The sequence below is a fragment of the Brevibacillus halotolerans genome, from assembly GCF_026891775.1.
GTDB classification, from domain to species: domain Bacteria; phylum Bacillota; class Bacilli; order Brevibacillales; family Brevibacillaceae; genus Brevibacillus_B; species Brevibacillus_B halotolerans.
In genome coordinates this window covers 1-57,671 of sequence record NZ_JAPTNK010000021.1, presented here as the reverse complement: position 1 = coordinate 57,671, position 57,671 = coordinate 1, and the positions used below count along the sequence as shown (strand labels likewise).

59 protein-coding genes (1 of these 59 running past the window's edge) are annotated in these 57,671 nt (G+C 41.7%); 52 read left to right on the top strand and 7 right to left on the bottom strand.

From position 1 onward, the window contains the following. From O0550_RS20790 to O0550_RS20685, 22 genes are all read left to right on the top strand, one after another. Positions 1–14, top strand: the final stretch of a protein-coding gene (locus O0550_RS20790) for a hypothetical protein (protein ID WP_003333577.1). It extends 460 nt beyond the left edge of the window; only the last 14 of its 474 coding nucleotides appear in the window; the start codon falls outside the window, past its left edge; the stop codon is at positions 12–14. A 45-nt stretch (positions 15–59) separates the two neighbouring features. After that, positions 60–839, top strand: a complete 780-nt coding sequence (locus O0550_RS20785) for a hypothetical protein (protein WP_003344864.1) — start codon at positions 60–62, stop codon at positions 837–839. Positions 840–907: 68 nt separating this feature from the next. Further along, positions 908–1,873, top strand: a complete 966-nt coding sequence (locus O0550_RS20780) for a hypothetical protein (RefSeq protein WP_258427178.1) — start codon at positions 908–910, stop codon at positions 1,871–1,873. 49 nt (positions 1,874–1,922) lie between these two features. Then, complete coding sequence (lepB, locus tag O0550_RS20775; RefSeq protein ID WP_003344860.1) at positions 1,923–2,501, top strand: signal peptidase I; 579 nt, start codon at positions 1,923–1,925, stop codon at positions 2,499–2,501. A 394-nt stretch (positions 2,502–2,895) separates the two neighbouring features. Then, positions 2,896–4,212 carry a cytochrome ubiquinol oxidase subunit I gene (locus tag O0550_RS20770; RefSeq protein ID WP_003333572.1) on the top strand — a complete coding sequence of 439 codons (1,317 nt, stop codon included), beginning with the start codon at positions 2,896–2,898 and terminating at the stop codon, positions 4,210–4,212. 19 nt (positions 4,213–4,231) lie between these two features. Then, on the top strand, positions 4,232–5,251 hold the full coding sequence (locus O0550_RS20765) for a cytochrome d ubiquinol oxidase subunit II (RefSeq protein WP_258427177.1): 1,020 nt from the start codon (positions 4,232–4,234) through the stop codon (positions 5,249–5,251). A gap of 120 nt (positions 5,252–5,371) precedes the next feature. Beyond that, a complete protein-coding gene (locus O0550_RS20760; RefSeq protein WP_003333570.1) occupies positions 5,372–5,683 on the top strand; it encodes a rhodanese-like domain-containing protein in 312 nt (103 codons plus the stop codon). Positions 5,684–5,702: 19 nt separating this feature from the next. Continuing rightward, the gene (locus O0550_RS20755) at positions 5,703–6,125 is read left to right on the top strand and encodes a hypothetical protein (RefSeq protein WP_258427176.1); all 423 of its coding nucleotides are present in this window, start codon (positions 5,703–5,705) and stop codon (positions 6,123–6,125) included. Positions 6,126–6,135: 10 nt separating this feature from the next. Beyond that, a complete protein-coding gene (locus O0550_RS20750; protein WP_022586352.1) occupies positions 6,136–6,756 on the top strand; it encodes an SCO family protein in 621 nt (206 codons plus the stop codon). Between the two features lie 257 nt (positions 6,757–7,013). Beyond that, positions 7,014–7,946, top strand: a complete 933-nt coding sequence (locus O0550_RS20745) for a phosphate ABC transporter substrate-binding protein (protein WP_022586353.1) — start codon at positions 7,014–7,016, stop codon at positions 7,944–7,946. Positions 7,947–8,056: 110 nt separating this feature from the next. Continuing rightward, positions 8,057–8,983 (top strand): phosphate ABC transporter permease subunit PstC, encoded by a 927-nt coding sequence (pstC, locus tag O0550_RS20740; protein ID WP_051876135.1) that lies wholly within the window; start codon positions 8,057–8,059, stop codon positions 8,981–8,983. Then, positions 8,983–9,873: a phosphate ABC transporter permease PstA gene (gene pstA, locus O0550_RS20735; protein WP_003344849.1), complete on the top strand. Its 891-nt coding sequence runs from the start codon at positions 8,983–8,985 to the stop codon at positions 9,871–9,873. Before pstC ends, pstA begins: the two co-directional genes overlap by 1 nt. A gap of 18 nt (positions 9,874–9,891) precedes the next feature. Beyond that, the gene (gene pstB / locus O0550_RS20730; protein WP_258427175.1) at positions 9,892–10,668 is read left to right on the top strand and encodes a phosphate ABC transporter ATP-binding protein PstB; all 777 of its coding nucleotides are present in this window, start codon (positions 9,892–9,894) and stop codon (positions 10,666–10,668) included. 324 nt (positions 10,669–10,992) lie between these two features. Further along, a complete protein-coding gene (gene rnjA / locus O0550_RS20725; protein ID WP_003333563.1) occupies positions 10,993–12,645 on the top strand; it encodes a ribonuclease J1 in 1,653 nt (550 codons plus the stop codon). Positions 12,646–12,725: 80 nt separating this feature from the next. Continuing rightward, positions 12,726–13,157 carry a BrxA/BrxB family bacilliredoxin gene (locus tag O0550_RS20720; RefSeq protein ID WP_003333562.1) on the top strand — a complete coding sequence of 144 codons (432 nt, stop codon included), beginning with the start codon at positions 12,726–12,728 and terminating at the stop codon, positions 13,155–13,157. 215 nt (positions 13,158–13,372) lie between these two features. Next, complete coding sequence (ytaF, locus tag O0550_RS20715; protein ID WP_003344843.1) at positions 13,373–14,020, top strand: sporulation membrane protein YtaF; 648 nt, start codon at positions 13,373–13,375, stop codon at positions 14,018–14,020. A 202-nt stretch (positions 14,021–14,222) separates the two neighbouring features. After that, positions 14,223–16,988 carry a calcium-translocating P-type ATPase, SERCA-type gene (locus tag O0550_RS20710; protein WP_181749563.1) on the top strand — a complete coding sequence of 922 codons (2,766 nt, stop codon included), beginning with the start codon at positions 14,223–14,225 and terminating at the stop codon, positions 16,986–16,988. A gap of 51 nt (positions 16,989–17,039) precedes the next feature. Then, positions 17,040–17,318: a hypothetical protein gene (locus O0550_RS20705; protein WP_003344839.1), complete on the top strand. Its 279-nt coding sequence runs from the start codon at positions 17,040–17,042 to the stop codon at positions 17,316–17,318. Positions 17,319–17,444: 126 nt separating this feature from the next. Further along, positions 17,445–18,479 (top strand): LCP family protein, encoded by a 1,035-nt coding sequence (locus O0550_RS20700; protein ID WP_003344837.1) that lies wholly within the window; start codon positions 17,445–17,447, stop codon positions 18,477–18,479. A 227-nt stretch (positions 18,480–18,706) separates the two neighbouring features. After that, a complete protein-coding gene (locus O0550_RS20695) occupies positions 18,707–19,738 on the top strand; it encodes a methionine ABC transporter ATP-binding protein (protein WP_035319065.1) in 1,032 nt (343 codons plus the stop codon). Beyond that, complete coding sequence (locus O0550_RS20690; protein WP_003333555.1) at positions 19,738–20,421, top strand: methionine ABC transporter permease; 684 nt, start codon at positions 19,738–19,740, stop codon at positions 20,419–20,421. Before O0550_RS20695 ends, O0550_RS20690 begins: the two co-directional genes overlap by 1 nt. 31 nt (positions 20,422–20,452) lie before the next feature. Further along, positions 20,453–21,307, top strand: a complete 855-nt coding sequence (locus tag O0550_RS20685) for a MetQ/NlpA family ABC transporter substrate-binding protein (RefSeq protein WP_003344833.1) — start codon at positions 20,453–20,455, stop codon at positions 21,305–21,307. 125 nt (positions 21,308–21,432) lie between these two features. Here O0550_RS20685 and O0550_RS20680 read toward each other — a convergent pair whose 3' ends face one another. Further along, positions 21,433–22,656, bottom strand: coding sequence for a PqqD family protein (locus O0550_RS20680; RefSeq protein ID WP_258427174.1), 1,224 nt, complete (start codon positions 22,654–22,656; stop codon positions 21,433–21,435). 15 nt (positions 22,657–22,671) lie between these two features. Next, positions 22,672–23,832 carry a HesA/MoeB/ThiF family protein gene (locus tag O0550_RS20675; protein ID WP_003344829.1) on the bottom strand — a complete coding sequence of 387 codons (1,161 nt, stop codon included), beginning with the start codon at positions 23,830–23,832 and terminating at the stop codon, positions 22,672–22,674. Positions 23,833–24,414: 582 nt separating this feature from the next. Between O0550_RS20675 and O0550_RS20670 the strand changes: the two genes are divergently transcribed. The 6 genes from O0550_RS20670 to O0550_RS20645 all read left to right on the top strand — a co-directional run bounded on the left by O0550_RS20670 (position 24,415) and on the right by O0550_RS20645 (position 31,237). After that, positions 24,415–26,052 carry a peptide ABC transporter substrate-binding protein gene (locus O0550_RS20670; protein ID WP_258427173.1) on the top strand — a complete coding sequence of 546 codons (1,638 nt, stop codon included), beginning with the start codon at positions 24,415–24,417 and terminating at the stop codon, positions 26,050–26,052. Between the two features lie 181 nt (positions 26,053–26,233). After that, positions 26,234–27,850: a peptide ABC transporter substrate-binding protein gene (locus O0550_RS20665; RefSeq protein ID WP_003344825.1), complete on the top strand. Its 1,617-nt coding sequence runs from the start codon at positions 26,234–26,236 to the stop codon at positions 27,848–27,850. Positions 27,851–28,000: 150 nt separating this feature from the next. Next, positions 28,001–28,258, top strand: a complete 258-nt coding sequence (locus O0550_RS20660; RefSeq protein ID WP_003333548.1) for a stage VI sporulation protein F — start codon at positions 28,001–28,003, stop codon at positions 28,256–28,258. A 71-nt stretch (positions 28,259–28,329) separates the two neighbouring features. Next, positions 28,330–28,755 (top strand): hypothetical protein, encoded by a 426-nt coding sequence (locus O0550_RS20655; RefSeq protein WP_035319063.1) that lies wholly within the window; start codon positions 28,330–28,332, stop codon positions 28,753–28,755. Positions 28,756–29,019: 264 nt separating this feature from the next. After that, on the top strand, positions 29,020–30,693 hold the full coding sequence (locus O0550_RS20650; protein WP_258427172.1) for an N-acetylmuramoyl-L-alanine amidase family protein: 1,674 nt from the start codon (positions 29,020–29,022) through the stop codon (positions 30,691–30,693). Positions 30,694–30,715: 22 nt separating this feature from the next. Then, positions 30,716–31,237 (top strand): GerMN domain-containing protein, encoded by a 522-nt coding sequence (locus tag O0550_RS20645; RefSeq protein WP_003344815.1) that lies wholly within the window; start codon positions 30,716–30,718, stop codon positions 31,235–31,237. A gap of 107 nt (positions 31,238–31,344) precedes the next feature. Here O0550_RS20645 and O0550_RS20640 read toward each other — a convergent pair whose 3' ends face one another. Further along, positions 31,345–31,539, bottom strand: a complete 195-nt coding sequence (locus O0550_RS20640; protein ID WP_003344814.1) for a DUF378 domain-containing protein — start codon at positions 31,537–31,539, stop codon at positions 31,345–31,347. A gap of 194 nt (positions 31,540–31,733) precedes the next feature. Between O0550_RS20640 and pstB (O0550_RS20635) the strand changes: the two genes are divergently transcribed. The 9 genes from pstB (O0550_RS20635) (at position 31,734) to O0550_RS20595 (ending at position 39,960) form a co-directional block, all read left to right on the top strand. Next, positions 31,734–32,486 carry a phosphate ABC transporter ATP-binding protein PstB gene (gene pstB / locus O0550_RS20635; RefSeq protein WP_035319060.1) on the top strand — a complete coding sequence of 251 codons (753 nt, stop codon included), beginning with the start codon at positions 31,734–31,736 and terminating at the stop codon, positions 32,484–32,486. A gap of 186 nt (positions 32,487–32,672) precedes the next feature. Continuing rightward, entirely contained in the window at positions 32,673–33,005 is a 333-nt protein-coding gene (locus O0550_RS20630; RefSeq protein WP_003333541.1) for an ArsR/SmtB family transcription factor, read from the top strand. A gap of 210 nt (positions 33,006–33,215) precedes the next feature. Further along, complete coding sequence (locus tag O0550_RS20625; RefSeq protein WP_003333540.1) at positions 33,216–33,542, top strand: gamma-type small acid-soluble spore protein; 327 nt, start codon at positions 33,216–33,218, stop codon at positions 33,540–33,542. Between the two features lie 321 nt (positions 33,543–33,863). Continuing rightward, positions 33,864–34,895, top strand: coding sequence for a DUF4367 domain-containing protein (locus tag O0550_RS20620; protein WP_003333538.1), 1,032 nt, complete (start codon positions 33,864–33,866; stop codon positions 34,893–34,895). 225 nt (positions 34,896–35,120) lie between these two features. Further along, complete coding sequence (locus O0550_RS20615) at positions 35,121–35,564, top strand: hypothetical protein (RefSeq protein ID WP_003333537.1); 444 nt, start codon at positions 35,121–35,123, stop codon at positions 35,562–35,564. A gap of 3 nt (positions 35,565–35,567) precedes the next feature. Beyond that, a complete protein-coding gene (gene alr / locus O0550_RS20610) occupies positions 35,568–36,773 on the top strand; it encodes an alanine racemase (protein ID WP_003344810.1) in 1,206 nt (401 codons plus the stop codon). 144 nt (positions 36,774–36,917) lie between these two features. Then, a complete protein-coding gene (locus O0550_RS20605) occupies positions 36,918–37,217 on the top strand; it encodes a CopG family ribbon-helix-helix protein (RefSeq protein WP_003333535.1) in 300 nt (99 codons plus the stop codon). Between the two features lie 3 nt (positions 37,218–37,220). Next, the gene (locus O0550_RS20600) at positions 37,221–37,571 is read left to right on the top strand and encodes a type II toxin-antitoxin system PemK/MazF family toxin (protein WP_003333534.1); all 351 of its coding nucleotides are present in this window, start codon (positions 37,221–37,223) and stop codon (positions 37,569–37,571) included. 229 nt (positions 37,572–37,800) lie between these two features. Next, complete coding sequence (locus O0550_RS20595; protein ID WP_003344805.1) at positions 37,801–39,960, top strand: Tex family protein; 2,160 nt, start codon at positions 37,801–37,803, stop codon at positions 39,958–39,960. 68 nt (positions 39,961–40,028) lie between these two features. Here the strand turns inward: O0550_RS20595 and cmpA are convergent, their stop codons facing one another. Both cmpA and O0550_RS20585 read right to left on the bottom strand, forming a co-directional pair. Beyond that, positions 40,029–40,154, bottom strand: a complete 126-nt coding sequence (gene cmpA, locus O0550_RS20590; RefSeq protein ID WP_003333532.1) for a cortex morphogenetic protein CmpA — start codon at positions 40,152–40,154, stop codon at positions 40,029–40,031. A gap of 110 nt (positions 40,155–40,264) precedes the next feature. Then, positions 40,265–40,600 (bottom strand): hypothetical protein, encoded by a 336-nt coding sequence (locus O0550_RS20585; protein WP_031411755.1) that lies wholly within the window; start codon positions 40,598–40,600, stop codon positions 40,265–40,267. A 119-nt stretch (positions 40,601–40,719) separates the two neighbouring features. Between O0550_RS20585 and O0550_RS20580 the strand changes: the two genes are divergently transcribed. The 6 genes from O0550_RS20580 to O0550_RS20555 all read left to right on the top strand — a co-directional run bounded on the left by O0550_RS20580 (position 40,720) and on the right by O0550_RS20555 (position 46,660). Continuing rightward, positions 40,720–41,184 (top strand): SprT family protein, encoded by a 465-nt coding sequence (locus O0550_RS20580; protein ID WP_022586370.1) that lies wholly within the window; start codon positions 40,720–40,722, stop codon positions 41,182–41,184. 65 nt (positions 41,185–41,249) lie between these two features. Continuing rightward, positions 41,250–41,720: a tRNA (adenosine(37)-N6)-threonylcarbamoyltransferase complex ATPase subunit type 1 TsaE gene (tsaE, locus tag O0550_RS20575; RefSeq protein ID WP_003344797.1), complete on the top strand. Its 471-nt coding sequence runs from the start codon at positions 41,250–41,252 to the stop codon at positions 41,718–41,720. Beyond that, positions 41,701–42,414: a tRNA (adenosine(37)-N6)-threonylcarbamoyltransferase complex dimerization subunit type 1 TsaB gene (tsaB, locus tag O0550_RS20570; protein ID WP_022586371.1), complete on the top strand. Its 714-nt coding sequence runs from the start codon at positions 41,701–41,703 to the stop codon at positions 42,412–42,414. Before tsaE ends, tsaB begins: the two co-directional genes overlap by 20 nt. A gap of 9 nt (positions 42,415–42,423) precedes the next feature. Further along, positions 42,424–42,894 carry a ribosomal protein S18-alanine N-acetyltransferase gene (gene rimI / locus O0550_RS20565; RefSeq protein ID WP_035319058.1) on the top strand — a complete coding sequence of 157 codons (471 nt, stop codon included), beginning with the start codon at positions 42,424–42,426 and terminating at the stop codon, positions 42,892–42,894. Positions 42,895–42,910: 16 nt separating this feature from the next. Then, positions 42,911–43,969 carry a tRNA (adenosine(37)-N6)-threonylcarbamoyltransferase complex transferase subunit TsaD gene (gene tsaD / locus O0550_RS20560; protein ID WP_031309704.1) on the top strand — a complete coding sequence of 353 codons (1,059 nt, stop codon included), beginning with the start codon at positions 42,911–42,913 and terminating at the stop codon, positions 43,967–43,969. Between the two features lie 330 nt (positions 43,970–44,299). Further along, positions 44,300–46,660 carry a hypothetical protein gene (locus O0550_RS20555; protein WP_258427171.1) on the top strand — a complete coding sequence of 787 codons (2,361 nt, stop codon included), beginning with the start codon at positions 44,300–44,302 and terminating at the stop codon, positions 46,658–46,660. Here the strand turns inward: O0550_RS20555 and O0550_RS20550 are convergent. Continuing rightward, on the bottom strand, positions 46,657–48,591 hold the full coding sequence (locus O0550_RS20550) for an ABC-F family ATP-binding cassette domain-containing protein (protein ID WP_096888190.1): 1,935 nt from the start codon (positions 48,589–48,591) through the stop codon (positions 46,657–46,659). The genes O0550_RS20555 and O0550_RS20550 overlap by 4 nt on opposite strands. Before the next feature lie 110 nt (positions 48,592–48,701). On the opposite strand from O0550_RS20550, the gene O0550_RS20545 reads away from it, so the two are divergent. The 7 genes from O0550_RS20545 to O0550_RS20515 all read left to right on the top strand — a co-directional run bounded on the left by O0550_RS20545 (position 48,702) and on the right by O0550_RS20515 (position 53,554). Then, on the top strand, positions 48,702–49,271 hold the full coding sequence (locus tag O0550_RS20545; RefSeq protein WP_258427170.1) for a 5-formyltetrahydrofolate cyclo-ligase: 570 nt from the start codon (positions 48,702–48,704) through the stop codon (positions 49,269–49,271). Positions 49,272–49,355: 84 nt separating this feature from the next. Next, complete coding sequence (locus O0550_RS20540) at positions 49,356–49,871, top strand: MogA/MoaB family molybdenum cofactor biosynthesis protein (protein WP_003333521.1); 516 nt, start codon at positions 49,356–49,358, stop codon at positions 49,869–49,871. Then, positions 49,865–50,866 carry a molybdopterin-binding protein gene (locus tag O0550_RS20535; protein WP_163246218.1) on the top strand — a complete coding sequence of 334 codons (1,002 nt, stop codon included), beginning with the start codon at positions 49,865–49,867 and terminating at the stop codon, positions 50,864–50,866. The genes O0550_RS20540 and O0550_RS20535 overlap by 7 nt, the downstream gene beginning before the upstream one ends. 26 nt (positions 50,867–50,892) lie before the next feature. Beyond that, positions 50,893–51,261 (top strand): twin-arginine translocase TatA/TatE family subunit, encoded by a 369-nt coding sequence (tatA, locus tag O0550_RS20530; RefSeq protein WP_258427169.1) that lies wholly within the window; start codon positions 50,893–50,895, stop codon positions 51,259–51,261. Between the two features lie 20 nt (positions 51,262–51,281). Continuing rightward, entirely contained in the window at positions 51,282–52,073 is a 792-nt protein-coding gene (gene tatC, locus O0550_RS20525; RefSeq protein ID WP_003344783.1) for a twin-arginine translocase subunit TatC, read from the top strand. Between the two features lie 119 nt (positions 52,074–52,192). Beyond that, the gene (locus O0550_RS20520; RefSeq protein WP_051870413.1) at positions 52,193–52,849 is read left to right on the top strand and encodes a Bax inhibitor-1/YccA family protein; all 657 of its coding nucleotides are present in this window, start codon (positions 52,193–52,195) and stop codon (positions 52,847–52,849) included. 165 nt (positions 52,850–53,014) lie between these two features. Beyond that, positions 53,015–53,554: a hypothetical protein gene (locus O0550_RS20515; RefSeq protein WP_258427168.1), complete on the top strand. Its 540-nt coding sequence runs from the start codon at positions 53,015–53,017 to the stop codon at positions 53,552–53,554. Between the two features lies 1 nt (position 53,555). On the opposite strand, the gene O0550_RS20510 is transcribed toward O0550_RS20515, so the two are convergent. Beyond that, entirely contained in the window at positions 53,556–54,824 is a 1,269-nt protein-coding gene (locus tag O0550_RS20510) for a CAP domain-containing protein (protein WP_258427167.1), read from the bottom strand. A 323-nt stretch (positions 54,825–55,147) separates the two neighbouring features. Between O0550_RS20510 and groES the strand changes: the two genes are divergently transcribed. Next, positions 55,148–55,429 carry a co-chaperone GroES gene (gene groES, locus O0550_RS20505; protein ID WP_003333513.1) on the top strand — a complete coding sequence of 94 codons (282 nt, stop codon included), beginning with the start codon at positions 55,148–55,150 and terminating at the stop codon, positions 55,427–55,429. 60 nt (positions 55,430–55,489) lie between these two features. Beyond that, a complete protein-coding gene (gene groL, locus O0550_RS20500) occupies positions 55,490–57,124 on the top strand; it encodes a chaperonin GroEL (protein WP_096888192.1) in 1,635 nt (544 codons plus the stop codon). Positions 57,125–57,671: the final 547 nt, after the last annotated feature.

Genomic DNA, 57,671 nt, shown 5'->3' with positions numbered 1-57,671 from the left:
TGTTTGACAAATAGAAGGGCATTGTTTCCGTACATTCCCTTTTAAAAAAAAGACAGGAGATGAAGAGGTTGAAAAAAGTAAAAAGTAAAATCGTGATTAGTGTGTTGGCAGTTGGTCTGATTGGTAGCTTAGGTACTGCATTTGCGGCGGTTGATGTAGGCGGGCAGCTAAAAAATTGGTATGATAAACAATTTGCTGCTTCATCGGCGTCTATTACGGCTGAAGCGCTTAAGTATGGAACGGAAAAAAAGGCAGCTACTGAAGCTGAGCTTAATAAAATAAAGAATCAGGTTGCTGATCGTGTGAAGCAAGCAGGTAGTGAAGAAGCAAATCGTGCTGTTGCAGCAGTAACGGCAGCTAAAAACGATTATTTGAATGCTTTGAGAGGCAAAACGAATGAAATCAAGGGCAATATGCAGAACCAATACAACCAGAAGGTAGAAGGATTAAAGCAGGAAATTACTAAAGCAGCCAATCAAACAAAAGTCAATTCGATAGTCGATCTTACGAATAAAGTGAACCAAGCTGGAGAACTAGGAAGACAAGAAGTAAAAACGAATGTTACCAGTGCGCAAGACAAAGCAAAACAAGAGCTAACTAGTGCGATTAACGATGCTAAAAAGACAATTAATGGTTTGATTCGTGAGAAAGAAGCTAGCTCTAAAGAGGAAACAAAACGCTTTATCGACGAAAAAGTCGCTGAAATCCAAAAAGTAGTTGACGAATCAGCTAAATTATTGGAGAAACAAGCGAAGGATTCGATCAAAGATACAGGTGCTAAGGCTGAAAAGGATGCAAAGAATAGCTTAGATCAACTAGTAGCAGATCAATTTAAATAAAGATTATTATCATACATTGTCAGAGCTTCTGTGTGAGCTCTGACAATGCCCATTAAGGGGGGAAAGATGTGTTAAGTAGATCAAAAAAAGAGAAGCAACGGCGTAATAAAGAACGAAAACGAATTTTCCTTGGATTTGTTTCTTTAAGCATGTGTTTTGGTCTAACGATGGGTGTTGCCTATGCTGATGTGGATGTTACGCAATTATTACAAGGGTGGTATGCACAAAGTACCGAGGTAGCCAAGCAATCGGTAACGGACGCTCTAAAAACGGAGACACAATTACAAAAGGAGCGCTTAAAGGCAGAAATCCAAAGGAAACTTCTAGAATCGGCTGAAGATTTAAAGCAATTCACTGTGGAAGAGAAAGCGAAACGTCTTACATCTTTAGCAGATTATGCAGGTGACCTCATCGATAACTTAGATATCTCAAATGAAAAGGATAGACGGCAAGTAGAAAGAAAAATGGACGCTATTTTAAGTAGTGCGCAGCAGGCAATGAGGGACTTGGCTGACAGCTATGAGGCCCCTTCCTTGGAGTTTGTTCCAACAAAACCGACTCCATCGCAACCGCCTGTACAGGGAGGAGCGCCGGTTCCAACGCCAGAAGTACCGCCAGCACCAAATCCGAGCAAGCCACAACAGCCGCAACCAGAGCCAAACCCGGGTGAGCCGCAACAGCCGGCGCCAAAGCCAAAACCGAGTGAGCCGCAACAACCGGAGCCAGCACCAAAACCAAGCGAGCCGCAACAACCGGAGCCAGCACCAAAGCCAAGCGAGCCACAACAACCGGAGCCAGCTCCAAAACCAAGCGAGCCGCAACAACCGGAGCCAGCACCAAAGCCAAGCGAGCCACAACAGCCGGAGCCAGCACCAAAACCAAGCGAGCCGCAACAGCCGGAGCCAGCACCTGAACAGCATCAGGAAATGCCCCAAGTATCTGTAGAGGGGCCTAATCCAATAGAGAGCCAGGAACGCCCAGCAGATATTCCAGACCCAGCAAACGCAGAAAAGGAATCACTCCCGACACCATGATCTATTCAAAATGAGGAAACCACAACTTTATAGGAAAAAGGTGTTAAGGATGGAAATGATAAAACTAAAAACAAAAGAAAAAGATGCCGCACCTAACCAACCTAAAAAATCATTCCAAGCTGAGCTTTTCAGTTGGCTACGTTTTTTCCTGATATTAGCAGTCTGTTACTTTCTGATGATAAATAGTATTGGTCTAACAAGGGTGGTTGGCCATTCAATGGACCCTACCATGCAGGATGGAAGTATTGTACTGTTAAATAAAGTCCCTACCCATTTTACAAAGCCAGCCTTTGGTGATGTTGTAGTTATTCACGAGGAAGCGAAGGGATATGAAATCATCAAAAGAATCATTGGCTTGCCTGGTGATACGGTGAAAATTGAAAAAGGAGTCGTCTATGTAAATAATAGTCCGCTCCCAGAACTATATACGCAAGGTGTATCAGACGATATGGCTCCCCTAACAATTCTTCAGGATCACATGTTTGTATTAGGAGATAATCGAACATTGGGTGAAAGTATGGATAGCCGCGATCCTAGTATTGGCCAAATCCCTATTACAGAAATTAAGGGATATGTTTCCTTATCGCTGTTCCCCTTTTATCGAGTAGCTAAGCCTTTAGAAGTCTAAAAGAATATGACAAAATCCAGCCTGAGACGTAGGCTGGATTTTTGTTTTCTTGAAACATATTCGTAGCGAAAGGTAGCTATACTAAGGAGGGCTAGTCCTTTCCTTACCCTGACACACTAGATGTTCACTTATTAAAAATCCCGCTTGCAGGACCCTATTTTTTTATAAATAGGATATGGGCAATCGACGGAAATCAAGCATTATTTATTGATTTTTAGAAAAGAACACTAGTGCTAGACATAATTTATTCACAAATAAATACTAGCTACAAATTCGACAAAAATTCGCCCTGCATTGTTCACAACATAACGATAGTTTTTAATATAAAAGTTGAATATGTGTGATAAAATTCACACTGAAAGCGAACGATTTATGGTATGAGGGGGGAGTATGATTGGAACTGGATAGCACTATGCTGGCTCGAATACTAACATCCGTGACATTGGGGTTTCATATTATTTTTGCTTCAATGGGTGTCGGTATTCCTTTGGTTATCTCTATTGCCGAGTTTATTGGGATTCGAAAAAAAGACAAAGCTTATCTATTAATGGCACGGCGTTGGACACGAGGTTTTACTGTGACAGTAGCAGTTGGGGTCGTGACAGGAACCTGTATTGGTCTACAATTAAGTCTCTTGTGGCCGTCATTTATGAAATTGGCGGGAGAAGTAATAGCGTTACCGCTGTTTTTAGAAACGTTTATGTTCTTCTTTGAAGCAATTTTCTTAGGCATTTATATTTATACATGGGACCGATTTAAAAATCCGTATCTTCACTGGTTGATCTCTATCCCAGTGATAATTGGTTCCACAGGTTCTGCTTTCTTTATTATGACAGTGAATGCTTTTATGAATACGCCACAGGGCTTTACCCTCGTAGATGGAGTTTTACGTGATATTCAACCGATGGTAGCGATGTTTAATCCGGCTACTCCTTCAAAAGTGGGGCATATGGTTTTTGCTTCGTATGCCACTAGTGCGTATGTGATGGCTGCAATCGCTGCCCTAGGCATTTTGAAGGGGAAAACACATTCCTATCACAAAAAGGCACTTAACCTGTCGCTGACGCTTGCGTTTATCTTTTCGATGGGAACGGCTGTGTGGGGAGATATTGCTGGTAAGTTCCTAGCGGAGTATCAGCCTGTGAAGCTAGCAGCAGCGGAGTGGCATTTTGAAACCACTGACAAGGCCGAATTTGTTTTTGGTGGTATTTTGGATAAAGAAAAGCAAGAGGTTAAATATGCGATTAAGGTGCCCTATGCTCTTAGCATTTTAGCAACGAACTCTCCAAATGGCGTAGTAGTAGGGTTAAATGATATTCCTCGCGATGAATGGCCTCCACTGTTTATTCATTATTTGTTTGACAGCATGGCAGCTATAGGTGGATATATGGCATTGGTTCCAGTGCTTTACTTCTTAATTGTCAAGGTACGGAAGCGGATGCCCCCTAAATGGATTCTGTGGGCTTCTGCTCTTGGGGCTCCACTTGGATTTTTAGCAATTGAATTTGGCTGGATGTTTGCGGAGATTGGTAGACAACCTTGGATATTAAATGGTTATTTACGAACGATGCATGCAGCGACAACGGCAAATAATGTTGGAGAAATGCTGATTCTTTTCTGCCTGCTGTACGCCTTCCTGGGAACGGTGTGCGCCCTTGTTCTTAAACGGATGTTTAAAGATAAACCAGTCGAATTGGAACTGGAAAAATAAGACGGGGAGGTAGAAATACATGACGCTTGCATTGCTTGGGATCACCATTCTGTGGATTTTCCTGTATGGTTATCTGATCGTTGCTTCCATTGACTTTGGAGCGGGATTCTTTGCTTACTATTCTAGACGCCGCAAGAAGGACCACATCGTAAACGGAATTATTCAGCGCTATCTGTCCCCTGTCTGGGAAGTTACAAATGTGTTTCTGATCTTCTTTATTGTAGGGATTGTCGGATTCTTCCCGGACACGGCTTACTATTACGGCACAGCGTTGCTAATTCCCGGTAGTTTAGCTTTAGTGCTGGTGTCTTTACGCGGTTCTTTCTATGCTTTTGCGCATTATGGGGCTAGGGACAGTACCGTTTATTATGGAATTTATGGAATTACGGGTCTGTTGCTTCCTGCTGCTTTATCTACCGTTCTAGTAGCATCGGAGGGTGGATTTATTGTAGAAGAGGGCAGGAAAATTCATCTATTAATGGGCAAAATGCTGTCAACTCCTTATACTTATGCGGTTATATTTCTTGCTTTAGTCAGCGTATTATTTATTAGCGCAACCTTTTTGACCTTTTATGCTAATAAAGCAGGAGATAAGGATGCGACCAAGATGTTACACTCCTATGCAATGATCTGGTCCCTTCCAACTATTATTGCCAGCTTGCTTGTGTTTTGGACCATTCAAATGCATAATCCAGAGCATTATGCCAAAATGGTGGAAAACGGATGGTTTTTCGTTGTTTCTTTTGTTTCGTTTCTGATAGCGACCTTTTTATTGTATAAACGACGTGCGTATGGATGGGCGTTTATTGCGGTCATGCTACAATTTTTCTTTGCTTTCTTTGGATATGGCAAAGCGCATTTACCTTACTTGTTGTATCCCTACATCACAATTAACGATAGTATTAACAGTCCAGAGATGGGGAAGGCGCTAGTCGTTGGGTTCATAGCCGGGCTATGTTTATTAGTTCCTTCGCTCATTTTGTTGATGAGGCTCTTCTTATTTGATGCTAAATACGTCAAAGGTGATAAGAAAAACTAGTAATTTGTTAACAAATTTTGACAAGAGAAGTACTCCAGCAGTTTGGGGCTGCTTCTCTTTTTTTTCTGTAGGAGACATATGATATATTTGAATTATCGTAAAATGAGGAGGATATTATTAATGAATAATTTCGTAAGGGAAGTTACACCTGAAGAGGTGTTGACGAAATTAAAGGAGGAGGCTGCTATTCAAATTATTGATGTGCGAGAGCCAGAAGAGTGGGTGGCAGGTCACATTGAAGAAGCGATCCTAATTCCCTTAAATGATGTTCCAGCATCTCTGGACCGATTTGATACTTCCAAAGAAATCATCATGGTATGCCGCAGTGGAGCAAGAAGCTACCATGCTTGCGAGTTTTTAAAGCATAATGGAATTGAAGCAGTCAATATGGAGGGCGGCATGCTCGCTTGGCCAGGAGAGATTGCTCGCTAAAGTAAAGTGGGGGAGTAACATGCCGAAACAACAGATAAAATGGTTGGGCTGGCTAGGAGCAATGTTTCTGTTACTCGTCGTAACCGGTTGTGGTGGCAGTGATAAGAAGGAAGGGACCATCGAATTGCAAGCCACCCAAGATGGTTATCAGGCGAAGCTGGAAATAAAGCCGGGAATAGCTGGAGTTAATACGTATACAGTCACGATTACCAATGACAAATCACAGACAACTGCAGGGCAAGGAGCTGTGTTGCATTTTGAAATGCCTAACATGGATACGCATGGTAAAAGTGAAAAGGAGCTAAAGAAGCAAAAGGAAGCAAACTGGCAAGAATCCGGCCCGCATATTATGATGCCTGGTGAATGGCAGAGCATGTTGGAGTGGAAAGATGATCAAGGCCAAGTACACACGTTTCTATACAGCTACGAGATAAAAGAGTAGGGGGATAAAAATGGAGGATGTAACAGCAGGGAGCCTCTATCGAAAGTGGTTGCCCATCTTTGGAGTCATTATTATTCTGATTGCTGTAGGCAGTGTTTTGTACAAAAGCTATTTTTCAACGGCTGATATGCCAATTATTAAGAAAGTTCAAGATTTTACACTGGAGCGGATGGACGGGCAGAATGTCAAGCTTTCCGATTCCAATGGTAAAGTCCGTCTCATCTCATTCATTTTTTTGCGTTGTCCCGATGTCTGTCCGCTAACCACACAGCATATGGTGGATTTACAGAATGAATTAAAAGAAGCTGGGATGTATGGAAAAGACATAGAATTCATTTCTGTCACTTTTGATTATGAAAACGATACTCCTGAAGCTTTACAGAAATATGCGAAAGCAGTTCAAGCCGATCCTAGCGGCTGGCAATTCCTACGTGGTCCAGATGATATTATGAAGCCAATATTAAATGATTTTTGGATTGGTGCAGAGAAGCAAAAGGATGGCCTCTATGTACATACTATGAAAACATTCCTTTTAGACAAAAATCAAAATATTCGTCAGATATACGGTATGGCGGATGATATGGACAAAGAAAAGATTTTACGTGAAATGAAAAAACTAGTTAAAGAGTAAGAGGCTCTATAACGGTTGAGGTAGGTTTACTATTTCCAATTCGTGAAAATAACTAGATAAATAGTTGAGAAGGCTGCCAAAAGGAATGGCAGCTTTTTTTCTTACCCAAAAATCCGCTTCTTTAAACACTCCTACACGAAACCTTAACAATCCTTAACATTCCTTTTACGTTACGTTCATTCTAGCTTTAAGCTCGGGATGTAGGATGAGAGTGTATAAGAAATCAAATGATTTGAAGGTGACGAGGGGGATTTCCTTTGAAAAAGATTTCATCCATTTTTATGGCAAGTATGCTATCTGTAGGGTTATTGTTAACTGGCTGTGGAGCAGGAGGCACTTCTAATGCGACAGCACCGGCTACACCAGCACCAGCTACAACCGAAACGAAACCAGATACGAATACAGCCAGCAGCGGTTCTATTACAGCTGTAGGGTCCACAGCCATGCAGCCGTTAGTAGAGCAGGCAGCTAAGAAATTTATGGAGAAAAATCAGCAAGTGCAAATTCAAGTGCAAGGTGGAGGGAGTGGCACCGGTTTAAGCCAGGTGGCCAATGGTGCAGCTACTATCGGAAACTCTGATATTTTTGCAGAAGAAAAGAAAGGCATTCCTGCTGACCAATTAGTAGATCACAAAATTGCTGTAGTAGGTATGGCAGCCGTGATTCATCCTAAGGCAGGTGTAGATAATCTAACAAAGCAACAAGTAATTGATATTTTCACAGGTAAAGTAACCAACTGGAAGGAAGTCGGTGGAGCAGACCAAAAGATTACATTGGTCAACCGTCCGAAGAACTCTGGTACTCGTGCTACATTCGTGCAATACGCTCTGGATGGTGCAGAGGAGGCTGAAGGAATCACGGAGGATTCTTCCGGCACGGTTCGCAAAATTATCGCAGAAACTCCAGGAGCAATCGGTTACCTTGGCACTTCCTATCTCAATGATACTGTAAAAGCAGTAAAACTAGATGGTGTAGAAGCAACGACAGAAAACATCGTAACAAATAAATATAAAGTGTGGGCTTATCAGCACATGTATACAAAAGGTGAGCCAACAGGCGCGCAAAAAGATTTCTTGAATTTCATGACAAGTGACGAAGTACAAACAGGAATCGTACAAGAGCTGAAATATATCCCAGCATCCGCCATGAAGGTGGAAAGAACAGCGAAGGGTGAGATTACACAAAAATAGAGAAACGTGTAGCTCAAAAAAAGGTGAACGAAATAAAGGGGGAGCGTTTAGTGAGCGCTGAACAAAGAACAACACTGTTACAGCAAGGAACAACAGTAAGAGCGGGGCAAATGAGAAACCCCGCTACTGCCAAAAAACTTTCCGACCGGTTCCATATCAATAAAAAACATGCATGGGAAGAAAAAGCAGGGAAGCTAATTACAGCTGTCTGTGCGGGATTGTTAGGCCTTCTAACGCTCTCCATCCTCTATTTTATTGCTTCACGCGGCCTCGCTACCTTTATGGTGGACGGGGTTAGCGTGTCGCAATTTTTTACCGGTACAAAATGGGACCCAGAAGCAGAGCCCGGCCAATTTGGGGCAGTAGCTTTTATACTAGGTTCCTTTGGGGTTACCCTGATTGCAACATTAATTGCAGCCCCACTAGGCATAGGAGCGGCTGTGTATATGACAGAGATTGCGCCAAGATTTGGCCAAAAAGTATTGAAGCCAGTTATGGAGCTGTTAGTTGGAATACCATCGGTGGTATACGGCTATGTAGGTCTTACCTTGCTTGTTCCGTTTCTTCGCAGTCAATTTGATATTTTAGGATTTAGCTTACTTGCAGGGGGAATTGTCCTAGCAGTTATGATCCTGCCGACTGTGACCAGTGTTGCCGCTGATGCAATCGCAACTGTGCCACAGGAATTACGCAATGCCTCGCTTGCATTAGGTGCCACTCGCTGGCAAACAATTCGCCATGTTGTGCTATATACGGCACGGTCTGGCTGTCTGACAGGTGTTGTTCTTGGTATGGCTCGGGCCTTCGGTGAGGCGCTAGCTGTTCAAATGGTTATTGGAAATACGTTGAAGCTGCCTGGAGGTTTATTCGATCCGTCGATTACACTGACAAGTGGTATCACATTAAATATGGGAAATACGATCCCAGGTACTCCTTATCATAATGCGCTTTGGTCCATGTGCTTAGTTTTGTTGGCTATGTCCCTATTATTTATCCTAGTGGTTCGCTTAATCGGTAGAAAGAAGGGGGCCAAATAATGACTAACAAGCAAAAGGATAAGCTCGCCACCCTCTTACTCACTGGAATTGCTGTTCTCTTAATTGCTATGTTGATCGGTCTTTTGGGTTTTGTGATCAGCAAGGGGGCAGCAAAATTAAATTGGGACTTTATCACTTCCCCGCCAGACATGCTAAACGCAGGTGGAGGAATTGGTCCTCAGCTATTTAACTCGCTATATTTATTGGTCTTAACGATGTGCTTCGCTGTTCCTATTGGGCTTGGTGCAGGAATTTATCTGGCAGAATATGCGCCAGACCGCAAGTGGGTGCAAATGATTCGGATGTCTATTGAGGTGCTGTCTTCGCTACCGTCGATCGTTGTAGGTATGTTTGGGCTGTTACTGTTTGTAAGCATGACAGGCTGGGGATATTCATTGATCTCTGGGGCGTTGGCTCTGACTGTATTTAATCTGCCGTTACTTGTTCGGATTACAGAGGATGCCCTGCGTTCTGTCCCGCAGGATCAGAAGGAAGCTAGCTATGCATTAGGTGTAACGAAATGGAAAACAATCGTTTCGGTTCTATTACCTGCTGCGTTGCCCGGCTTGGTTACGGGATTTGTACTTGCTTCAGGTCGCGTATTTGGAGAAGCGGCAGCACTATTGTTTACAGCGGGTATGACCTCTCCTGATATTCAATTTCATAATTTGGATCTAAGCAGCCCATCTTCTCCATGGAATGTATTTCGTCCAGCAGAGTCATTAGCTGTACACATCTGGAAAATTAATGCGGAGGGTCTCGTTGCAGATGCGCGAGAAATTGCGGATGGAGCGGCGGCCATTCTGGTGATCGCAGTTCTTCTGTTTAATGGTGGGGCACGTTGGTTTGGTCGTTGGTTGCACAAGCGTTTGACCAAAATTGCCGCCTAAGGAAAAGGAGAATCAATCATGCCACTAACAATTGCCCAAACAAAAGCAATTATTGAAGCAGAGAGCTTGTCCGTTTTTTATGGCGACAAGCATGCTGTAAAAAATATTCATATCCAAATGCAACGCAATACCGTAACAGCCTTAATCGGTCCGTCCGGCTGTGGGAAATCTAGCTTTCTACGCACGATTAATCGCATGAATGAAGAGATTAAAGGCTGTCGTGTGACAGGGAGACTTTTGCTAGATGGAGTGAATATCTATGAGCCTTCTGTAAAAAAAGAGGGATTGCGTCAATCGGTCGGAATGCTGTTTCAACGTGCTAATCCCTTTCAAAAATCCATTTATGAAAACATTGCATTTGCACCGCGCCATCACGGGACTACTAATAAAGCTGAATTAAACGATATAGTGGAAGAAAGTTTACGAAAGGCTGCCTTATGGGATGAAGTGAAGGATCGGCTGAATGATTCCGCTCTAGCTCTGTCAGGAGGTCAACAGCAACGGCTGTGCTTAGCACGTGCAATCGCAATGAAGCCGGAAATCCTGCTTTTAGATGAACCTTGTTCAGCGTTGGACCCAATTTCTACCTCGAAGATTGAAGAGCTTATCATCCAATTGAAACACGATTATACGATTGTCATTGTGACTCATAATATGCACCAGGCTGTACGAGTAGCAGATGAGACGGCTTTCTTTCTCATGGGAGAGCTAGTGGAGAAAGCCTCTACTGACAAATTATTCAATAACCCTAAGAGAGCAGAGACAGAAGATTATCTGAGCGGCCGTTTTGGGTAAGAATAAGGTGGCTCAACAGAAAAAACCAGCATGGCTTTACGTCATTGCTGGTTTTTTTATATAACGGGAAATCATAACGATATAGGCTACTTGTTTGAGTACAAATCAATCTTTCATGCGTTTAGGCATGGGAAAGACCTGTTTTCACGGATTCTTGCTTTTTTTAGTCTGTTTTATAGTCGAAATGAGTATACTAATTTTTTAGTGGAAGAAAAGTGAAAGTGTGAAAGCCTTGGGAGAATACAACTATCCATATGAAAATTATGTTACTATAAAGGCAGAGTGCATAGAACGGCCCACATCGTATTTGTAGGAGGTATTTTTTTGAGTGAGGTTAAAATTTTTGGTTTAGGTGGTCTGGGGGAAATTGGTAAAAATATGTATTGCGTAGAGTACGAGGATGAGATTATCATCATCGACTGTGGCGTAAAGTTTCCTGAGACCGAAATGTTTGGGATAGATTTGGTGATACCAGATGTTTCCTACCTAATTGAAAACCAACATAAGATCAAGGCTATGGTACTTACTCATGGACATGAAGACCATATTGGTGCTATTCCCTATGTGTTAAAACAAATCCAGACAACGATTTATGGCGGACGCCTGACACTTGGTTTGGTAAAGGCTAAGCTTGAAGAGCACCGTATGCAAAATGACGTAAAGATGGTACCTGTGTTTGAGGATACGATTTTGTCATTTGAAAATCTCTCTGTTTCTTTCTTCCGTACTAATCATAGTATTCCTGATTCGTTTGGTATTGCGATTGAGACACCAGAAGGAACAGTGGTTCATACAGGGGATTTTAAATTTGACCTGACACCAGTAGGACGTCCTACAGAGTTTGGAAAAATTGCCCGCATCGGAAAAAATGGTGTACTAGCTTTGATGTCTGATAGCACCAACAGTGAACGTCCAGGCTTTACAATGTCAGAGCGTACGGTTGGCGATAGCATTATGGATGTCGTTAGCAAGGCGAGAGGTCGTATCATTCTGGCAACCTTTGCTTCTAATGTGCACCGTTTGCAACAAGTTGTAGATGCAGCAGTAGCGGATGACAGGAAGATTGCTGTTATCGGCCGAAGCATGGAAAAAGCCTTCATGATTGGGCAGGAGCTAGGTTATATCCAAATGCCTGAAGGATGTCAAATCGACATTAAAAACATTGATAATTACTCTGATAACAAGGTATTAATTATTTGTACAGGTAGTCAGGGAGAACCGATGGCAGCGCTAACGCGTATTGCGTCTGGTTCACACCGTTCCGTTCAGATCTATCCAGACGATACAGTCATTATCTCTGCATCGCCGATTCCAGGAAATACAGTTAATGTAAGTCGCATTATTGATAAGCTATACCGTGCTGGAGCTAACGTAGTACAAAACACAGCGTTTGATATTCATGCTTCCGGTCATGGCAGTAGTGAAGAATTGCGTCTTATGCTGAGCTTTTTGCGTCCTACCTACTTTATTCCAATCCATGGAGAGTATCGGATGTTAAAACAGCACGGTAGATTAGCTGAACAAGTGGGTGTAGAGTCTGATAACATCTTTATTATTGATAATGGCGATGTAGTTTCTTGTACCAGAGAATCAGGGCGTGTGACAAGCAAGGTGACAGCAGGTATCGTGCTTATTGATGGCAGCGGTATTGGTGATGTTGGTAATATCGTATTGCGCGATCGTAAGCATCTTGCCGAGGATGGATTAATGGTTGTTGTCGTTAGCATCGATATGAAACAATTTAAGCTTCTAACTGGTCCAGATATCGTAAGTCGTGGTTTTGTCTATGTGAGGGGTTCCGAATCGCTGATCCAGGAAGCTACTGCTTTAGTCAAACAGAAGCTTTTGGAAGCATTAGATCGCAAAGTCAGAGAGTGGTCTGAATTGAAATCTCAGATTAACCAGGTATTAAAGCCGTTCATCTTTGAAAAAACGGGACGCAACCCGATGATTCTTACCATTGTAATGGAAGTGTAATAAATGTAGATCCGCTGTACTCGATTGATACGAGAACAGGTATAATAGAAGAAATGTATTCAAAGGAGAGTTGAACGATTATGATGTCTTATGAAGCATATATGAGCCAGGTTATACAACCAATGCGAGATGAGTTAACGAATGCTGGGTTTGAAGAACTTCGCACAGCAGAAGAAGTAGAAGCAACTATCTCGAACCTAAAAGGAACTGCATTGGTAGTGGTTAACTCTGTATGCGGCTGTGCAGCAGGATTGGCTCGTCCCGCAGCTATCTATTCGACTCGCCATGAAGCTAAGCCAGACCATTTCTACACAGTGTTTGCTGGCCAAGATAAAGAAGCAACTGCGAAAGCACGCGAGTATTTTGAAGGGTACCCACCTTCTTCTCCTTCCTACGCACTATTGAAGGATGGTAAGCTGGTAGCGATGGTTGAACGCCATCAAATTGAAGGCAATGAGCTTGAATCCATTGCGAATCTCCTAACTGATGCTTATGATCAACATTGCAAATAGATAGCAGGGAATTAGAACGTCCATTCCATAATAGGAATGGGCGTTTTTTTATTCTGAACATCCCGGTTGTACAGGGGATGCGAGAGAATAAGACACGATGGCCTAGAAAGCGAACAGTGGTGCATAGACAAGTGTAAAAATACTTTAGGCACTAAAGGTAACCGGCCCCCCGCTATCTTTCATATGATGGGATGAAAGAAGAGGTGGATATAGATATGGGGCTAGTGTCGTTATTGCTGATTTGTTTAGCAATCAGTCTGGATGGTTTCGGCGTTGGGATGTCATATGGCTTACGTAAAATGAAAATGCCGTTTCTTTCGTTTATGGTAATTGGTCTGTGTTCCTTTACCGTCATCTTTGCTTCTATGACAATAGGAAAATGGCTTCAATATTGGGTAACTTCTGAACTTAGTTCTAAAATTGGAGCAACCGTGCTTATTCTGATAGGAGGTGTAACCTTTTGGAAAATGATGGTTAGTAAACAGAAGCAGTCAGATATCCTACCGGTAAAGGAGAAGGCAACATATCGGGAATTTCGCTGGACAATAAGAATGTTTGGTTTAATGATACACATTTTACGCAATCCTGCCAAAGCGGATACAGATCATTCGGGGCATATCGTAGGAACAGAAGCGGTCATGCTAGGTTTGGCGTTGTCCCTTGATGCATTTGGTTCTGGAATTAGTTTAACTCTATTGGGGTTTGCACCTCTCTTAACCTCGGTCTGGGTGGCTTTAACTAGCATGATCTTATTGTGGGCGGGGATCAAGGTGGGACGGCATTTTTCGTCGGTTGGATGGTTTCAGCGGCTATCATTTCTCCCGGCAATCCTTTTAATAGGAATAGGTCTTTTCAAATGGTGAGGGAACGAACGGAGAGCTTCGGTATCTTAGTTTTAAGAGAAGAAACCGAAGCTTTTTCGATTCCATGGACGATTAGCTATCCTAGGGATTGAGGCGACAAAAGTGCTTCGTGCATCCGCTGTTTTTCATTTCAAGCTTTTTTCATACTAGTCGGCTTGTCTGCATAGATATGAAAATAAGTTGATGAAGAGCATTGGAGGAGATTGTATTGAAGCCGAATAAACCGTGGTACCAAGTCCCTCTAGCGGAAATACCCAGAATGATAGGCAGTGACGTTCAAAACGGTTTAACACAAGAGGAAGCGGCTACTCGTAGACAAAAATATGGTAAAAACCAGCTTGCTGAGGCCGAGAAAATCCCACTTTATGTTGTGTTTATGAATCAGTTTAAAGATTTTATGGTGGGAGTGCTAGTGGTTGCCACCATCCTCTCCTTTTTCTTAGGAGAGTACCTAGACGCTATCGCCATCATTGCCATCATTTTTTTAAATGGCGTGTTAGGCTTTATTCAGGAAGCGAAAGCAGAAAGGTCGCTCAACGCTTTAAAAGATATGGCAGCCCCTATGGCCCGTGTCATTCGCAACGGAAATTTGGACATGATCCCTGCTACCCTATTAGTTCCAGGCGATCTTATCCTTCTTGAAGCAGGTGATCGTGTTCCTGCTGATATGAGACTGATTAATGCCAATCGGCTAGAGATAGAGGAATCTACGCTTACGGGAGAATCGATAGCAGTAATGAAAACTGCGAATGTGATTGAATCAACAGGAGCTGTTCCACTCGGCGACCAGAAGAATCTAGCTTTTATGGGAACGATGGTAGCCGGAGGAACTGGAAGGGGAATTGCTATTGAAATAGGCATGTCTACCGAGATCGGAAAAATTGCGCATTTGATCAATCAAGCTGACAAGATAGAAACTCCTTTACAGATTAAATTGGAACAGTTGGGGAAAACGCTCGTCTGGATTGCATTGCTACTTACGATCTTTGTCATTGTAGCAGGGGTTTGGCATGGACAAGAATTAATGACAATGTTTCTCTCAGGGGTTAGTCTTGCTGTAGCGGCTATACCGGAAGGATTGCCTGCAATCGTTACAGTAGCCCTTGCTCTAGGCGTGCAGAGAATGATTAAAAGAAATGCCATTGTTCGCAAGCTCCCCTCTGTCGAAACGCTTGGTTGTGCGTCAGTCATTTGCTCTGACAAAACAGGGACTCTTACTGAAAATAAAATGACAGTGACTCACCTGTGGCATAGCGGAAAAAGCTTTGATGTAACGGGGAATGGCTACGAGCCCAATGGGGAAATTACATGGCAAGGAAAATCTATCAAGGCAACGATCGATCAAGGACTAACTCAGATTTGTCAAATTGCCGAAAAATGCAATAATGCAAAATTAGTAAATGCTCAGCAAAAGGAGAGGTCCAAGCTCATTTTGTCTAAAAATATTTCCACATGGAATGTGATTGGAGATCCTACTGAGGGAGCCCTGCTTAGCTTAGCCTACAAGGCATTAAAAGAGGGGAAAAAACAAGGCGACCCCACTATTCGCATAGACGAATTACCATTTGATTCTGAGCGTAAAATGATGTCTGTAGTAGAACAATCTCCAGATGGAAAAACAGAGCTATTAACAAAGGGAGCTGTTGAGGCTCTGTTAATGAACTCCTCTCACATCTATTGGCAGGGAGAAATTATACCTCTGACAAATGCACATCGTATAGAAGTTGCTAAGCAAACAGAAGAGATGGCAAGTAGAGCTCTGCGAGTCCTAGGCTTTGCTTACCGATCACTCCAAAACTATAAATCAGGTGAAAAGTCATCAATCTTGGAAACAAATCTTACATTTTTAGGGATGGTTGGCATGATTGACCCCCCACGTCAGGAGGTAAAATCTGCTATCCAGCTATGTCGTCAAGCAGGTATTAAAACAGTAATGATTACAGGGGATCATAAAATTACCGCAGAAGCGATAGGACGTCAAATTGGTCTGATGCCGGGAGGGAACAGCCATGTGCTGGAAGGAGCCACTATTGATGAAATGACTGAGGAAGAATTGATGCAAACGGTTGAAAAGGTATATGTTTATGCACGTGTGTCTCCAGAGCACAAGCTACGTATTGTCAAAGCGTTGCAAAACTGTGGTCATATTGTAGCAATGACAGGTGATGGTGTAAATGATGCACCTGCCATCAAGGCTTCTGATATAGGGATTGCAATGGGAATTACGGGAACAGATGTTACGAAGGAAGCGGCATCCCTGGTATTGCGAGACGATAATTTTACTACGATTGTTTCTGCTGTTGAGGAAGGCCGAAACATCTATGATAATATTCGAAAGTTTATTCGCTACCTACTTGCATCCAATGTAGGAGAGATTTTAGTTATGTTTTTCGCTATGCTAATGGGACTACCCTTACCCTTACTTCCGATCCAAATCCTATGGGTGAATTTGGTGACGGACGGACTACCGGCTATGGCATTAGGGATTGACCCGTCTGAGGGAGACACAATGCGACATAAACCGCGTAAAAAACATGAAAATATTTTTGCCCGTGGATTGGGCTGGAAGATTATTAGTCGGGGGTTTTTAATTGGAACGATGACCCTAGGAGCTTTTATCGTTGCGTATTATGAAAATCCGAATGATCTTACTCATGCCCAAACAGTGGCGTTTGCTACTTTAGTTCTGGCACAACTCATTCACGTATTTGATTGCCGTAGCGAGCATTCCGTTTTTCACCGCAATCCATTTAGCAACAAGTTCTTGGTCTGGGCAGTGCTTTCGTCAATGGCTTTGGTGCTAGTGGTTATTTACTGGGATGTCATGCAGCCAATCTTTAAAACCACCTCCCTCTCCCTACGAGATTGGGCTTTAATCTTTGTTGCAGCAGGAATTCCTACTTTTGTTGCTGGTATGGGTGGAGTTTTTCGTTCCTCGCAGCCCAAAGAAGCTTATAAAGCCAACTAATAGAAGCGTACTCTCCCCGGCATGCATACAGTAGCAACAGGAGGGGGTGCTATGGAAACATTTTTTCTTGTGATGACGCTGGCCTGTTCGCTCATCGCTTATCTATTTGAGGAGCGATTATGGGTAACCCTACTTCGAACTACGGATAAGACGGAATTTGTCCAATGGTGCAAGCACTTGGAGGAACGAGGCATCGAGTATCATAGTCAAAAACATTTGATTCATGAAAATCACGCTTGGGTAAAGGTATACAAGGTTAAAGTTCCGAAAGAACTGGAATCACGAGTGAATACCCCATATCATGAAGAGAAAATGCAAAGAAGGAGCTGACCATCAGGTAGCTCCTTTTTCTTCTATTCTCCAAAAGTGGTAAAGAAAAATGATTCGCAAAACAGCCGTTTCGAGTATACTAGTAGGATGAAACAAGCCAACAAATTTTGACACGGACTGACAAGGATGGTGAAATCCAGTTTGAGCATTCGAACTAAGCGTATTCTATTATTATGTGTATTTCTTATTTTGATTACGGCGGCTTTTTTTGCATATAAAATCTTTGGTTTTTTGTCAGGGATTCAAGACACGACAATCTTTCCATCGAATCCGGCTGCTACAAAGCCAGAGGCTCCACCTGTATGGACGGGAACCGAGCGTGTTAACATTCTATTAATGGGTGTAGACAAACGTGAGATGCGTCCAAATGAACTCCCACGCTCTGATAGCATGATGCTAGTGAGCATTGATCCAAAAAAGAAAACGTATGACCTATTCTCTATTATGCGTGACACGCTGGTACGTATACCTGGACATGGCAAAACGCGTGTGAATGAAGCTTTAGCGTATGGCGGCCCAGAGCTTGCCATGGAAACAGTCAGTGATTTTGTAGGACAACCAGTCCATTACTATGTAATCACTGATTTTGAAGGCTTTAAGAGCTTGATTGATGCTGTTGGGGGTGTTGAGATAGATGTAGAAAAGAACATGCGCTATCATGACCCGACAGATAAAGGAAAGTACGATATTAATTTAAAAAAGGGATTGCAACGCTTAGATGGTGAGAAAGCATTGCAATATGCTCGTTTCCGACATGATGCCACTTCTGACTATACGCGTACAGAGAGACAGCGTAAGCTATTAAGCGCAGTGGCTACCGAATTAAAATCTACCACTACTATTTTTCAAATTCCTAAGATTTTGGATAGTGTACAGCCTTATATCCAAACCAATCTTGCCACACTTGATATGATCAAACTAGGCTCATTGGGGATGTCGCTTAAACAGGCAGGAGAAGGTGGTCATCAATTGCCACCGATGCATAAGTTCCAAGAAGCCCATGTTCCTGGCAAAGGTGCTGTGCTAATTCCATCTGAAAAAGACGTCATCAAATATGTGGACGAGCAGCTAAATAAAAGTGACGCAGCAGAAGATGAAGAAGGAAAACAGAAAGATTCCTCTAACACCAATCAAGATTCCTCTGTAAAGCATGCTTCTTAGAAACGCAATTTATTTTGATAGAGATGGTTTATCATGAACCATCTCTATTATTTTTCCATTGACACAGGATGCCTAATTCTTTATTCTTATAGATGATTTAGCCAATTCCTAGTGATTGTGTAGGAATTGATATATATCTCAAAATTTCGAAGATTCAGAAATATTTAACGTAATTTATTGCCCGTTCGGTTAAAGCTGCGGGTGAAACAGGGGGCGATTCTACTCTCATGATTAAACTAACAAACATTGTAAAGGTTTTTAAAAGTCGCTTTGGAACCTTTACGGCCCTAAATGGTGTCGATTTGACAATCCAGCAGGGAGATATTTATGGCATCATTGGATACAGTGGAGCTGGAAAATCAACGCTAGTCCGTATGATTAACCTACTAGAATCGCCAACTAGTGGTGAGGTTACTGTGGGTGACACGCATCTCCATCATTTAACGCCAAGAGAATTACGTAAGGCAAGACGCAAGATCGGTATGGTTTTTCAACACTTTAATCTGCTGTGGTCGCGGACAATAGCAGACAATGTAGCATTGCCATTGGAGATTGCGGGCGTGCCAAAGTCACAGCATCAAGCAAAGGTAAAAGAATTATTAGAATTGGTAGGGTTGTCAGATAAAGCAGATATGTATCCATCTCAATTATCTGGCGGTCAAAAGCAACGTGTAGGTATTGCTCGTGCATTGGCCAATCAGCCTGATGTGCTGTTGTGTGACGAGGCAACATCAGCTCTGGATCCGAAGACAACCGATTCTATCTTGGAATTATTACAAGATATTAATCGCAAACTAGGGTTAACCATTATTTTAATCACGCATGAGATGCATGTGATCGAAAAAATTTGTGATAAGGTAGCTGTAATGGAAAGCGGGCGAATTATTGAAGCGGGTGATGTCGTAGAAGTCTTCTCCCATCCTAAAACAACTACAACCAAAGAATTCCTGAGTCAAGTATCTGGTAATGATCAGCTATCTGCTGAATTTTTGGATGGCTTGGGACCGGGTGCAGTCCTGCGTCTAACCTTCTTGGGTGGTTCTGCTAGTCAATCTATCATTAGTCAGTTAGTCAGTGAGGTTGGGGTGCAGGCAAATATTTTACAAGGACAGATTAAGCGTTTAAAAGATGTTGCCTTCGGTACTCTCTACATTCAGATTCCAGGTGATATTGATGCCGAATCAAATGCTATTGCCTACCTAAAGAAGAGTGGCATTATTGTTGATGTCATTCGAGGTGCAGAAGGAGGTAATCGCTGATGAATGATTTCTTGTTAACTTATTTACCGAACGTCGTGAAATTCTGGGATTTAATTCAGAAGGCCATTTGGGAAACAGGTTACATGGTCTTGTTTTCATTACTATTTGCGGCACTTATTGGTATACCATTAGGCATTTTACTCGTTGTGACAAGCAAAGGACATCTAAAGCCGATGCCAGCCTTATATCAATTACTTAGTTTTATTGTGAATATCTTTCGATCGATTCCTTATATTGTATTAATTATTATCCTTATCCCAGTCACGCGCGTACTCATACAGACTTCAATCGGACCTAACGCGGCGATTCTCAGTCTTGTTGTTGGATCAGCACCGTTTATTGCTCGTCTGGTGGAAACCTCCATTCGTGAAGTAAATCGAGGCGTGATTGAAGCGGCGCAATCCATGGGTGCTAGCAACTGGCAAATTATCTATAAAATCTTGATTCCAGAGTCGCTTCCAGGTATTGTCTCAGGTATTACGGTTACTGCTGTTAGCCTGGTAGGATATACAGCGATGGCAGGTGTCGTAGGTGCGGGTGGCCTAGGAGCGATGGCATTCAACTATGGCTTTAATGGGTTTAAGCCAGATATCATGCTGGTTACGACTGTCTTGCTGATTATTCTTGTCCAAATCATTCAGATGATTGGTGACGCGATTGCGCGGAAGCTGGATCATCGTTGATTATAATGCATGAAAATAGGGGGGTAAAAGGATGAAAAAGATTTTTTCTACACTAGCGATTGGGGTATTAGCTTTAAGCTTGGCGGCGTGCGGTGCTGGTAATAAAACCGATAATAGCACAGCTACACCACAGGAAGGACAACCAGTCACACTAAAGGTGGGAGCAACGGCTGTTCCTCATGCGGAGATTTTAAATGAAGTGGTTAAACCGATGCTACAGAAGGAGAATATTAATCTTGATGTTGTCCTGTTCCAAGACTTTGTCATGCCTAACACTCAGCTTGCTGAGAAGGAATTAGATGCTAACTATTTTCAGCACATTCCTTGGTTAGAGAAAACGAATAAAGAAAAAGGGTTAGACCTTACGTATGTAGCAGGCATTCACATTGAGCCAATGGGAATTTACTCTAATAAAACCAAAGCTTACAAGGATTTAGCAGCTCTTCCGCAGGGCGCAGTAGTAGCAATTACGAATGCTTCTGCAGAGCAAGGCCGTATTCTTGCCCTTCTTGAAAAAGCGGGTCTGTTAAAATTAAAGGATGGAGTGGCTACCAATGGCACTGTAGCTGACATCGTTGAGAAAAAAATAGAATTAAAAGAGCTAGAACCAGCGATGCTCCCACGTGCAATTGACGATCCGGGTATTGATGCAGCCGTGATTAACTCTAACTTTGCGATGGAAGCTGGATTAAAACCAACAGAGAACTCTATTTATATCGAAGAGGGTAAAGATAACCCAAATGTAAATGTATTGGCGACTCGTCAAGACAATAAAGATAGTGAAGTAATTAAGAAGCTTGCTAAAGCTATGACTTCCCCTGAAGTGAAGGACTTCATTGATAAGAAGTATAATGGTGCTGTAGTGTTTGTAGGACAGCTTAAATAACAATGTCGAAAAAACTGTCGAATAAAATCGGCAGTTTTTTCGTTGAAATGAGCATAGAGGATATACAAAAAGATGATCCAGGATTTTTCTCTAGGTCATCTTTTTGTGCTCATTAGACGGAAGGGTTACGATACCTGACGGGTTACATTGCGGGTTATTTTTCTTTGCCGATTCCATGACCAGATGACAATGCCAAATGGGAGCAACGTTAAAAGAAGTAAGAGAATACCATCCACGAATTGCCAGGAGAGGATGGGGTATTGTAAGAAATCAGTCGTAATTCGGCGAATAATCTCGATTGACTGGAGCAAAAAGAAATTGAAGAAGAAGTAAAGCGCAAAACAAAAGCCCAGCAAAAAGAAAATAGAGTACCAGCGGATCACCTTTTTTTCTCGTATATCTATAGAGTCCCATGTCTCTTGTTCGTCAGGCGTCCATTTTCGATAAAATTTACGTAGAAATAGTTGTGTATTATTAAATAAATTATTACAGCCAAAAAAGGTAGTAAAGACATAATAAATATCCGTTCGCATAAAGAACATGAATTGAAAGCCCAGAGCCATTAAGAAATTCAAGTTCATTAATTTAATAAAGGAGAGTAGAAAATCAGATAGCAGGATGACTCCTACATCATTAGCGTACAGAAGCCAGACACCCATACTAAAAAAGAGGGCATCTCCAGCCATCCCCGCCAGATAGGCTGTATAACGCTTATTGGGTTCCACTAGCACGATGTCTGACATATTTGTTTCTGCCACAGGAAAGAATAGGCGATGGCTAAAACCGATTCGGCTTCCTACCCCAAGAGAACGCACAGCAGTTAAGTGGGCTGTCTCATGGATGAACAAAAACAGATAGTTAACAACAACTGCTAGCAAAAGAGAAGCGGTCAAGGATGCAGAGCTAAAAATATCGGTAAACACGGGAAAATATTCATGATGAACTAAGAGAAGAGTAACAGCAGATAAAAAGCAGGCAATAGAGAAAGAGAAGGTACATTTATTAAATAATACTTTCCCAACATGTTCGGATATCCATGGTAAATGATCGACGCGTATCTCTTTTTCATTTACGACTACTCCATCTACTGTGTATACAAATTGATATTCGTTAATGAGATCGAGTGCAAAATCACGAACATCAACAGGCTCACCAAAGCGCTTTTCCATTTCTTCAGCTACCTGAGTGATGGATTGCCCCTGATCTAGCATCTCAATGATTTCGACTGCGAAGGTAGGCAGCATGATATATTCACTTTTATCGGGTCGACCAATTATGGTTTCTTCTTCATTGACCTGACGTTTTTGTAAGGGATGCATACGCAGCTTACTGGTATTTGTTAATTTCATTGGTTCGTTCCTCCATTAGCTAAGCACTTCTTCGGCTGACTGCTCCAGCGAAAAGATAGAAAGTGTGCGATTTCCTTCACCGCAGGTCGGGCAATCCAGCTCTTTTCTTTCCGTTTCGGAAATGATTTTTGTTTCATAAGTTAAGAAGTTGATCGACACGAATTTTCCCTGAGATTGAACTTGGCTTGTACCTGTGAGAATTTTGCATGCTTCAGAAGCAATAATTCCTGTAATAATGGATAAATTCGGAGCAATAGTAGCTGTAGGAAGATGATATCCTGAATCCACCAAATATCTGAGATCCTGTTCATATTGATCTGGGTTTTGATCATAGTGATGCAGATGGAAACAATCCAAGCAAGGCGTTTTTTTAGGGGAAATATGATAAAAGGTTCCTTCAGTTAGATTCACTCCACCTGCAATATAAGGGATTTCTAATTCAACGCATGCTGTGTTTACCCATCTTTGAATGAAGAAAAAAGGGGTGTCAGCAGCTAAAATAACAAGATCACTATCAGCTATAAGCTCCTTAACATCGTCAACAGAGGAGATTTTCTTCCGAATGGTTTCTACTGACATGCTTGAATTGCGTTCTGTAACAAATTCCTCCGCTACTTCGATTTTTAACCGGCCGATATCACTTTCTTTAAATAATAATTGGCGATTTAAATTACTTAGCTCCACACGGTCAAAATCTGCAATTCGGACATTTGTAACACCCAGACCAGCAAAGCTAGAGAGAAGAGTAGAGCCAAAGGCCCCTGATCCAAGGATAGTTACTTTCTTTTGCAGCAAATCTTCTTGAATCTTGCTAGGAGGATTGTCTATATCCGAATAAATCGAAAAGAAGCGAAGATTTGCCCGATACCGATCCTTTTGAGCCGTTGAGAGAGAAGTTGTTTCTTCCCAGGTCTGATCTTCAAGATAGCCCAGGGAGTTCAGAGCAGTAATCGCCTCTGTTAACTCTTCAAATGTGACCTCTGGATGCTTGCTGACTAGCTCCTGGTGTATCTGCTTACTAGTGCGGGTACCATCAAGTAGCTGAAGTAATGTTTTTATAGACCCCGTTTCATCGGGAATATGATTGAGGAAGCCAGATACTTGTCCAATTTGGAGAGTGTCAGAGCCAATTTCGATAATAGGGTGGATTTCTTTTAAGATAGGTTTTTGTTCCATACAATACATCTCCTTATAGGTATAGAAACGACGATAAGAGTAGCGTACCAACGATCCATAATCCACTTGCAATCATAAACAGGAATAAAACAAATAATTGTCAGAATTATCTAACGTAGATTGTATCGTTTCGTTAGGTGTATTTCAATATAAATTTACAATTTTCAGTTATTTGCTTGAAACTGTATAAAGGACTGCTTTTTTCATTCATGTCATTCAGGATGTCTCATGTTGGTGGTCCCAAAGTTCGTAAGAAAACGAAAACCGTTCACAAGGATACTTATAGGAGAAAAGGATAAAACTAGGAGTAGAACAAAATGTTTTGGCTACCTAACCGGAATCGATTTTTGCAATTTGACAGAATTACCGAATTGCAAAACTATTTCGTTTTTAGTAAATTAGAACCATAAAATCCTATTACAGTAATTTTTAGTTCTATATTACCAAAAATACACTTTATTTTTATTTATTTATCTTGATAATTAATAAAAAATAATTAAATGTAAAAGAAAATTATATTATATTATTCTGAAAAAGAGTATAGTAAAGCAAATGAGAAAGAAAAAAGGGGGACACAAAAAGATGAAAAAGAATATCTTTGTACTAATGAGTTCCGTTTTGGTTTTGGGCGCAGCTTTAGCAGGATGTGGAGGTAACACAAGCACATCAGCACCGGCAGCTACTGATGCATCGAAACAAGAAGCTTCAAAAGGTGAGAAGAAGGTATTGCGTTTGAACATGCATACTGAACCACCAACAGCAGACCCAGGCATTGCGGAGGACTCCACTTCTGGTGCAGTGGTCCGTGCAATCTTTGATGGCTTGACTCGTACCGATAGCGAAGGAAAACCACAGCCATCCGTAGCTGAAAAAATTGATGTTTCAACTGATGGCAAGAAATATACCTTCCATTTAAGAGATGCTAAATGGAGCAACGGCGAGCCGCTAACAGCGCACGATTTTGAATTTGCTTGGAAGCGTGCATTAGATCCAGCGACAGCATCCAACTATGCTTACCAACTGTATTACATTAAAGGTGGGGAAGCATTTCACACAGGAAAAGGTAAAAAAGAGGATATAGGTGTTAAAGCGACGGGCGATAAGACCTTGGAAGTAGAATTGGAAAACCCAACACCATTCTTCCTAGAGCTTACTAGCTTCTATACGTATTATCCTGTAAATAAAAAGCTGGTTGAATCCAACAAAGATTGGGCTAAAGAAGCTAAGACAATCGTTGGTAACGGACCATTTAAAATGACGAACTGGGAACATAAGAGCAAAATGACTCTTGAGAAAAATGAACACTACTGGGATGCCGATGTTGTAAAAATCGACAAGCTTGAATTCTCTATGGTAGAGGATGAAAATACCGAGCTTTCCATGTATGATAACGGTGAGTTGGATTGGGCAGGTAACCCTCTAAGCAATATTCCGTTGGATTCAATTCCTGCTCTGCAACAAAATAATACGTTGATTACAAAGCCAAAGGCATCCATTTATTGGTATAAAATGAACACGGAGAAGGCTCCTTTTAATAACGCCAAAATCCGTAAAGCATTTGCCTATGCTGTAAATCGTGATGCGATCGTTAAGAACGTAACACAGTCCGGACAAATTCCAGCAATGGGAATGCTACCACCTACTATGGCATTTAAAAAAGAGGGCTACTTTAAAGATAATAATGTAGACGAAGCTAAAAAGCTCTTAGCAGAGGGTATGAAAGAAATGGGCTGGGATAAGTTGCCTCCAGTTATGATTTCAATCAACACCTCTGAAAACCATAAAAAAATTGCAGAAGCTGTTCAAGACCAATGGAAAAAAGGTCTGGGCGTTGATGTGAAGATAGAGAATTCCGAGTGGAAGGTATACTTGGATAAACTACACCAAGGTAACTACCAAATCGGACGTATGGGTTGGAATGCTGACTTTAACGATCCAATTAACTATATTGAGTTGTTCCGTGATAAAAAGGGTGGAAACAACGATACTAACTGGGAAAATGCTGAATACAAACGACTTGTGAACGAGTCTCAAAAAGAGCTAGACAAAGCAAAGCGTGATGCGTTATTACAAAAGGCAGAGGAAATCTTCATGGACGAACTGCCAGTTATCCCGGTCTACTTCTACACCGATTCCTGGGTGCAAAATCCTAAGCTGAAGGGTGTAAGCTTCGATGCTATGGGTAACATTGACTGGAAATGGGCAGATTTAGAACAATAAGATTACTAGAAATCAGATAGATAAAAGAGGGGCAAATGATGCCCCTCTTTATTTTTTTGAACATATAAATGTAAATTTTGTAACATAAATTAAAATTAATTTTCGTTATAAAAGTGTTTGTTACCGAAAAAAACAAGGTATATTTAATTCTATATATCTTTTTTTAGGGGGCATAATACACATGAATAAAAGCGTTTTTGCAGCTGTAAGCTCCATTTTAGTTCTTAGTACAGCATTGGCCGGCTGTGGTGGCAATGCAGCCTCTGAGAATAAAACAGGAGCGGCTAGTGGTACTCATGAGCAAGTCCTACGTGTGAATCTGCATTCTGAACCACCTACTGCGGACCCTGGCCTTGCGGATGACAATGCTTCCTCTGCCATTTTGAGAGCGACTTTTGATGGCTTGATGCGCTCAGGTAAAGACGGGGACATAACAAAATCTGTAGCGAAAGATTATAAAATTTCTGAAGATGGCAAAACTTATACATTTACTTTACGCGATTCACTATGGTCTAACGGTGAAAAATTAACAGCAAAAGATTTCGAATATGCCTGGAAACGTGTACTAAATCCGAAAACAGCGGCTTCTTATGCCTATCAATTGTATTATTTGAAAAATGCAGAAGCTTATAACAAAGGGCAAGCCAAGGCTGAGGATGTTGGTGTGAAAGCGCTTGATGAGCACACGCTTGAAGTCACCTTGAACAATCCAACTCCGTTCTTCCTAGAGCTCACAGCATTCTATACGCTTTATCCTGTAAATGAAAAAGTTGTAACATCTAGCGAAAAATGGGCAGGAGAGGCAAGTACGCATGTTGGTAACGGACCGTTTAAAATGGAATCCTGGAAGCACAAAAACGAAATCGTTCTTGTGAAAAATGATAATTACTGGGATAAAGATAACGTAAAATTGGAAAAAATCGTCTATCAAATGATTGATGATGAAAATACAGAGCTATCCATGTTTGAAAATGGAGACCTTGATTGGGCAGGTCAGCCTAATGGTATGCTACCAATTGATGCAATCGCTCCTAACATGGCATCCGGCAAATTGCATGTTCAGCCAAAAGCAGGTATCTATTGGTACAAATTTAATACGGAGAAGGCACCGTTTAATAATGTAAAAATCCGTAAAGCATTTGCATATGCAATTGATCGCAAAACAATCACAGATAACATTACACAATCTGGCCAAACCCCTGCTACTAATCTGCTGCCTCCAACTATGGCTTTAGCAAAAGAGGGTTTCTTTAAAGATGGCGATGTAGATACAGCGAAAAAGCTTCTTGCTGAAGGTATGAAGGAAGAGGGCTTAACGAAGCTTCCACCAATTGAAATTTCCTTTAATACTGCGGAAAAGCATAAGAAGATTGCGGAAGCGATTCAAGATCAATGGAAAAAGGCTTTTGATATTGACGTGAAGCTGACTAACAAAGAATGGAAAGTATTTATTGATGACCTACACAGAGGTAACTACCAAGTAGGTCGCAATGGCTGGAATGCCGATTACAATGATCCAATTAGCTTCTTACAGATCTATAAAGATAAAACTGGTGGAAACAACGATACCAAATGGGAAAATGCAAAATACAAAGAACTGTTAAATAAAGCTGATGCTGAAACAAACCCAGAGGTACGCAAAGGGTATTTGGCAGATGCAGAGAAAATTATTATTGATGAAATGCCAGTTATTCCGATCTACTTTGATTCCAATGTTTGGCTACAAAATGACAACCTCAAAGGTGCTGTTGTAGATGCTATGGGTAATGTAGATTTCAAGTGGTCCTCTTTTGAATAAACGTTAAAAAAAACCAAATAAATGGTAACAGAAAAAAGCAGAGTTCCAGAGGGAATTCTGTTTTTTTCGTTTTGATAGGACAAATGACCAAGCGAGTTTACCATCTATTTCATAGAGTAAAGAGAACGATGATATCAGGGGAGGATGATTATGGACTGGGGAAAAATTTTGAAATTGGCGGCGACAGTTGACAAGAATAAATTAAAAACGGAATCAGGAATTCGTGAGGTTATCAAGGATTTAGCAAGTAGATCAGGTAAAGATTTATCAAAAAGGGACTTGGACAATTATACAGAGCAAGTAAAGAAACTTATGCAGAAAAAAGACATTGGCAGCATGCTGGATCAATTAAAGAAAAAGGGCCTAGACCAAAGTGATTTAGACAGAATCAAAAAAGGGATGAAGTAAAGGAGAGGGTTGTCATTTCAAAGAAGACACCACTAAAACGTCGAAACTCAACCCAAAGCAATCAACTAAGGATGCTATCCACAATTCAGCAAAACCAACATGCACATGTTCAACAAGAAATGGCCCATCTCCGAAGAGAAATTCAGGAAATAAAAATGATGTTAGGAAGGCTACGACCTGTCGAGCCAGAACGTAAACGGCTTAGCTTTAGTCTTTTTCCTAGGAGAGGGAAGCCGCCAGAGCCTGTCATTGTGCAAGAACCACCAAAACCAAGTCCCGGAATTAATTTGGAGCAAGTGCTACCGTTGCTCCCCCAGCTATCTTCCATAATGCCGGAAATTAGCAAAGTGATGCCAAAGATATCGAAATCTAAGATGAAGGATACCATGCAGATTCTTTCTAATCCTGCCGTAGCTAATGTAATCCAACAGATATTAGGCAACCTCCAAACAAATAACTTACCTATTCCAGTTAAATATGAGACAAAAAAACGGTAACGAAAATGGTTTAAAAAACCAAAAAGAAAAAAGTAAATTTTGTAAAAAAGATTACGGTGAAAAGCTGCCCCCTTAAGAAAAGACCTGGGGGGCAGTTTTTTTACTGTTATACGGCTAATAATGAACCACTAGCTCAATTGTTTTGCTATTATAAATTATCGTCACTTGAAGCTAGTGTGAGGATTTTTAGTACCAAAAGCCTAAAAACTTTTCTCATCAAGTAACGTCTAAAGTAATGAACAGCAAGATAGGGGAGGAGAAATTTTGAAAAAGTTTGTTTTAGGCTTGGTTGCCTTGAGTAGTTTTATTTGGATGGCGCCTCAAGCAATAGATGCCGCAGGACAGTCGACACAGGGCAATATACAATTACGGATCGAGGGTAGGAGCGTTAATGCGGAAGTTCCTCCGCTCATCTCCAACGGACGCACCCTTGTCCCTGTTCGCGTTATTGCAGAGGGCTTGGGAGCAAAAATTGATTGGAACCAACAGGAGCGAAAGGCTAAGATTACGAAAGATAATCGAGAGGTAATTTTGCAGTTAAGCAGCAAGAAAGCCTACATAAACGGGAAAGCACAGACCTTAGAGGCCACGCCTGAGCTCATTAATAATCGGATGCTACTACCGCTGCGATTTGTGGGGGAAGCATTAGGAGCGACGGTAGGATGGGATAATGACAGCCGGACCGTAATTGTCAACCAACCTGTTCAGACGCAAATTAATGGACAATCTTTACCGGCTACTGAGAAAGTATATCATTGGGAGGATAAGGTTTTATTGCCGGTGAAGACGATTGCAGACAGATTGGGAGTTTCCCAAGACGAGCTAACTGCCAAGGCCAGCTTGAAGAAAGTAATTGATTCGACGACTGTTATATCCTTACAAGATATAACAGACAGTATCGGAACAGATGTAGCCGAATGGGACGAAAAGCGCAATGAAGTGGTTATTACTCGCATGAACAGATTGACAGATATTGAGCCACAGGATGAAAGTGTTCAGATTCAAACCAGATATAAGGTATCGCCAACTGTGTCAGTCTTACAAAATCCCTATCGGATTGTCATGGATTTCCCGGAAATGGAACTATCCAATAAAATGCGTGACGAGGAAAACAAAGAGATAGTGATTGATCAAAGGAAAGAGAGCAGTTCCTCCGATTATTCCACCTCTAATATGGATAGTCCAGAAAAATTGGAGCTAAGTGATGGAGCTTCCAATGATGCATCCATTAGCGCAGTCAGCCAACAAACTCAACCGCTTATCCGATCGATTCGATACAGCCAATATCAGGACAATCCTAAAACGGTCAGAGTTGTAGTGGAATTGAATCGCTCAAGTAAATATCAGCTAGTGTCGACAAATGATGGTGTAAAGCTGCAATTACAAGCTAAACCGCAAAAAACGGGGTATCTCATTGTTGTAGATGCGGGGCATGGTGGTCATGATGTAGGAGCCAAAGGAACGGTCGGCAACTATGAAAAGGATTTTACTTTAGCTGTAGCTAATCGTTTAGTTGAATACCTAAAACAGCATAAAGAATTTCAAGTCATCGCAACCCGCAGCACCGATACGTATTTGACGCTAAAGGAGCGTACAGATATAGCCAATGAGATAGATGCTGATGTATTTATCTCCGTACATGCCAACTCCTTTAATCCGGAAACGCGCGGAACCGAAACCTATTATTACAATCAGAATAGCTTGGATTTAGCGCGTGTGGTTCATAAGCACCTATTGGCGGCCACTCAATTCCCTGACCGGAAAGTGAAACAAAACAACTTTTATGTTGTAAAGAACACGAAAATGCCTGCTGTATTAACAGAAACAGGATTTCTCACGAATCAAATCGAAAATACTCAATTAATGTCCCCACAGTTTCAAGATAAAGTAGCAAAATCATTAGCAGATGCGATCTTTGAGTATTACCAAACCTACTAAGGAAACGAAAGGAAGGTGTGAGATGAAACGAATAGCTCTTATCATGTGTGCCCTTCTAGCCTTACTAGTGGCTGCATGCAATAACAATTCTACGCCAGTGGAACCATCTAAAGATGCCAAGACAGAACAACCTGTGAAGGAAACACAACAGCTAACTCTTACCCTTTACTATGCAGACAATGATTTAACCAAGCTAATAGAAGAGAAGCAGCAGATTACAGCGCCTGCATCTGACAAGGACAAGTATGCAAAGGCAATGGAATTGCTGGGGAAACCATCCAAGCCAGAACATAATGCGCTGTGGAAAGATTTTGGTTACCACTCCATTACGTTTGAAAACGGTACGTTAACCATTGATGCTAAGGGGACAAACCAATATAATATGGGCTCTAGTGGTGAAGCCTTTGCTATTGATGCATTGAAACAAACCATGTTTCAGTTCCCAGAGGTTATGAAAATCGTTGTTTTAGTAGATGGGAAAAAGACAGAATCCCTCATGGGGCATGTTAGCATTGATGAACCATTAACTCGTTCTACACCCTAACAGAACGAACCTGAATAGAATATGAGGTAGAAACAAAAAAACGGTGTGTCTAGCATGACGCACCGTTTTTCGTTTTATATGAGTCGGCTTGTACACATAGAAGATTTCTAGGTACGTTGACGGTCTCTCCCAAAAAACTTGATAGCATAAATTCCGGAAATACCAATAATCGTGTAAATAATACGACTTAAAGTAGAGTTCATACCCCCAAACAAGGTGGCAACCACATCAAGTTGGAATAAGCCAACTAGCCCCCAGTTGATAGCACCGATAATAACAAGAAGCAATACTAATTTATCCATGCGCCTACTCACTCCTTTCTTTATAAGTAGTTTCATGATTTCCTTTTCAAATTTAGATTATTCATGCTGGCTTTGACCCAAAAGGAAAGCCCGCTGTTTCTTGTACACCTTAAAAAAAAATTTACACAAATCTCATACAGGCTTCATGTCTGTCGTGTAATCTGTGAATACAAGCAAGGAGAGGAGCGAAGTTCTTGAGCATGATTAAGGTGCAAGACCTGCATGTCTATTACGGATTAACACATGCTTTAAAGCATATTGAAATGGAGATTGAACCAAAATCAATTACCGCTTTAATCGGTCCTTCCGGCTGTGGGAAATCAACCTTTTTACGGACAATTAACCGCATGAATGATATGATTCCGCAAGTGAAAATCACCGGAAGCATTCAGATTGCAGGTAAAAATATATATGATGCCAATTGGGATGTGGAGCAATTACGTAAGCAAGTCGGAATGGTGTTTCAAAAGCCTACTCCTTTTCCAAAAAGCATTTATGAAAACATTGTATATGGTCCGAAATTACATGGGATTCGAGATAAGAAGCAACTAGAGGAATTGGTTGAGGCTAGCTTGCGGCAGGCAGCCTTGTGGGAAGAGGTAAAGGATAGTTTGCATAAACCCGCCCATGGTTTATCAGGTGGACAGCAGCAACGCTTATGTATTGCACGGGCTCTAGCCGTAGAACCAGAGATCATCTTGTTGGATGAACCGACATCTGCCCTTGACCCTATTGCTACAGCTAAAATAGAGGAGCTGTTGATACAATTAAAGGAAAGCTATACATTGGTGATGGTAACGCATAACATGCAACAAGCTGCTCGTATTTCTGATAAAACAGCATTCTTTTTACAAGGTGAATGCATTGAAATGAACCAAACCACTGAGGTGTTTGAGAATCCTAAAGATCAACGCCTGAAGGACTATATCTCCGGCCGTTTTGGCTGATTATGAGATACAGCTATACCCCCCTTTATTTTGAAGAGCGGCTAAAGCCGTTCTTTTTTTTTCTCCAATTCAAGTGTAACTGTAAAAATCGTGTTATTACTCAGAGAAATCAAAACCTTGGATTCCAATTTTCACTATCCATATAGTATACTTGGTGAAGAAAGTTTATACAAAGGTGGGAAGAATATGGAGACCACAGATATGATTCAAATGATGGTGCTTGCTGACTTATTCAAACTACTCGGTGACAAGACGAGATTAACCATTATGGCTTTGTTACAAGTTCAATCTCTATGTGTACGTGATTTGGTAGAAATTTTACAAGCTTCTCAGCCATCCGTTTCCCAACATTTAGCGAAACTTAAAGGACAAGGATTGGTAAAGGAAGAACGCCGTGGAGCCTGGGTATTTTACTCCCTAAACAACGAGGCTGCTCCAGTTATGAAGATCATTCTTGAGCATTTGCCTGATGTTAAGCCACTTGTTGAAAAGCAACAGCGTGTTACCTTAAGCAGTTAGATAGAGAAGACCATCATACGAAAAGGAGTGCTAGTAAAGGCTCCTTTTTTGTATATTCATACGGAAATGACGAAGATATTCCGGGTAAAATATTCGATTTAAATGATCGTTTAAAAGTTCATTTTGAGATATACCTGTTAAAATAAGGTGTGGATACGCTCTCTTGATTACGCACAAATTATATGTGTCATCAAGGGAGGTGAGATATCCATGAGAAACAAACAACAAGATTTGAACAATGCTGCTCGTGCTGCTGCACAACGAAATACAGCAACTGAGTTTGCAAGTGAAACAAATGCTGCTCAAGTACAAAGACAAAATCAAGCATCTGCTGCTCGTGCTGCTGCACAACAAAATACAGCAACTGAGTTCGCAAGCGAAACAAACGCAGTTCCAAATCAAGCATCTGCTGCTCGTGCTGCTGCACAACAAAATACAGCGACTGAGTTCGCAAGCGAAACGAACGTAGCTCAAGTGCAAAAGCAGAACCGAGTTTCTGCTGCCCGCGCTGCTCAACAAAACAACGCTACTAAATAATAGGTTTCGCGAAAGACCTTCACCCTTGGGGTGAGGGTCTTTTTAGATTTTTGCAGGCTATCCAAGACAAACTCTAACTTGTCTGCATATTGGGATGAGAAGGCTCATAGATATATAACGCATAGAGCAGGAGGGGAAACTGTTAGCTCTACAGACTTTACTAAAGTTCTGTTAGCGCAGGAATATTTGCGGAATGTGCAAGATTCAGTCGGCTTGTAGAATATGTTGACTGGAGCTGGCTGGATAGCTATCTGACAAATTTCCTAGGAAATAGACAGTCAAGCCCTTCATTGTCGAAACTAGACAAGGGGAGTTGAGGTAATGAAACGTAGAGCTTTAGGTTTAGTCATGCTATTGGTGCTCTCGTTGCTCGTGACGGGATGCTTCGGGACAAAGACACCAGAGGATGTAGTGAATGAATTAGGAGGGAAGATGGACAAAATTACCGGTTACAAGACCAATGCAGTGTTAACTCTGCAAACCGGTACCACACCACAAGAATATGATGTGGAGGTCTGGTATTCTAAACAAAATAATTATCGTGTAGCTCTCACATCTAAACAGCGCAACATTACACAAATTATTTTACGTAATGATGAAGGTGTTTTTGTCTTAACTCCACATCTGAAAAAAAGCTTCCGTTTTCAAAGTGGATGGCCAGAAAACAATGGACCTCTCTACTTATATGAAACGTTGGTTAACAGTATTGTAAATGATGCTGATCGTAAATTGAAAATGGATGATAAGGAGTATGTCTTTGAAGTAAAAGCGAACTACAGTGGCAATCGTTCCTTTAGCAAGCAAAAAATTTGGATGAGCAATGATTTGAGACCAACGAGAGCCGAGATTATGGACAATAATATGAATAAGCTGGTAGAAATTAATTTCACTGAGTTCAACTTTAACCCTGAATTTCCAAAGGACGCGTTCGATAAAGATAAGAACATGACTAGTGCTCTCCCTTCTGTTCCTACTATGGGTCAAACTGAAACAGGTGTGAAGAAGCCTACGAGCCAATTTGGGGTTATACAGCCAACTTATGTACCGGCAGGAATTAAACTAAACAACATTGAACCAGTGACTCATAATAATGAGAAGAGCGTATTGTTACAATATAAAGGAGAGTACAACTACTCCTTGATGGAAAGCCGCCCAACGGCTGCTACCGTTTCTTATGAACAAGGAATGCCTGTAGATCTTGGTTTTACCATTGGTGTTCTGTATCAGACTGCTGAAGAAAAACGCATTCTTAAATGGGAGCTGGATGGTGTCGAATTCACACTCTCTGGGGACTTGCCTGAAGATGAAATGCTAAAAGTAGCACAATCTACTTATGGTGTAGGCGGTAAATAAAGCATCGCAGCTACAAGAGGCGAAGTGTCTTCGTCTCTTTTTCTATGTATCATGAGGAAAGAAGAGTATATGTACGAACTATAGACATTACTTGCCCACTCAAGCAGTATCTAATCGGCAAATATAGACAAATTTTTCTGACAGTTCATGTTGCTTCATTGACAGGCTCCCCAAAAAAACGGTAAGATACGTAACGAGTTATTTATAAGGGGTGATTCAACTCAGATGAAACATGAATATGGTGAGGTACTTTATCATGAAAAAGCGACCTATTCAGATTTATTCTTACGTAAGGATGCTAAAATGCGAATTATGGAAACGGTACTTTTTGTGATAATCATGATTTTGCTGTCGAATTTTTTTGGTGATCGGGATAGCACAGTATTTAAAGTAATCGCCATAGCAAGTGCTGTAGCACTGGTGGGCTTGGCTCCGTTCTTTTATAAGTGGAGACTTCGACCAGCTTACACTGTGACGAAATCTCATCTCATTATCAATATTCGCGGACAGGAAACAGCGTATCCACTGACGCAAGTAGAGCCGATTATTGAAGGGAGACATATGTATCGTATTAACGGAAAACGTATGCCCCTCATGATATCTCATAAATTTCTAGCTCATTTAAACGAGAGACTACATGTTATTAACAGAAAGAATAAGAGGCGATAATTCATGAAGCCATATGCCCGCGATACATGGATAGAAGTTGATCTGGATGCGATTGCGGCTAATGTCTCTGCCCTGCGCCAACATATCCCTGCCCACTCAGAAATAATGGCAGTAGTTAAAGCGGATGGATATGGTCATGGTTCAGAATATACGGCCAGAGAAGCACTTGCGCATGGAGCTACCAGACTGGCGGTAGCTGCTTTAGACGAGGCGCTTGTGCTGCGACGAGCAGGTATTACAGCACCGATCCTTGTTTTAGGTTATACCCCCGTAGATGCTATGCAAACCGCTGTAGAAGAGAATATTCAATTGACCGTTTATCATCTTCAGTGGCTACAAGATGCTGCCCGTCTTTTGGTAGGCAGTTCTAAAAAGTTGGAGATTCATGTCAAAGTTGATACAGGTATGGGACGCATCGGGGTAAGTGATGAAAAAGAATTACTGGAGCTTATCCATACGATAACTACAAATGATTCCATGCGTTGGGTTGGAATATTCACGCACTTTGCTTGCGCAGATGAGGAAGACACTACACATGTAAAAGGACAGCACACCTTATTTCAGGAACGTCTGAAAGCTGTTGAGCAAGCAGGCTATAAGCTTCCTCTCATTCATTGCAATAATACGGCTGCAGCTATTGTTTTTCCAGAATGGAGTTATGATTTGATTCGATTGGGCATAGGCTTATACGGATTGTATCCTTCCGACTTCATTAAACAACAGCATGTACTTGATCTAAAACCAGCTCTCAGCTTAAAAACCCGAATTTCCCATGTGAAAAATATGCCCCCGCATTCCACAATCAGCTATGGAGCCACCTATACAACCACCGATCAAGAACAGATAGCCACTGTGCCAATCGGATATGGTGATGGCTTTCCCCGTTTATTGTCTAATCGAGGTGTCGCCTTATGTCATGGCAAACGAGTGCCTATTGTAGGCAGAGTGTGTATGGACCAAACCATTCTTCATATTCACTCAGGAGATGCCCAGGTAGGGGACGAAGTGGTTTTGTACGGAAAACAAGGGAATGAAGAAATTACGCTCGATGAGATAGCCGAGTGTTTGGGAACAATCAATTATGAAGTAACATGTATGCTCAATTATCGCATTCCTCGCGTTTACTTACGAAATGGGAAAATTGTCGGTATCTGTCATGGAATTGCCAATAAATTCTTGGAAGAATATCGAAAAATGGCAGGAATTTAGCGGAAAAGATCGAATACCTTTTAAGGTGGGCATCATGCATCGGTGAAAAGCATCAAAAAGGTATATTTTTGCATATGGTTCGACATAATGGTACTGATAAGATCAGAAGAGAACGGAAAGCGTTCGAGAACAGAGGGTACGGTCATGGCTGGAGGTGGATTTGTCTTGTCTAAAAGCAATACAAAACGTATCATGATCAGTTTGCCGCAACATTTATTGCAAGAGGTAGACGGCGTCGTGCAGAAAGAGAGATCAAACCGAAGTGAATTGATTCGTCAAGCGATGAGTCTCTACCTCAAGGAACGAAAAAAACGCTTTATACGAGAAACAATGCAACGTGGCTATTTGGAAATGGCTAAAATCAATCTCAATATGGCATCGGAGGCTTTTGAAGCAGAAGAGGAAGCCGATCTTACCTTAGACCGCTTAGTTAGCGGGGTGTAGTATGTGAATGTTAAACGTGGCGATGTATTTTTCGCGGACCTTTCCCCTGTGGTTGGCTCCGAGCAAGGTGGAGTTAGACCGGTATTAGTTATACAAAACGATATTGGAAATCGATTTAGTCCGACGGTTATCGTCGCTGCGATCACTGCTCAGATTCAAAAGGCAAAGCTGCCTACGCATGTGGAAATCGATGCAAAAACATATGGGTTTGATCGTGACTCTGTCATCTTATTGGAACAAATAAGAACCATTGATAAGCAAAGGTTGACTGATAAAATCACTCATCTAGACGATGAGATGATGGAAAGAGTGAATGAATCACTTCAGATCAGCCTCGGATTAATAGATTTTTAATAACGGATGAAAAAAGGATCTTTCGCGATTAAAGGCGAAGGGTCCTTTTTTCATCAAGAGTAGATTTCAGAGCTGGAAGTCTCTTTATTACAACGTAGATCCTTACAAAACCTAGGGGAAACCCTGTCCCCCAGCCTAGGTAAACTTGTAAACGAAACCTCAGGGGGCTATCATACTAGTTAGATGTAAAAAGATTGAGAACTTCTGTAAACCTTGGGAGGATAGGTACATGGATGTTAAACAAATGGCTGCCACCCTTGCACGAGAACTAGGTGTAGGTGTTCAGCAGGTCGTACAAACAATAACCTTGCTTGATGAAGGAAATACCGTTCCATTTATTTCTCGCTATCGGAAAGAAATGACTGGTCAATTAGACGAGACACAAATACGGACTATTGAAGAACGTGTACGTTACTTACGAAATTTAATTGTCAGAAAAGAAGAGGTTCTTCGTTTAATTGAGGAGCAAGGAAAGCTAACAGAAGAATTATCAATCGCAATTCAAAAGGCCACCAAGCTTCAGGAGGTGGAGGATCTTTATCGTCCTTATAAGCAAAAACGCCGTACACGTGCTACGATTGCCAAAGAAAAAGGATTAGAGCCTCTTGCCGCTTATATACTGTCCTTACCGCAGACAGGTGATCCTTCCTCAGAAGCTAGTCGTTATATAGACACCGAAAAAGGTGTTGAAACAGCAGAAGATGCCTTGCAGGGGGCAATGGATATTATTGCTGAGCAAATCTCCGATGACGCAGAATATCGGAAATGGATTCGTGAAAAAACGTTCATGAAAGCTATCCTGCTCACGGAGCAAAAGGAAAAAGAAGAAGACGGAAAAAATGTTTACGAAATGTATTATAGTTACTCCGAGCCGGTCAAAAAAGTAGTTCCTCATCGCGTTCTGGCCATCAATCGTGGTGAAAAGGAAGGGATTCTTAAGGTTTCTTTAGAAACGCCTGGGGAGGATATCATTGCATTTCTTCAAAGAAAAATACTAACCCAGAAGACGGTCGTTGAGGATGCAATCAAGCAAACAATTGAGGATAGCTACAAGCGTTTAATTGCTCCTTCTATTGAACGTGAGGTAAGGAATGAATTGACAGAGGTAGCTGAAGAGAGAGCGATTCACATCTTTGCTGAGAATTTACGCAACTTGCTGCTTCAGCCTCCGTTTAAAGGAAAAGTGGTATTGGGTGTTGACCCTGCCTTTCGTACTGGCTGTAAGCTTGCCGTGGTGGATGATACGGGTAAAAAGCTTTACATAAATGTGATTTATCCAACGCCACCAGTAAGCAAAGTTAAAGAAGCTAGTGAAACCGTGAAAAAAATTATTGATGAATATCAGGTAGATGTAGTTGCAATCGGGAACGGTACAGCTTCTAGGGAGACTGAGCAGTTTATCGCTGATGTATTAAAAGAAGCAAAGCGTGATGTCTCCTATATCATTGTGAATGAAGCAGGAGCATCTGTGTATTCGGCGTCAGCGTTAGCGAAGGAAGAGTTTCCTGAATTGGATGTAGCAGAAAGAAGTGCTATTTCTATCGCTCGCCGTTTACAAGATCCGCTGGCTGAATTAGTAAAAATTGATCCAAAATCAGTGGGTGTTGGACAGTATCAGCATGATGTATCGCAAACTCGTTTAGCGGAAAGTCTTGAATTCGTGGTATCATCAGCAGTTAATCACGTCGGAGTGGATGTGAATACAGCTTCTGCTTCTTTGCTTCAATATGTATCTGGAGTAAACAAGCAAGTAGCATCAAATATTGTGAAACTTCGTGAAGAGAATGGGAAATTTTCAAACCGATCCCAATTAAAAAAGGTACCTCGATTGGGTGCTAAAACCTATGAGCAATGCATCGGCTTCTTGCGTGTTATGGACGGAGAGAACTCTCTTGATCGTACTCCTATTCATCCAGAGTCATATGAGGTTACGTACAAGCTGTTAACACATCTACAAATCCAGCCTGAGGAAATTGGCAGTGAGGCTTGTAAGAAGCAGGTCATGAATATTTCTTTGCCACAAATGGCAGCAGAGCTTGAGATTGGTGAACCAACCCTAAAAGATATTGTAGATAGCCTTTTACGCCCAGGACGTGATCCGCGTGATGAGCTGCCTAAGCCGCTGTTAAGTAAAGATGTTTTGAAAATAACAGACCTGAGCAAGGGAATGAAGATGCAGGGTACGATTCGCAATGTGGTTGATTTTGGGGCATTTGTTGATATCGGGCTAAAAAATGATGGGCTGATCCATATTTCTCAGTTGAAAAAGGGATTCGTAAAACATCCTCTTGATGTTGTAGCAGTTGGAGATATCGTTGATGTCTGGGTAATGGATATTGACGAGAAACGTCAGCGGGTTGGTATGACCATGATTTCTCCCGAAGAATAGTGCCAATCATTTTGTAAAAGAGCAGGTTTTTCAACTAGTTAATGTCTCTAAGCGGACAAAAAGCCGTCCTATTCCTCAGGGCGGCTACTTTGCTTTTCTAAATATAGAAACCAACAGCTGTTTAGCAATCGAATTTGTCTTACATCCTTCCCAAAGAAGGCGCGTTGTAGCTGTTTACGCATCCATTGTGGCATAAAAAATACCTCCTGCGCTTTCTTACTGGCATTGTATGCAGGAAGAAAGGTGAAGGTACCTGTCTGTATAGGTCATTACCTAATTCTAATGTCTGGTACAAGATAACATTCTATTCGTCTTCTGCTAACCCTTCTAATTGTGCTTGCAGAGCGCGAATTTCGGTTAATAAGGAACGGAGGGGGTACTCTGTTTCATTCAAACAGGAAAAGCTGGACTCTAATTCATTCAGATAGGAAAGACCATCTACAATCTTTAGTTCTTGTGAAAGAAGTTCAAGATCACTACATTCGCATAGCATATACGGTAATTCGGGTCTAGTGACTACGGTTAATTTGTTATGTTCTTTTTGTAGCCGTTTAAGCAGGGCTAAAAGCTGATACATATGTGATGACGGCATTTGTACAAAAAAAAGCTCGCTCTTTTTTTGCAAAAGTAGGTAGCGCATGAAAGCCTCCATCTGTAAATTGACTTGCGTTCATGCACAAGTGTAGCGTATCCTTCAAGCAGAATTCAAGAGATTTTGTTATAGTAAGTACAGTCGGAAAGACTTAGGGGGAGACGTGTTTGAACGATAAGGAATTGCAAAAACTAGTGGAAGAGATATCGGTAGGTGATTTTGCCAAACCGTTTCGTCATCATGCTCGTTTTAACTCACGTTTGCGCACGACTGGTGGTAGATATTTATTGCGTTCGCATGATCTTGAGTTTAATCCCCTTCATCTTCAAGAACATGGTAAGGAAGAACTGATTGGTATCATTAAGCATGAATTATGCCATTATCACCTTCATCTGGAGGGAAAGGGCTATCGACATCGTGATCAGGATTTTATTCAATTATTACAGCAGGTAGGTGGAGCAAGATACTGCTCCAGACTTAGCAGACAAAAAATCGTGCTGCCATATCGCTATCAACTAATCTGCACGGACTGTGGATTTTCGTATAAAAGAAAGAGAAAGATTAACCTAGCTCGCTATGTGTGTGGCAGGTGTCGAGGTAAATTACGTATCGAGCCCTTGTCACAGGGATAGGAACCCGCCTTTACATGCCATTTTCGACAGGGCTATAATAAAAAGAATGGAGGAATGGCAAGGCAATGACGTATGAATTTGAATTTACTAGTCAGCAAGCGACCCAGGAATTCGCAGAAAAACTAGCTCAGCTTTTGAAGCCAGGGGATTTCTTGGCGTTGGAAGGGGATTTGGGGGCTGGTAAAACCACGTTTACACAAGGATTGGCACGGGGACTCGGGGTGAAACGTGTGGTCAATAGTCCAACCTTTACGATTATTAAAGAGTATGCTGGACGTTTGCCGCTTTATCATATGGATGTATACCGGGTCGCTGATCAGGTGGATGATTTAGGGCTTGATGAGTATTTTTATGGTGAAGGTGTTTGTGTTGTAGAATGGGCCTCTTTAATCCCGGATCATGTACCGGAGGATCGAATGACGATTCATTTGCTTCAACAAGGAGAGAATGTTCGCCTATGCCGACTTGAGGTAGTAGGAAAACGAAGTGAACAGGTAGGTAAGGAGATTGATCAACATGTGCGTGCTGGCAATTGATACCTCCAATCTCGTGCTTAGCGTCGCTGTGGTCGATGATTCACGAGTGCGGGGAGAATGGACAAGTAATTTAAATAAAAATCATTCCGTCACAGTAATGGACGGGATATCCACGCTGCTGGATGAACTAAATATTGACCCGGCAGAATTGACAGGAATTGCTGTAGCCAAGGGACCTGGTTCTTACACAGGAGTTCGGATTGGGGTAGCTACGGCGAAAAGCATGGCTTGGTCTCTTGGGATTCCTGTGATTGGTATCTCTAGCCTAGAAGCGGTAGGAATGAATGCTCTTTCTTTTACAGGAGGAATTGTCCCGCTCTTTGATGCAAGGCGAGGTCAAGTATATACAGGCCTGTATCGAAGCAAGGATTGTCAGACGCTAGATGCTTTGCTTCCTGAACGAATTATATTGCTTACAGATTGGTTGGATCTGCTCCAACAAGAAACATCTGGTGAGCCCTTGCTATTTTTAGGAGAAGATTTGGACAAACATCGTGACGTCATTAGCGATGTGCTGGGAGAAAAGGCGATGTTTGCAACCCCTGCCTTCAATCATCCAAGAGCAGCACACTTGGCATGGACGGGGCTTCAACAGTTGAAGGAAGGAAAGGGCATTCCTGCACATGACTTAGTACCTGAGTATCTACAATTGGCAGAAGCGGAAGCCAAATGGATAGCGAAACAGGAAAAGTAGGGATATTACATGAGTGAGACACTATCAAAGCAGATAGAATTTCGTTACATGACATTAGATGATGTGGAAAGAATTGCTGAGCTAGAGCGTATTTGTTTTCCGACTCCCTGGCCATTAGAAGCCTTTATTAATGAATTAACCATTAATCCGAATGCAAAATATATAGTAGCCATACTAGACGGACAGGTTGTAGGGTATTGTGGAATGTGGCTGATTATTGACGAGGCTCATATCACCAATATTTGTATTCATCCCGATGTACGTGGTCAAAGGGTAGGATTACGGCTCATGAAACAGATGATGGCCCTTGCGATGGTGCTGGGAGGCGAAAAAATGACCTTGGAAGTGCGCCCTTCTAATGAAGTAGCTCGGAACTTATACACAAAATTAGGTTTTGAAGAACACGGAAGACGAAAACGATATTATTCCGATAATAACGAAGATGCCATTATTATGTGGGTGAATTTACGTGAAGAGTAATCGACAATCTCGCTATATGAAGCGGGTACAACAACGTTATGAACAACAATTACAATCGAATCGACCAGTCTGTATTTTAGGCATTGAAACGAGCTGTGATGAGACATCGGCAGCCGTTATTGAGAATGGCACCACCATTTTATCCAACGTGATTGCTTCTCAGGCTGATATACACAAACGCTTTGGGGGGGTCGTACCTGAAGTTGCTTCTCGCAGACACGTAGAAAATATTACGGTGACGATAGAAGAGGCACTAGAGCTTGCTAATAAAAGCTGGGACGATATCTCTGCTATCGCAGTGACTTATGGCCCGGGATTAGTTGGGGCGCTTCTAGTCGGTGTAGCAGCTGCGAAGGCCATTTCCTTTGCAAAAGGAATTCCTCTTATAGGGGTTCATCATATTGCGGGGCATATTTATGCGAACCGCTTGGTGGAGGAAATGCAATTCCCGCTGATCAGTTTAGTTGTTTCTGGCGGACATACAGAGTTAATCTATATGAAAGAGCATGGGCATTTTGAAATTTTAGGTGAAACCCGTGATGATGCGGCCGGAGAGGCTTATGACAAGGTTGCCCGTTCATTGGAATTGCCTTACCCAGGCGGACCGCATATTGATCGGCTAGCTCATGAAGGGGAAGCAAGTATTAGCCTGCCACGAGCTTGGCTAGAGAAGGATTCGTATGATTTTAGCTTCAGCGGCTTGAAATCGGCTGTATTAAACACGCTTCACAATGCAAAACAGCGAGGAGAAGAAATTCCTGCGGCCAATCTGGCAGCAAGCTTCCAGACTTCAGTAGTTGAGGTTTTAGTAGAAAAGACGATTCGAGCTGCAAGAGAATATCAGGCTAAACAAATCTTATTAGCTGGTGGTGTAGCAGCAAATAAAGGACTACGTTCAGCATTACGTGAGCGGTGCGCAAAGGAAGGACTGGCTCTAACTATCCCGCCACTTATTCTTTGTACAGATAATGCTGCTATGATCGCGGCGGCTGGATTTGTCTCATACCAACAGGGAAAATTTGCTGATCTTGATTTAAATGGTGTTCCTGGATTAGAATTGACCAACCCTTTTTAGTATAAAGCTAAAAAGGGTTTTTTTGTTCTCATTATCCCCATAAAAGGAATTGGTCTAGGAGAGATGGGAAAGCTACTAAGGATTGTCGATGGGTTTGAAATCAACTTATGAACAATATCCACAATCATTTCTTAACAAACGTAATAAATCTGTTAATATCTTTGTGGATAATGTGGATAACAATGATGTTCAGTCCATAAATCTCTTATTTGTGGTTTTTTTTCTGTTGAAAAGGCTGTTTTTACTGTGGATAAATCTGTTGAAAAAAAGCATATAACATTATTCGGCATAATCATTCAGCTTCTTGTTATTAACAGGGGGAATACCTTTATGAAAATAAAGTTGCTTCGGTGGATGCTTATATTGGTTGTCATTCTTGAGATCAGCTTTCCAAAAGCGGCATTTGCCACCTCTTCGCATACAACATCTCCGCTACTAACCACACCATTTATTTCTATAAAGAATCGACAGGTAATTATACTCGCTGTGGATATGTTTTCTTTCAATGATCTTCAAGAGCTACGGTACCGTCAGCCTTTTGCTGGTCATATGCATAAGGCGGGCTATGCAGCATTAACGATGCGAACTGCGGGGCCAAGAACGGCCGCGAATGGATATTTATTGATGGGTAGCGGAGGACAGGCTCAATATACAGAAGCCAGCGAAACGTTGTACCAGCATAATGAATCCACAAGCAATAACGAAACAGCAGAACAACGAATGAGTCGCTTGACGAATCCGCATACGATTAACAAAAAAAGTGCGCTCTTCTATCCCGGTATTTTCCGTTTGCAAAGAGATAATGAAAACAAGCCGTATACAGCCAGAATTGGATTAATGGGAGATGGCATTGAACGTGTGGATGGTACGGTAGCTTTTTACGGAAATGCTGATTACGGAGAAAAGAAGCAACGACATGCCTCGTTATTGGGGGTTACTTCAACGGGAGAGATCAGAAAGGGAATGGTATCGCCCGATATGCTGCTGGAAAAGGACTTGCGTTATCCTTATGGTCTGCGTACAAAGAAGGATGTTGTGTTACAACAGATCGCAGGGGATAAAAGCTCAAGCTTAATCATTTGGCAATATGGGGATTTGGCAAGACTATACAGACAAATGCCTGAAATGTCACCCTCGCATTTTAAACAGATGTACCAGCAAATTATTGGTGATTTAGCAAAGATAGCAGGTCAGATTATAGCTAAACTACAACCTGGACAAATGTTTCTGCTGCTCTCTGCAGATGCTAATCCCATTGCTATCAAAGAAAAGAGCATATTGACGCCCTTTCTCATGTGGACATATTCAGGAGTAAAAACAGGCGAGTTAACGTCCATAACCACACGTCAGCCAGGACTAGTGAGCGGATTGGATCTATTACCAACCGTTTACCATTGGATTCATCTGCCTTTACCCGAACATGTAATTGGGCATGTGATTCATCCTGCAACGAATCAACCAATCCCATTCATTTCCACGACTGAAGTAAGTCAGGTGAAAGACAATCAGTCGGATTGGAGAATTTCTTCCTTTTTTCAAAAAATAGACCGCATTCATCGTATATATGCGAACAGACCAAGTATTATTTATAGCTTCGTCATCCTTCAGTTGGCTGGCTTATTGTTGGGGCTTTTAATATGGTATCGCTATCAGTATCAATCTAGGGCGGTTTCAGTGCGTGTTCGTAAATTTGTAAGGCTATTGCTGACCGCCTTGCTATTAGTCCCGTTTTTGCTTTTGCTTGAGCCTCTTGTGGATATCTCTTTACCTGTTCTTGCTACACTTTCGCTGTTGGGTATAGTAGCTGGGGGGATGGCTTACTGGGTATGTCGTCTCTCGCTATCAACTGGTTTTTTTCTGATAGGGGTATGCACGACGATCGGCTTATTAGTAGATGGATTTACGGGCGCTCATTTAATGAAGCGTTCTTTCCTCGGGTATGACCCGGTCATTGGGGCGCGTTTTTATGGAATGGGTAACGAATATGAGGGGGTATTGATTGGAGCCAGCTTGCTTTTTTTTGCTGCATTTTATCAATGGGAACAAGAACGGGAAAGAAAGCAAATAAAAAATGAACAGACGAGCCTATCTCTAGTGGGACTGATTTTGCTTATCGTATGTATGGGTATCATTCTATGGTATCTGGCTTCTCCTCAGTATGGTACGAATGCAGGGGGATTTTTAGCAACTGGACTCGCGTATGTGGTTACATTGCTTCGATTTTATCAAATCCGTCTACGCAAAATAAGCCTCCTCTTGATAGGAGGAAGCTTATTAGTTGGTATGGCGAGTTTACTTATTATTCATCTGTTTTCGATGCAACCAATGACTCATGTAGGTAAAGTTGCTCATGACATTATAACGGGTAACTGGATAGAAGTGGGGCAGATTATTCAGCGGAAGCTGGAAATGAACCTTCGCCTAATCCGTGTTTCTTTATGGAGTAAGGTATTTTTTCTATCCCTGTTTATTGTCAGTGTCATCAGCTTTTATCCGCAGCAGTATATGCGTAGATTGTATGCCAGCTATCCCGCCTTGGTTATGGGTTTTAGCGGGATCATGGCAGGATCGTTGGCTGGCCTTTTTTTAAATGATTCAGGTATTGTGTCAGCGGCCACGTCGATCATTTTTTTTGTAAGTCCTGCACTACTCTTAACTCTACAGGAAGATAAGATAGCTAGAAAGTATTAGTCCACTGACAGCTCTTCCCATTCTGCATACAAATGATCAATAGCTGTTCGAGCCTGGCTAATCAGATCATTACGCTTCTGGGCTTCAACATGATCAGAATAAACATCAGGATGGCATAATTCTTCTTCCCAGGTAGCGATTTTTTCCTCGTTATCCTGAATGCTTTTTTCAATTTCTTCTAAACGTCGTTGGCGTTGGCGCTCTTTACGCTTCGCTTCTTTATCAAGCTCATAGGTGCTTTTCTCTGGAGTGCTTGGTCTGGCTGCTGAGGCTTTTGGATTTGCCTGTTCCACCTTTTCCTGAGCTTGTTCTACAAGCTCTTGTTTTTTATCCAGATAGTAGTCGTAATTACCAAGGTAGCTTGTTACCCCAGTTGGAGACATCTCTAGAACGCGAGTTGCCATTTTGTTTAGAAAATATCTGTCATGGGATACAAATAAAATCGTGCCAGGATAGTCATATAGAGCATTCTCTAATACCTCTTTACTGATGATATCCAGATGGTTAGTCGGCTCGTCAAAAATCAAGAAATTGGCTTCCTTTAGCATTAATTTAGCCAATGAGACACGTGCGCGCTCGCCGCCGGACAAGTCGCCAATTCTCTTTAACACGTCATCGCCACTAAACAAGAAGTTTCCAAGAATGGTGCGGACCTCTTTCTCCTGCATCTGAGGATAATCATCCCATAGCTCTGCCAAAATGGTTTTGCTCATATTTAACTCGCGTTGTTCCTGATCATAGTAGCCAATGGTTACATTACTTCCCAGCTCTGTATGTCCTTGTTTAGCTGTAAGCTGACCCACAATCGTTTTAAGTAAAGTAGATTTTCCAATCCCGTTTGGTCCTACTAGTGCAACGCGCTCTTCGCGTTCTAAATCAAAGGTCAACTGAGAGGAAAGCGTGACCTCCTCGTAGCCAATGGCAAGATTTCGAACCTTAAGCACGTTATTTCCGCTCATTTTGGCAATTTCAAAGGAGAAATGGGCAGATTTGTTACCCGCAATCGGTTTATCCATTCGATCCATTTTTTCAAGTGTTTTTCGTCTGCTTTGCGCTCGTTTGGTAGTAGATGCTCTAGCGATATTGCGCTGAATAAAATCCTCTAATTTAGCGACTTCTTCCTCTTGCTTTTCAAAACGGCGCAGCTCCTGCTCTAAACGCATAGCCTTTTGATCCAAATAGCGGCTGTAGTTGCCTACATAGCGTTGCGCCTGATGACGTTCGATTTCATAGACGATATTTACTAGCTTATCTAAAAAGTAACGGTCATGGGAAACGACTAGGATAGCACCCTTGTAATTTTGCAAATAGACCTCTAGCCAGGATAGAGTTTCGATATCCAAATAGTTCGTAGGCTCATCTAACAGCAATAAATCAGGTGACTGAAGAAGTAACTTCGCTAATGCCAGACGTGTTTTTTGACCACCACTTAACGTATAAATAGGTGTTTCATAATCCATGTCTGAAAAACGAAGACCGTGAAGTACACCGCGAATACTAGCTTCATAGCTATAACCGCCTTTTTCTTTAAAGGCTTCCACGCGATGTGAATAGGTCTCCATAATCTGCTGATATTTTTTTTCGTCCTCAAAGACTGCGGGATTGCCCATCATAGCTTCCATCTTGCGTAGCTCTTTTTCCTCTGATTGAAGATGCTCAAAAACAAGAAGCATCTCTGCCCAGATGGAGTTATTGGATTCCAGACCGCTGTTTTGTGCTAGGTATCCGATTGTTACATCCTTTGGTTTACGAAGCACTCCGCTATCATAGCTAAGTTCACCTGCTATAATTTTCATCAGCGTAGATTTCCCGGCTCCATTTACTCCAACCAAACCGATCCGTTCTAACGTTTGTACTTGTAAAGATATATCCTGTAAAATGGTTTCAACACCATATGACTTCGATATGCGCTCTGCTTGTAATAAAATCATAGCTTTCACCCCGAGATGATATTCAGATATCTATCCTAACAGTGTACCTAAAGCAGAGGTCGGGAACAAGGGGAGCCGATCAATAGGTGGGCAAATAAAGGGGGAAAAGTATGCACATGCTAGAGAAGAAACGCTTGAGACAGGTGATGATTAGCGCGCGGGATTTGTTGAGTGAAGAGGATCGCGAGCAAAAATCCGATAAGGCTACACAGCATTTATGGAGTATCAAAGCTATAAAAGAAGCTCAAACGATTATGTGTTTTAGTTCGTTTGGAAGTGAAATCAATACGTGGTCTTTTATAGAAGATGCAAGAGAGCGTGACATAAAGGTTGCTCTTCCCCTGACAAATCGAGAGCAAAAAAAAATAATACCTTATACATATGAGAGCAGAAGTAGCTTGAAGAAGGGGGCTTACGGTATCTGGGAGCCAGATCCCACACGTTCAACAGAGCTGAAGCTGTCAGAGATTGAAGTAGTGATCGTTCCAGGAGTAGCCTTTGATCGGCAAAAAGGGCGCTTAGGCTATGGAGCCGGTTATTATGACCGATTTTTCCAAAGCCTGCCGCATGAACCTAGACGAATTGGATTTTGCTATGCTATGCAGGTGATTGAAAAGGTACCGATGGAGCCTTTTGATATCCATTTGGATCAAATTGTCACCGAAGAGGGAATTATCTGAATTTGAAACAATTTGGACATACATTACACCATTCCCAAAAAGATGGTATTGTATAATTGTGATGGTATTGGAGGAGGGTTTAACATGTCAGGATGGAAAATAGGTATCATTACGGCTAGTGATTCAATCGCTGGTGGGGAAAGAGAGGATGATCGAATTCAGTTGGTGCGCGGGTTAGTCAAACAGCACTTGCATACGGAAAACATTATTTATCGTTGTTTACCGGATGATATGGAAGAACTGAAGGAGCATATGATCGAATTGGTGGATCGAGAAAAATGCGATATTCTCATTACCACAGGTGGAACAGGATTGAGTCCGCGGGATGTTACACCAGAAGTAACGTCATGGGTAATTGATCGTCCAGTACCTGGCTTAGCGGAGGAGATGCGTCGTGCAGGTTTAAAGCAATCTCGCCGCGCTATGTTAACACGTGCTGTTGCAGGGACGAGGGGCAACAGTTTGATTTTTAATTTACCAGGAAACCCCAAAGGAGTCGAGGTCTGCTTTATAGCTATTGCAGACATGCTGCCGGACGCTGTGCATATTTTGCAGGGCTCAGAAGAAGCCGGTGAAGACTGGGGTGGAATCGGATGGTAGAGAAGCCGAACTTTAAAGTCGTGCCTGTCCGCGAAGCGGTGGGCATGATTTTGCCTCATGATATGACGCAGATTTTACCCGGGGAGTTCAAGGGTAGGCTGTTTAAAAAAGGGCATGTTATTAAAGCAGAAGACATAGAACCACTGCTTTCTATAGGAAAAGAGCATATTTATATTATGGATATGCCTCCGGGCTTTATCCATGAGGAAGAAGCAGGTCAAAGAATTGCCCAAGCTGTTGCAGGTACAAATCTACTTTTAACAGAGCCTTACGAAGGTAAGGTTTCAATGAAGGCAAAAACGAACGGACTTTGTAAAATCAATGAGCAGGCCGTTCATACTTTAAATGAATTAGAAGGTATAGCCCTTTCCACTATCCTAACGAATCAAGTGGTAACAGAGGGGCAGTCTGTGGCTGCTACTCGTATTATCCCTTTGATTATGAAAGAAGAAAACATTCTCGTTTTAGAACGTTTGGCTAAGCAGTTTGAAGGGCCGATCGTGGATGTGTTGCCCATTCCTGCTCGCAGGGTAGGAGTGGTTACGACAGGAAGTGAGGTTTATCAGGGACGAATCCAAGATAAGTTTGGTCCTGCTATTAGAGCTAAGGTAGAAGCGCTAGGCTCTCAGGTAGTTGAGCAACGTTTTGCCCCAGATGATAAAGAGATGATACAACATGAGATAGAGTATTTCCTGGCACAAGGAGTTGATCTCATCTGTGTAACAGGCGGTATGTCTGTTGATCCAGATGATAAAACACCCGGGGCAATTGCTGGTGTAGGCTCTGATGTTATACGGTATGGTACGCCAATGTTGCCTGGTTCTATGCTAATGATCGCCTATAAAGGAGATACCCCTATTCTAGGGTTACCTGGAGCGGTGATGCATGAGCCTGTTACGTCGTTTGATGTTTTTTTGCCTAGAATCCTATACGGAGAGCGCATCCAAGAAAGTGATATGACACGACTTGGTTATGGTGGTTTACGGAAGTGTTAATAATCAAATGAGTGGAGATGTTGACTATGAGTGGAATTGGAGCTTCAGGTTTTATTATACTGATCATTTTAGCGATCATCTTTTTTGGACCTAAAAAGCTACCAGAGTTAGGCAGAGCTATGGGCAGTACTTTGCGAGAGTTCAAAAAAGCTACAAGTGGACTTGCTACTGATGATTTTGATGAGAATAAAAAAGAGAAACCAGCCGAACAGCAATTGGTAGCAGCGACTGCGAAACCAGCGGATACAGTGGAGACCTCCGAGAAAATTGACCGTGAAAAGCTAGAGCGTGAAATTCGTGAGCGTTTGGAACGCGAGCGTCTAGAAAAGGAGATTCGCGCAAAAATCGAACAGGAGCGTAAAGAAGCGTCCTCTTCCAGCGAACCAAAAGCGTAAGAAGAAGGTAGGCAGGTTGGATGGGTAAACAAAGAGATATGACTATATGGGAACATATTGGTGAATTGCGTAATCGGCTTTTAATTGTTCTGCTCGTTTTTGTTATCGGATTAGCAGTGGGACTATACTACGCCGGGCCAGTTGTTATGTATCTACAGCAAACGCCTATGGCTAATCTTTCTATGAATACGTTAGTTTCTTTGAAGCCTTCCGATGCACTGCAGGTGTACATGCAGTTTGCTTTCTTGGTTTCGATGATAATGACTACACCCGTATTTTTGTTACAGCTATGGGCGTTTGTTAAACCAGGTTTAAAGCCACATGAAACAAAGCTAACCCTATCATTTATTCCCGTTATTTGTCTGTTGTTTCTGGTTGGATTAGCTTTTGGCTATTATGTTGTGTTCCCGTTAGTGGTTCTGTTTATGACGAACATTAACGTTCAGTTGGGTACTCCAGTCATGTGGGGATTAGGTGAGTATTTCTCTTTTATGTTTAATATGATTGTCCCTTTTGGATTTTTGTTTGAACTCCCGATCCTGGTGATTTTACTAACAAGGCTACGGATCATCAATCCGGTAAGGCTGTCTAAAATAAGAAGATATGCATATTTTATTTTAGCCTTTATTGCGATTGTGATTACACCTCCTGACTTTATGAGTGACTTTATCGTAATGATTCCGTTATTTGTTTTGTATGAGATTAGTGTGTTTCTGTCCAAAGTCATTTATCGTCAACAGTTGAAAGAGGATGAGGCATGGGAACGTGAATACGGTGGCGTGGAGGTTCAGGCTGATTCTGAAATTAAATAGCAGTATTTCAAAGAGCATAAGGTTATATTTATGCTCTTTTTGTGTAAATATAGTTGCAGAACTTGTCATGAATCGGTAGGATTCTTAAGTAGGAACCAAAAATTGGAGGTGCTTTAAGCTTGAACGAGAATTATTCGGAGCAAGTGTATCGGGAAGAGAGTAACTTTCCTAAAATTTTGAGATTGTTTGCGATTTCACTGCTGGTGTCTACGATTGGTAGTGCGGTAGGAACAGCATTTGTTCCCCCAGCCTTTATCCTGCCACTGGTAGTTGTTGAATTGCTAATGCTGATTGGCGCCTTTTTTATGCGTAGAAAGGGTGTTCGAATCGGGTATGGATTCTTATTTGCCTTTGTATTTATCAGTGGAATCACGCTTGGGCCAACTCTACAATACTACGCAATGAAAAATGGGGCCTTGCTGGTTAACGCAGCTTTCCTCATCACGACAGTTATCTTTATTTCATTGGCCGGTTATGCTTATGTGTCCAAACGTGACTTCAGTTCAATCGGCGGCTTTTTGTTTGCAGCTCTTATTGGCTTGATTCTTTTACAGGTGCTAAATCTGTTTATTCCATTAGGAACGGGAATGCAGCTATTAATAGCATCTGGCGGGATTTTGATTTTTAGCGGCTATATCCTATACGATGTGTCTCAGTTCAAACATGGGGTAGAAGAAGAAGATGTCCCAATGGCTGTTATTTCGCTTTACCTCGATTTTATCAATTTGTTCTTGTCGTTGCTCCGTCTTTTAGGAATTTTAAATAGTGATGATTAGTTCTTAAAAAATGCATGTGCCCCCCTCTGAGTTTTTCAGGAGGGGGGCTTTTGCGTATGATTGGAAGTTTATTGTTTTACAGAAAGACTTACTCTGCTTGGGTATAGCTGCTTTTTGTTGAGCAAATACTATATGGACGAAATGGCTTGAAAAGGAGTGAAACAGATGAAAAAAAGAAGGTGGATTGTAGTATCTGCTATTTTTTTATCCGTATCGGCGGTGGTGGCAGGTTTCACGATGATGAAGGCAGGTACAATCTCAGGAATTCTCCCATTCTTACATAAGGGGGAGCAAGCAACGGCCACTAGCGGTACCCCAACAGGAAACGATGCAGATGGAGCGCAGATAGCTGGAGAGAATGTCGAGCTATTTGATAGTGATCAACAAAAGGTTGTATCCCATTATTCAAATAGCACTCTCTTTCAACAGGAAGCGCAAACGATTTTACACTCAGTGAGCGGGAGAGTCCAGGATATTAGCCCACAGTTGGAGCATTGTTTTATTTTAAAAATCCCTGTGGACCCTCCAATAAAAGTATCTGTCCCGAAAGAAAAGATAAAAGATCAGATCTCGCGAGTTTTTGTGGTGATGCCAAAGAATGGGCAACGCAAACCATGGCTTATCCTGCATAATCAGCGTGAGGAAACCATATTGGCTGAGTTTACCAGAGATGTAAATACGATACGTGAACTCATCAAGAAATAATTTATTTGGTTGTAAAGAGCGTAACGAAGTTTTCGGTAAAGTAGTCAGAAAAGACGCCTACACCTAGCTCTTCAAATTGCTTTTCAAGCACATTTTTACGATGCCCCAGGCTATTTAACCAGCTTTGAGAGGCCTCTATAGCATCAGGAAATCCTGCGGCAATATTTTCTCCTGCCATTCGATAGGACAGACCATTTTTCTTCAGTCGATCAAATGGAGATAAGCCTGTTGTTGCGGAAATATGATCAAAATACTGATTGCGCTGCATATCGATGCTATGATTACGGGCTGTGATGGCTGCTTTTTCGTTCCAACGTAATGGTGGAATTTGATAGCGATAGCGCATGACATTGGTTAAATCTAATATCTGCCGTTCCATCGCTCGATTAATCTCCTCCTGACTTTTAGCATCAGGGGTAGGGGGAGTGAAATTGGGTGCTTCCCCTGTATAAGTCCACTTCGTTTCGTAGAATCCACCCTGAAGCAGAACTAGCTTGTCGATGAGGCGGATGCCAGTAACCTTCTGTTGATTATGCTTGTCCAAGTAAAATAAGACAGGAATATCACCTACAAGCTGTAACGGTCGCTGTGCTCGATCATTTTTTATTTCTACAAATGTATCCTCATAAGAAAAGGTAACGCGCTCCTGTAACGAATAGCTCTTTTTGAGCGTATCGTATGAAGTGCCAATACGTATTTGATTGGTTAATGCGACTTTCGGACTATTAGAAAAGACATCTACTACTTTCCCCTTTAAAATGCCCACCTGTACATAACGATCAGGATTCTTGTTATAAATCCACCATTCATATCCAAATAAGCTAGGTTCTTGACGATCAGGGATACCTAATGTGGCTTCCACCTGCTGAGAACTCATATGCAAGGAGACTCCAAAAAGAATAGGATCAGAAAAAAGGGGCTTCGTTGGGGCGTCTCTATTTTCCACGGTAGATAAAACTTGCTTCATAGAAGGGGTGACTATTTGTTGATTTTGCTGAAGGGGCGATTTAGCAGATGCGGTGTGCCCAGGTGTCAGCGTTGTCAGGAAAACGGCTTTCGTTGTTTCTTTTACTGTTTCAATCACATCAGCAGAAGTACCCTTGGCTTTGTCAGAGTCTGATGCATGTAGCGTGCTTGTTTTCGTAAAAAGAGGAGAGAAGATCATCCTCATATGACTTTTCATTCCGGATGAGGCTTGCGTGCTTGTTTGCAACAAAACAAAAAGTGAAAGTCCAAGAGCTGAAACAAGAAACCAGCTTTTTTTAGGCATGTACTATTCCTCCTCGCAGTCTAGCAATCTGTCTCTATTGTATCTATAAGTAAATATCGTCAAGTATAGAACTAATAAATAGAGTTTTGTATTAAAGAAAAGAAGGTGGAATAAGAGAGTTCCAGAAGATATATGTATGAAGAGACTGGATGCTTAGTCCCAGACCTTACAGGGATAGAAGTTTTTGTCTGTAAATGTACTTGAAAATACTTGCAAAGCATTCAGTGATTTATTATTATAGGAATTGGGTGTTAGCACTCCTTAAAGGTGAGTGCTAACCGTTTAAGAAAAATTATGTACTATCTTTGAGGAGGGTGTTTTTTGTGTTGAAGCCATTAGGTGATCGTGTCGTACTTGAACCAATTTCTAAAGAAGAAACAACTGCTAGTGGTATTGTTTTGCCTGATACTGCAAAGGAAAAACCACAAGAAGGTCGTATTGTTGCAGTGGGTTCTGGTCGCATTGAAAACGGTGAGCGTATCGCCCTTGAAGTAAAAGAAGGCGATAAAGTAATCTTCTCTAAATATGCTGGTACAGAAGTTAAACTGGACAACAAAGAATATTTGGTACTTCGTGAGTCCGATATTTTGGCAGTTATCGGCTAAGGTACCGTAACATACTGAGTTACCCTAAACACATATTTCTATTTGGAGGTTGAGTATTAGATGGCAAAACAAATCAAGTTCTCCGAAGATGCACGTCGCTCTATGTTGCGCGGTGTAGAAACTCTTGCAAATGCAGTTAAAGTAACACTTGGACCTAAAGGTCGTAACGTTGTTCTAGAAAAAAAATTCGGTTCTCCATTGATTACAAATGATGGTGTAACGATTGCAAAAGAAATCGAACTAGAAGATGCATACGAAAACATGGGTGCGCAATTGGTTAAAGAAGTTGCTACTAAAACCAACGATATCGCTGGTGACGGTACAACTACTGCAACCGTACTTGCTGCTTCCATGATTCGTGAAGGTCTAAAAAATGTAACTGCTGGTGCAAACCCAATGGTAATTCGTCGCGGTATAGATAAAGCTGTTCGTGCTGCTGTAGAAGAAATCCATTCTATTTCCAAACCAGTAGAAAGCAAATCTGCAATCGCACAAGTTGCTTCTATTTCTGCTGATGATCCTGAAGTAGGTAGCTTGATTGCTGAAGCTATGGAAAAAGTAGGAAAAGACGGCGTTATTACTGTTGAAGAATCCAAAGGTTTCGCAACAGAGCTTGAAGTGGTTGAAGGTATGCAATTCGACCGTGGATACGCTTCTCCTTACATGATCACTGATACTGATAAAATGGAAGCTGTTCTTAACAATCCGTTTATCTTAATCACTGATAAAAAAATCGGAAACATCCAAGAAGTATTGCCAGTACTAGAGCAGGTAGTACAAAGCGGTAAACCTTTAGTTATCATTGCTGAAGATGTTGAAGGCGAAGCTTTGGCTACTTTGGTAGTTAATAAATTGCGTGGTACTTTCACAGCAGTAGCGGTTAAAGCTCCTGGATTTGGTGATCGTCGTAAAGCGATGTTGCAAGATATCGCTACTCTTACTGGCGGTGAAGTAATCACTGAAGAATTGGGCCTTGATCTTAAAGCAACAAAAGTCGAACAATTGGGCCGTGCTGCGAAAGTTGTTGTTACTAAAGAAACCACAACAATCGTTGAAGGTTCTGGGGAAAAAGCAGCTATCGAAGGTCGTGTAGCTCAAATCCGTCAACAAATCGAAGACACTACATCTGAATTTGATCGTGAAAAATTGCAAGAGCGTCTAGCTAAATTAGCTGGTGGTGTTGCAGTTGTTAAAGTTGGTGCTGCTACAGAAACTGAGTTGAAAGAGAAAAAACTTCGTATTGAAGATGCTCTGAACTCTACTCGTGCGGCTGTAGAAGAAGGTATCGTAGCAGGTGGTGGTACAACACTAATTTCTGTTATGCATGCTATCGAGAAGTTGAACCTTCAAGGAGAAGAAGGTCTAGGTGCACAAATCGTTCTTCGTGCTTTGGAAGAGCCTGTACGCCAAATCGCAGCGAATGCTGGATTGGAAGGTTCCGTAATCGTAGAGCGTTTGAAAAAAGAAGAACTAGGTATTGGCTTCAATGCTGCTACTGAACAATGGGTAAATATGATTGAAGAGGGTATTGTAGACGCGGCTAAAGTAACTCGCTCTGCTCTATCTAATGCTGCTTCCGTTGCTGCTATGTTCTTAACTACAGAAGCAGTTGTTGCAGATAAACCAGAAGAAAATAAACCAGCAATGCCAGACATGGGTGCTATGGGTGGCATGGGCGGAATGGGTATGATGTAAGCAGTTATACCTAAACTGCGAAGAGGTGACGATTTTGTCACCTCTTTTTTCTTTGTAGTGAGTGAAAACATTTAGAGGATCATTGCTAGTATTGCACGAGAGCTTATGCTAAAGGATCTCTTATTAGTAGAAGAACTTCTTCGTATAGATAATCAGGATGACGTTATTGCTTATACTAGAGGAAAAGTCGATGCTGTTTTTATAAGTTAGTTTAATTAGGGTTGAAAAATATTTAGGAAAAAAACTTGCATAACATGTCTTAAGTTTGGTATTATAAAAAACGTCGCTTTAAGCGATGTTATCAACTCTATAAAAAATCTCTTAAAAAAGTTTTGAAAAACTATTGACTTTAAAGTGATGATCTGATAGAGTTATAAAGGTAAGCGAGAGGCGAAACAAACTCGCTTGAGAGTGGAAAAGTGTTCTTTGAAAACTGAACAGTAAAATGTTTGATAGAAATACTAGCCAAGCAAGTTTTGAAGCTTTGATCAAGAACTACTTTAATGGAGAGTTTGATCCTGGCTCAGGACGAACGCTGGCGGCGTGC

Excerpts from the sequence above, each read along its gene's own strand:
- O0550_RS20785 (WP_003344864.1), top strand. The coding sequence starts at position 60 with ATGAAGAGGTTGAAAAAAGTAAAAAGTAAAATCGTGATTAGTGTGTTG.
- lepB (WP_003344860.1), top strand. The coding sequence starts at position 1,923 with ATGGAAATGATAAAACTAAAAACAAAAGAAAAAGATGCCGCACCTAAC.
- O0550_RS20765 (WP_258427177.1), top strand. The coding sequence starts at position 4,232 with ATGACGCTTGCATTGCTTGGGATCACCATTCTGTGGATTTTCCTGTAT.
- O0550_RS20760 (WP_003333570.1), top strand. The coding sequence starts at position 5,372 with ATGAATAATTTCGTAAGGGAAGTTACACCTGAAGAGGTGTTGACGAAA.
- O0550_RS20755 (WP_258427176.1), top strand. The coding sequence starts at position 5,703 with ATGCCGAAACAACAGATAAAATGGTTGGGCTGGCTAGGAGCAATGTTT.
- O0550_RS20750 (WP_022586352.1), top strand. The coding sequence starts at position 6,136 with ATGGAGGATGTAACAGCAGGGAGCCTCTATCGAAAGTGGTTGCCCATC.
- pstC (WP_051876135.1), top strand. The coding sequence starts at position 8,057 with ATGAGAAACCCCGCTACTGCCAAAAAACTTTCCGACCGGTTCCATATC.
- pstA (WP_003344849.1), top strand. The coding sequence starts at position 8,983 with ATGACTAACAAGCAAAAGGATAAGCTCGCCACCCTCTTACTCACTGGA.
- pstB (WP_258427175.1), top strand. The coding sequence starts at position 9,892 with ATGCCACTAACAATTGCCCAAACAAAAGCAATTATTGAAGCAGAGAGC.
- O0550_RS20720 (WP_003333562.1), top strand. The coding sequence starts at position 12,726 with ATGATGTCTTATGAAGCATATATGAGCCAGGTTATACAACCAATGCGA.
- ytaF (WP_003344843.1), top strand. The coding sequence starts at position 13,373 with ATGGGGCTAGTGTCGTTATTGCTGATTTGTTTAGCAATCAGTCTGGAT.
- O0550_RS20705 (WP_003344839.1), top strand. The coding sequence starts at position 17,040 with ATGGAAACATTTTTTCTTGTGATGACGCTGGCCTGTTCGCTCATCGCT.
- O0550_RS20700 (WP_003344837.1), top strand. The coding sequence starts at position 17,445 with ATGGTGAAATCCAGTTTGAGCATTCGAACTAAGCGTATTCTATTATTA.
- O0550_RS20695 (WP_035319065.1), top strand. The coding sequence starts at position 18,707 with ATGATTAAACTAACAAACATTGTAAAGGTTTTTAAAAGTCGCTTTGGA.
- O0550_RS20690 (WP_003333555.1), top strand. The coding sequence starts at position 19,738 with ATGAATGATTTCTTGTTAACTTATTTACCGAACGTCGTGAAATTCTGG.
- O0550_RS20685 (WP_003344833.1), top strand. The coding sequence starts at position 20,453 with ATGAAAAAGATTTTTTCTACACTAGCGATTGGGGTATTAGCTTTAAGC.
- O0550_RS20680 (WP_258427174.1), bottom strand. The coding sequence starts at position 22,656 with ATGAAATTAACAAATACCAGTAAGCTGCGTATGCATCCCTTACAAAAA.
- O0550_RS20675 (WP_003344829.1), bottom strand. The coding sequence starts at position 23,832 with ATGGAACAAAAACCTATCTTAAAAGAAATCCACCCTATTATCGAAATT.
- O0550_RS20670 (WP_258427173.1), top strand. The coding sequence starts at position 24,415 with ATGAAAAAGAATATCTTTGTACTAATGAGTTCCGTTTTGGTTTTGGGC.
- O0550_RS20665 (WP_003344825.1), top strand. The coding sequence starts at position 26,234 with ATGAATAAAAGCGTTTTTGCAGCTGTAAGCTCCATTTTAGTTCTTAGT.
- O0550_RS20660 (WP_003333548.1), top strand. The coding sequence starts at position 28,001 with ATGGACTGGGGAAAAATTTTGAAATTGGCGGCGACAGTTGACAAGAAT.
- O0550_RS20655 (WP_035319063.1), top strand. The coding sequence starts at position 28,330 with ATGCTATCCACAATTCAGCAAAACCAACATGCACATGTTCAACAAGAA.
- O0550_RS20645 (WP_003344815.1), top strand. The coding sequence starts at position 30,716 with ATGAAACGAATAGCTCTTATCATGTGTGCCCTTCTAGCCTTACTAGTG.
- O0550_RS20640 (WP_003344814.1), bottom strand. The coding sequence starts at position 31,539 with ATGGATAAATTAGTATTGCTTCTTGTTATTATCGGTGCTATCAACTGG.
- O0550_RS20630 (WP_003333541.1), top strand. The coding sequence starts at position 32,673 with ATGGAGACCACAGATATGATTCAAATGATGGTGCTTGCTGACTTATTC.
- O0550_RS20625 (WP_003333540.1), top strand. The coding sequence starts at position 33,216 with ATGAGAAACAAACAACAAGATTTGAACAATGCTGCTCGTGCTGCTGCA.
- O0550_RS20620 (WP_003333538.1), top strand. The coding sequence starts at position 33,864 with ATGAAACGTAGAGCTTTAGGTTTAGTCATGCTATTGGTGCTCTCGTTG.
- O0550_RS20615 (WP_003333537.1), top strand. The coding sequence starts at position 35,121 with ATGAAACATGAATATGGTGAGGTACTTTATCATGAAAAAGCGACCTAT.
- alr (WP_003344810.1), top strand. The coding sequence starts at position 35,568 with ATGAAGCCATATGCCCGCGATACATGGATAGAAGTTGATCTGGATGCG.
- O0550_RS20605 (WP_003333535.1), top strand. The coding sequence starts at position 36,918 with ATGGCTGGAGGTGGATTTGTCTTGTCTAAAAGCAATACAAAACGTATC.
- O0550_RS20595 (WP_003344805.1), top strand. The coding sequence starts at position 37,801 with ATGGATGTTAAACAAATGGCTGCCACCCTTGCACGAGAACTAGGTGTA.
- cmpA (WP_003333532.1), bottom strand. The coding sequence starts at position 40,154 with ATGCCACAATGGATGCGTAAACAGCTACAACGCGCCTTCTTTGGGAAG.
- O0550_RS20585 (WP_031411755.1), bottom strand. The coding sequence starts at position 40,600 with ATGCGCTACCTACTTTTGCAAAAAAAGAGCGAGCTTTTTTTTGTACAA.
- tsaE (WP_003344797.1), top strand. The coding sequence starts at position 41,250 with ATGACGTATGAATTTGAATTTACTAGTCAGCAAGCGACCCAGGAATTC.
- tsaB (WP_022586371.1), top strand. The coding sequence starts at position 41,701 with ATGTGCGTGCTGGCAATTGATACCTCCAATCTCGTGCTTAGCGTCGCT.
- rimI (WP_035319058.1), top strand. The coding sequence starts at position 42,424 with ATGAGTGAGACACTATCAAAGCAGATAGAATTTCGTTACATGACATTA.
- tsaD (WP_031309704.1), top strand. The coding sequence starts at position 42,911 with ATGAAGCGGGTACAACAACGTTATGAACAACAATTACAATCGAATCGA.
- O0550_RS20555 (WP_258427171.1), top strand. The coding sequence starts at position 44,300 with ATGAAAATAAAGTTGCTTCGGTGGATGCTTATATTGGTTGTCATTCTT.
- O0550_RS20550 (WP_096888190.1), bottom strand. The coding sequence starts at position 48,591 with ATGATTTTATTACAAGCAGAGCGCATATCGAAGTCATATGGTGTTGAA.
- O0550_RS20545 (WP_258427170.1), top strand. The coding sequence starts at position 48,702 with ATGCACATGCTAGAGAAGAAACGCTTGAGACAGGTGATGATTAGCGCG.
- O0550_RS20540 (WP_003333521.1), top strand. The coding sequence starts at position 49,356 with ATGTCAGGATGGAAAATAGGTATCATTACGGCTAGTGATTCAATCGCT.
- O0550_RS20535 (WP_163246218.1), top strand. The coding sequence starts at position 49,865 with ATGGTAGAGAAGCCGAACTTTAAAGTCGTGCCTGTCCGCGAAGCGGTG.
- tatA (WP_258427169.1), top strand. The coding sequence starts at position 50,893 with ATGAGTGGAATTGGAGCTTCAGGTTTTATTATACTGATCATTTTAGCG.
- tatC (WP_003344783.1), top strand. The coding sequence starts at position 51,282 with ATGGGTAAACAAAGAGATATGACTATATGGGAACATATTGGTGAATTG.
- O0550_RS20515 (WP_258427168.1), top strand. The coding sequence starts at position 53,015 with ATGAAAAAAAGAAGGTGGATTGTAGTATCTGCTATTTTTTTATCCGTA.
- O0550_RS20510 (WP_258427167.1), bottom strand. The coding sequence starts at position 54,824 with ATGCCTAAAAAAAGCTGGTTTCTTGTTTCAGCTCTTGGACTTTCACTT.
- groL (WP_096888192.1), top strand. The coding sequence starts at position 55,490 with ATGGCAAAACAAATCAAGTTCTCCGAAGATGCACGTCGCTCTATGTTG.